This window comes from Mesorhizobium sp. ESP7-2 (genome assembly GCF_020164715.1).
Lineage (GTDB): Bacteria > Pseudomonadota > Alphaproteobacteria > Rhizobiales > Rhizobiaceae > Mesorhizobium.
In genome coordinates this window covers 1-55944 of sequence record NZ_JAIUGQ010000013.1, presented here as the reverse complement: position 1 = coordinate 55944, position 55944 = coordinate 1, and the positions used below count along the sequence as shown (strand labels likewise).

56 protein-coding genes and 1 tRNA gene (1 of these 57 only partly in view) are annotated in these 55944 nt (G+C 63.4%); 30 read left to right on the top strand and 27 right to left on the bottom strand.

Annotation, left to right across the window (positions count from 1 at the left end):
• From LB543_RS15035 to LB543_RS15020, 4 genes are all read right to left on the bottom strand, one after another.
• Window positions 1-876, bottom strand: the 5' portion of a protein-coding gene (locus LB543_RS15035) for an iron ABC transporter substrate-binding protein (RefSeq protein ID WP_224614605.1). It extends 132 nt beyond the left edge of the window; the window shows 876 of its 1008 coding nt (coding positions 1-876); the start codon lies at window positions 874-876; its stop codon lies beyond the left edge, outside the window.
• A 120-nt stretch (window positions 877-996) separates the two neighbouring features.
• Window positions 997-2349 (bottom strand): hypothetical protein, encoded by a 1353-nt coding sequence (locus LB543_RS15030; RefSeq protein WP_224614604.1) that lies wholly within the window; start codon window positions 2347-2349, stop codon window positions 997-999.
• Window positions 2350-2358: 9 nt separating this feature from the next.
• Window positions 2359-3405, bottom strand: coding sequence for a hypothetical protein (locus LB543_RS15025; protein ID WP_224614603.1), 1047 nt, complete (start codon window positions 3403-3405; stop codon window positions 2359-2361).
• A 73-nt stretch (window positions 3406-3478) separates the two neighbouring features.
• Window positions 3479-3616: a hypothetical protein gene (locus LB543_RS15020; protein ID WP_224614602.1), complete on the bottom strand. Its 138-nt coding sequence runs from the start codon at window positions 3614-3616 to the stop codon at window positions 3479-3481.
• A gap of 227 nt (window positions 3617-3843) precedes the next feature.
• Here LB543_RS15020 and LB543_RS15015 point away from each other — a divergent pair, with 227 nt between their 5' ends.
• On the top strand, window positions 3844-4395 hold the full coding sequence (locus LB543_RS15015; protein ID WP_140754260.1) for a sigma-70 family RNA polymerase sigma factor: 552 nt from the start codon (window positions 3844-3846) through the stop codon (window positions 4393-4395).
• A 1-nt stretch (window position 4396) separates the two neighbouring features.
• Window positions 4397-5035 carry an NrsF family protein gene (locus LB543_RS15010; protein ID WP_140754258.1) on the top strand — a complete coding sequence of 213 codons (639 nt, stop codon included), beginning with the start codon at window positions 4397-4399 and terminating at the stop codon, window positions 5033-5035.
• 35 nt (window positions 5036-5070) lie between these two features.
• Here the strand turns inward: LB543_RS15010 and LB543_RS34065 are convergent, their stop codons facing one another.
• Entirely contained in the window at window positions 5071-5271 is a 201-nt protein-coding gene (locus tag LB543_RS34065) for a hypothetical protein (protein ID WP_224614601.1), read from the bottom strand.
• Between LB543_RS34065 and LB543_RS15000 the strand changes: the two genes are divergently transcribed.
• Window positions 5179-5688, top strand: a complete 510-nt coding sequence (locus LB543_RS15000) for a GGDEF domain-containing protein (RefSeq protein ID WP_224614654.1) — start codon at window positions 5179-5181, stop codon at window positions 5686-5688. The genes LB543_RS34065 and LB543_RS15000 overlap by 93 nt on opposite strands.
• A gap of 9 nt (window positions 5689-5697) precedes the next feature.
• Here the strand turns inward: LB543_RS15000 and LB543_RS14995 are convergent, their stop codons facing one another.
• From LB543_RS14995 to LB543_RS14965, 7 genes are all read right to left on the bottom strand, one after another.
• Window positions 5698-6576: a 3-hydroxybutyryl-CoA dehydrogenase gene (locus tag LB543_RS14995; protein WP_013892834.1), complete on the bottom strand. Its 879-nt coding sequence runs from the start codon at window positions 6574-6576 to the stop codon at window positions 5698-5700.
• A gap of 208 nt (window positions 6577-6784) precedes the next feature.
• Window positions 6785-7714, bottom strand: coding sequence for an electron transfer flavoprotein subunit alpha/FixB family protein (locus LB543_RS14990; protein WP_224614600.1), 930 nt, complete (start codon window positions 7712-7714; stop codon window positions 6785-6787).
• A gap of 158 nt (window positions 7715-7872) precedes the next feature.
• Window positions 7873-8622: an electron transfer flavoprotein subunit beta/FixA family protein gene (locus LB543_RS14985; RefSeq protein ID WP_140754254.1), complete on the bottom strand. Its 750-nt coding sequence runs from the start codon at window positions 8620-8622 to the stop codon at window positions 7873-7875.
• 236 nt (window positions 8623-8858) lie between these two features.
• A complete protein-coding gene (locus LB543_RS14980; protein ID WP_224614599.1) occupies window positions 8859-9659 on the bottom strand; it encodes a rhomboid family intramembrane serine protease in 801 nt (266 codons plus the stop codon).
• A gap of 30 nt (window positions 9660-9689) precedes the next feature.
• Window positions 9690-10271 carry a cob(I)yrinic acid a,c-diamide adenosyltransferase gene (locus LB543_RS14975; RefSeq protein ID WP_140754250.1) on the bottom strand — a complete coding sequence of 194 codons (582 nt, stop codon included), beginning with the start codon at window positions 10269-10271 and terminating at the stop codon, window positions 9690-9692.
• Window positions 10272-10289: 18 nt separating this feature from the next.
• On the bottom strand, window positions 10290-10481 hold the full coding sequence (locus LB543_RS14970) for a twin transmembrane helix small protein (RefSeq protein ID WP_224614598.1): 192 nt from the start codon (window positions 10479-10481) through the stop codon (window positions 10290-10292).
• Between the two features lie 25 nt (window positions 10482-10506).
• Window positions 10507-11373 (bottom strand): SDR family oxidoreductase, encoded by an 867-nt coding sequence (locus LB543_RS14965; protein ID WP_224614597.1) that lies wholly within the window; start codon window positions 11371-11373, stop codon window positions 10507-10509.
• Window positions 11374-11431: 58 nt separating this feature from the next.
• Between LB543_RS14965 and LB543_RS14960 the strand changes: the two genes are divergently transcribed.
• Window positions 11432-12283 (top strand): YihY/virulence factor BrkB family protein, encoded by an 852-nt coding sequence (locus LB543_RS14960; RefSeq protein ID WP_140754244.1) that lies wholly within the window; start codon window positions 11432-11434, stop codon window positions 12281-12283.
• 78 nt (window positions 12284-12361) lie between these two features.
• Here the strand turns inward: LB543_RS14960 and LB543_RS14955 are convergent, their stop codons facing one another.
• Together LB543_RS14955 and gluQRS are read right to left on the bottom strand one after the other, a co-directional pair.
• Complete coding sequence (locus LB543_RS14955; RefSeq protein ID WP_224614596.1) at window positions 12362-13258, bottom strand: DMT family transporter; 897 nt, start codon at window positions 13256-13258, stop codon at window positions 12362-12364.
• Between the two features lie 147 nt (window positions 13259-13405).
• The gene (gene gluQRS / locus LB543_RS14950; RefSeq protein ID WP_224614595.1) at window positions 13406-14281 is read right to left on the bottom strand and encodes a tRNA glutamyl-Q(34) synthetase GluQRS; all 876 of its coding nucleotides are present in this window, start codon (window positions 14279-14281) and stop codon (window positions 13406-13408) included.
• 75 nt (window positions 14282-14356) lie between these two features.
• Here gluQRS and LB543_RS14945 point away from each other — a divergent pair, with 75 nt between their 5' ends.
• A complete protein-coding gene (locus LB543_RS14945; RefSeq protein WP_224614594.1) occupies window positions 14357-15016 on the top strand; it encodes a DNA-3-methyladenine glycosylase family protein in 660 nt (219 codons plus the stop codon).
• Window positions 15017-15186: 170 nt separating this feature from the next.
• Window positions 15187-15744, top strand: coding sequence for an HNH endonuclease (locus LB543_RS14940; RefSeq protein ID WP_027143453.1), 558 nt, complete (start codon window positions 15187-15189; stop codon window positions 15742-15744).
• Window positions 15745-15896: 152 nt separating this feature from the next.
• On the opposite strand, the gene LB543_RS14935 is transcribed toward LB543_RS14940, so the two are convergent.
• Together LB543_RS14935 and LB543_RS14930 are read right to left on the bottom strand one after the other, a co-directional pair.
• Window positions 15897-16415 carry a disulfide bond formation protein B gene (locus LB543_RS14935; protein ID WP_224595113.1) on the bottom strand — a complete coding sequence of 173 codons (519 nt, stop codon included), beginning with the start codon at window positions 16413-16415 and terminating at the stop codon, window positions 15897-15899.
• 79 nt (window positions 16416-16494) lie between these two features.
• Window positions 16495-17088, bottom strand: coding sequence for a YqaA family protein (locus tag LB543_RS14930; protein WP_224614593.1), 594 nt, complete (start codon window positions 17086-17088; stop codon window positions 16495-16497).
• A gap of 230 nt (window positions 17089-17318) precedes the next feature.
• Here LB543_RS14930 and LB543_RS14925 point away from each other — a divergent pair.
• Both LB543_RS14925 and LB543_RS14920 read left to right on the top strand, forming a co-directional pair.
• Window positions 17319-17403 (top strand) — tRNA-Leu (locus LB543_RS14925).
• A 139-nt stretch (window positions 17404-17542) separates the two neighbouring features.
• Entirely contained in the window at window positions 17543-17782 is a 240-nt protein-coding gene (locus tag LB543_RS14920; RefSeq protein ID WP_140754232.1) for a hypothetical protein, read from the top strand.
• Between the two features lie 201 nt (window positions 17783-17983).
• Here LB543_RS14920 and LB543_RS14915 read toward each other — a convergent pair whose 3' ends face one another.
• The gene (locus LB543_RS14915) at window positions 17984-18187 is read right to left on the bottom strand and encodes a CsbD family protein (RefSeq protein WP_140754230.1); all 204 of its coding nucleotides are present in this window, start codon (window positions 18185-18187) and stop codon (window positions 17984-17986) included.
• Between the two features lie 257 nt (window positions 18188-18444).
• On the opposite strand from LB543_RS14915, the gene LB543_RS14910 reads away from it, so the two are divergent.
• Window positions 18445-19038, top strand: a complete 594-nt coding sequence (locus LB543_RS14910) for an SOS response-associated peptidase (protein ID WP_224614592.1) — start codon at window positions 18445-18447, stop codon at window positions 19036-19038.
• A gap of 542 nt (window positions 19039-19580) precedes the next feature.
• Here LB543_RS14910 and LB543_RS14905 read toward each other — a convergent pair.
• From LB543_RS14905 to secA, 3 genes are all read right to left on the bottom strand, one after another.
• Entirely contained in the window at window positions 19581-20861 is a 1281-nt protein-coding gene (locus LB543_RS14905; protein WP_224614591.1) for a GNAT family N-acetyltransferase, read from the bottom strand.
• The gene (locus tag LB543_RS14900; RefSeq protein ID WP_140809406.1) at window positions 20861-22261 is read right to left on the bottom strand and encodes an oligosaccharide flippase family protein; all 1401 of its coding nucleotides are present in this window, start codon (window positions 22259-22261) and stop codon (window positions 20861-20863) included. Before LB543_RS14900 ends, LB543_RS14905 begins: the two co-directional genes overlap by 1 nt.
• A 323-nt stretch (window positions 22262-22584) precedes the next feature.
• Complete coding sequence (gene secA / locus LB543_RS14895) at window positions 22585-25317, bottom strand: preprotein translocase subunit SecA (RefSeq protein ID WP_224614590.1); 2733 nt, start codon at window positions 25315-25317, stop codon at window positions 22585-22587.
• A 260-nt stretch (window positions 25318-25577) separates the two neighbouring features.
• Here secA and LB543_RS14890 point away from each other — a divergent pair, with 260 nt between their 5' ends.
• Window positions 25578-26504 (top strand): peptidylprolyl isomerase, encoded by a 927-nt coding sequence (locus LB543_RS14890; RefSeq protein ID WP_224614589.1) that lies wholly within the window; start codon window positions 25578-25580, stop codon window positions 26502-26504.
• 76 nt (window positions 26505-26580) lie between these two features.
• Here the strand turns inward: LB543_RS14890 and LB543_RS14885 are convergent, their stop codons facing one another.
• A complete protein-coding gene (locus LB543_RS14885; RefSeq protein WP_224614588.1) occupies window positions 26581-27180 on the bottom strand; it encodes a TetR/AcrR family transcriptional regulator in 600 nt (199 codons plus the stop codon).
• A 276-nt stretch (window positions 27181-27456) separates the two neighbouring features.
• Between LB543_RS14885 and argJ the strand changes: the two genes are divergently transcribed.
• The 5 genes from argJ (at window position 27457) to LB543_RS14860 (ending at window position 30617) form a co-directional block, all read left to right on the top strand.
• Window positions 27457-28698, top strand: a complete 1242-nt coding sequence (gene argJ, locus LB543_RS14880; protein WP_224595149.1) for a bifunctional glutamate N-acetyltransferase/amino-acid acetyltransferase ArgJ — start codon at window positions 27457-27459, stop codon at window positions 28696-28698.
• 29 nt (window positions 28699-28727) lie between these two features.
• On the top strand, window positions 28728-29480 hold the full coding sequence (locus tag LB543_RS14875) for a GNAT family N-acetyltransferase (RefSeq protein ID WP_224614653.1): 753 nt from the start codon (window positions 28728-28730) through the stop codon (window positions 29478-29480).
• Window positions 29473-29895, top strand: coding sequence for a (deoxy)nucleoside triphosphate pyrophosphohydrolase (locus LB543_RS14870; protein ID WP_140809397.1), 423 nt, complete (start codon window positions 29473-29475; stop codon window positions 29893-29895). The genes LB543_RS14875 and LB543_RS14870 overlap by 8 nt, the downstream gene beginning before the upstream one ends.
• A 117-nt stretch (window positions 29896-30012) precedes the next feature.
• A complete protein-coding gene (locus tag LB543_RS14865) occupies window positions 30013-30327 on the top strand; it encodes a hypothetical protein (RefSeq protein ID WP_140809395.1) in 315 nt (104 codons plus the stop codon).
• Between the two features lie 110 nt (window positions 30328-30437).
• Window positions 30438-30617, top strand: coding sequence for a Flp family type IVb pilin (locus LB543_RS14860; protein ID WP_140754212.1), 180 nt, complete (start codon window positions 30438-30440; stop codon window positions 30615-30617).
• A 20-nt stretch (window positions 30618-30637) separates the two neighbouring features.
• Here the strand turns inward: LB543_RS14860 and LB543_RS14855 are convergent, their stop codons facing one another.
• Window positions 30638-31510 carry a methyltransferase domain-containing protein gene (locus LB543_RS14855; RefSeq protein WP_224614587.1) on the bottom strand — a complete coding sequence of 291 codons (873 nt, stop codon included), beginning with the start codon at window positions 31508-31510 and terminating at the stop codon, window positions 30638-30640.
• Window positions 31511-31575: 65 nt separating this feature from the next.
• Between LB543_RS14855 and LB543_RS14850 the strand changes: the two genes are divergently transcribed.
• Genes LB543_RS14850 through LB543_RS14830 form a run of 5 tightly spaced genes read left to right on the top strand, consistent with a single transcriptional unit; the run spans window position 31576 to window position 34698 of the window.
• Window positions 31576-32400, top strand: a complete 825-nt coding sequence (locus LB543_RS14850) for a ComF family protein (protein ID WP_224614586.1) — start codon at window positions 31576-31578, stop codon at window positions 32398-32400.
• 25 nt (window positions 32401-32425) lie between these two features.
• The gene (grxC, locus tag LB543_RS14845; protein WP_224614585.1) at window positions 32426-32695 is read left to right on the top strand and encodes a glutaredoxin 3; all 270 of its coding nucleotides are present in this window, start codon (window positions 32426-32428) and stop codon (window positions 32693-32695) included.
• A gap of 10 nt (window positions 32696-32705) precedes the next feature.
• Window positions 32706-33566: a carbon-nitrogen hydrolase family protein gene (locus LB543_RS14840; protein WP_224614584.1), complete on the top strand. Its 861-nt coding sequence runs from the start codon at window positions 32706-32708 to the stop codon at window positions 33564-33566.
• Entirely contained in the window at window positions 33563-33988 is a 426-nt protein-coding gene (locus LB543_RS14835) for a DUF1178 family protein (RefSeq protein WP_140809385.1), read from the top strand. Before LB543_RS14840 ends, LB543_RS14835 begins: the two co-directional genes overlap by 4 nt.
• A gap of 23 nt (window positions 33989-34011) precedes the next feature.
• Window positions 34012-34698, top strand: a complete 687-nt coding sequence (locus LB543_RS14830; protein WP_224595164.1) for a hypothetical protein — start codon at window positions 34012-34014, stop codon at window positions 34696-34698.
• A 53-nt stretch (window positions 34699-34751) separates the two neighbouring features.
• On the opposite strand, the gene LB543_RS14825 is transcribed toward LB543_RS14830, so the two are convergent.
• Window positions 34752-35237: a MarR family winged helix-turn-helix transcriptional regulator gene (locus LB543_RS14825; RefSeq protein ID WP_224614583.1), complete on the bottom strand. Its 486-nt coding sequence runs from the start codon at window positions 35235-35237 to the stop codon at window positions 34752-34754.
• Window positions 35238-35334: 97 nt separating this feature from the next.
• Between LB543_RS14825 and LB543_RS14820 the strand changes: the two genes are divergently transcribed.
• Window positions 35335-36249, top strand: coding sequence for a DMT family transporter (locus tag LB543_RS14820; RefSeq protein ID WP_224614582.1), 915 nt, complete (start codon window positions 35335-35337; stop codon window positions 36247-36249).
• A 54-nt stretch (window positions 36250-36303) separates the two neighbouring features.
• Here the strand turns inward: LB543_RS14820 and ubiG are convergent, their stop codons facing one another.
• Complete coding sequence (gene ubiG, locus LB543_RS14815; protein WP_224614581.1) at window positions 36304-37053, bottom strand: bifunctional 2-polyprenyl-6-hydroxyphenol methylase/3-demethylubiquinol 3-O-methyltransferase UbiG; 750 nt, start codon at window positions 37051-37053, stop codon at window positions 36304-36306.
• Window positions 37054-37155: 102 nt separating this feature from the next.
• Window positions 37156-39018, bottom strand: a complete 1863-nt coding sequence (locus LB543_RS14810; protein WP_224614580.1) for a CHASE3 domain-containing protein — start codon at window positions 39016-39018, stop codon at window positions 37156-37158.
• 217 nt (window positions 39019-39235) lie between these two features.
• On the opposite strand from LB543_RS14810, the gene LB543_RS14805 reads away from it, so the two are divergent.
• The 8 genes from LB543_RS14805 (at window position 39236) to LB543_RS14770 (ending at window position 51206) form a co-directional block, all read left to right on the top strand.
• Window positions 39236-40489, top strand: coding sequence for an aspartate kinase (locus tag LB543_RS14805; RefSeq protein WP_224614579.1), 1254 nt, complete (start codon window positions 39236-39238; stop codon window positions 40487-40489).
• An 81-nt stretch (window positions 40490-40570) separates the two neighbouring features.
• On the top strand, window positions 40571-42841 hold the full coding sequence (gene ptsP, locus LB543_RS14800) for a phosphoenolpyruvate--protein phosphotransferase (protein ID WP_224614578.1): 2271 nt from the start codon (window positions 40571-40573) through the stop codon (window positions 42839-42841).
• 9 nt (window positions 42842-42850) lie between these two features.
• Entirely contained in the window at window positions 42851-43930 is a 1080-nt protein-coding gene (prfA, locus tag LB543_RS14795; protein WP_224614577.1) for a peptide chain release factor 1, read from the top strand.
• Window positions 43923-44801 (top strand): peptide chain release factor N(5)-glutamine methyltransferase, encoded by an 879-nt coding sequence (prmC, locus tag LB543_RS14790; protein WP_224614576.1) that lies wholly within the window; start codon window positions 43923-43925, stop codon window positions 44799-44801. The genes prfA and prmC overlap by 8 nt, the downstream gene beginning before the upstream one ends.
• A gap of 302 nt (window positions 44802-45103) precedes the next feature.
• Window positions 45104-46114, top strand: coding sequence for a DUF4167 domain-containing protein (locus tag LB543_RS14785; RefSeq protein ID WP_224614575.1), 1011 nt, complete (start codon window positions 45104-45106; stop codon window positions 46112-46114).
• Between the two features lie 219 nt (window positions 46115-46333).
• Window positions 46334-48940: an ATP-dependent chaperone ClpB gene (clpB, locus tag LB543_RS14780; RefSeq protein ID WP_224614574.1), complete on the top strand. Its 2607-nt coding sequence runs from the start codon at window positions 46334-46336 to the stop codon at window positions 48938-48940.
• Between the two features lie 136 nt (window positions 48941-49076).
• Window positions 49077-49460: an MmcQ/YjbR family DNA-binding protein gene (locus LB543_RS14775; RefSeq protein ID WP_224614573.1), complete on the top strand. Its 384-nt coding sequence runs from the start codon at window positions 49077-49079 to the stop codon at window positions 49458-49460.
• Window positions 49461-49694: 234 nt separating this feature from the next.
• Complete coding sequence (locus LB543_RS14770; RefSeq protein WP_224614572.1) at window positions 49695-51206, top strand: L,D-transpeptidase family protein; 1512 nt, start codon at window positions 49695-49697, stop codon at window positions 51204-51206.
• Here LB543_RS14770 and LB543_RS14765 read toward each other — a convergent pair.
• On the bottom strand, window positions 51180-51812 hold the full coding sequence (locus LB543_RS14765) for a TMEM175 family protein (protein WP_224614571.1): 633 nt from the start codon (window positions 51810-51812) through the stop codon (window positions 51180-51182). The two genes, LB543_RS14770 and LB543_RS14765, sit on opposite strands and share 27 nt — an antisense overlap.
• 151 nt (window positions 51813-51963) lie before the next feature.
• On the opposite strand from LB543_RS14765, the gene LB543_RS14760 reads away from it, so the two are divergent.
• Entirely contained in the window at window positions 51964-53529 is a 1566-nt protein-coding gene (locus LB543_RS14760; RefSeq protein WP_224614570.1) for an MFS transporter, read from the top strand.
• 3 nt (window positions 53530-53532) lie between these two features.
• Here LB543_RS14760 and LB543_RS14755 read toward each other — a convergent pair whose 3' ends face one another.
• The gene (locus LB543_RS14755; protein ID WP_181178197.1) at window positions 53533-55503 is read right to left on the bottom strand and encodes a M23 family metallopeptidase; all 1971 of its coding nucleotides are present in this window, start codon (window positions 55501-55503) and stop codon (window positions 53533-53535) included.
• Window positions 55504-55944 lie beyond the last annotated feature (441 nt).

Below are 55944 nucleotides of genomic sequence, written 5' to 3'. Positions count from 1 at the left end.
GTATTCAAAGGAGGTTCCGTTCTTCAACACGTCCTGGCCACCCTTGCCGGTCACCCATTTCAGGAAGGCCTGCGCTTCCTTGGGATGCTTGCTCGAGGCCAGCACGCCGCCCCCGGAGACCGATACGAAAGCGCCCGGATCCTGGTTCTTGAAATAGTGCAGCGCGACGTTCCTGGAGTTTTCGCCGGTCTTGGCCTGATCGCCGAAATAGTAATAGTGGTAGATCACGCCGCCTTCGATCTCGCCGGCATTGACCGCCTTCATCACGGTGCTGTTGCCCTTGTAGGCGGTGAAGTTCTCCTTCATCGCCTTCAGCCAGTCGGCTGTGGCGGCCTCGCCCTTGAGCTGCAGCAGCGCGCTGACGATGGCCTGGAAATCCGCGCCCGACGGCGAAGCCGCCCAGCGACCCTTCCAGCTCGGGTCGGCGAGATCGAGCATCGACTTGGGCAACTGATCGGCATTGAGCTTGGTCGTGTTGTAGGCAAAAACGGTGCTGCGAGCGGCCACGCCCACCCATTTGCCGCTGGATGCCTGATAGTCCCGCGGGACCTGAGCCAGCGTGTCGGCGTCGACCGGCGCGAACAGGCCGGCATTTTCGACCAGCACCATGGCCGGCGAATTTTCCGTCAGAAACACGTCGGCGGGCGAGGAGGCGCCTTCGGCGACTATCTGGTTGGAGAAGTCGCTGTCGCCGCCATTGCGCAAGGTGACCTTGATGCCGGTTTCCTTGGTGAACCCTTCGGCCCAATCCTTGGCCAGGCTTTCATGCTGGGCGTTATAGACGATGATGCCGGCATCTTCGGCCGTCGCCGGACCGGCGGCCAGGCTGATTGCAAGCGCCGCTACGCTGGCCAGGGCAAGAAGGGGGGATTTCATAAGCTACTCCTCGGGTTGTCCGCGGTGCGGGTGCGTCCGAGTATCAATTCATGAATGGGTTAGTCAAGATTGAAAGGCAATCGACGTCATCACGGTTTCGCGTGTCGGACGCCGATGGCATCACCCGACATGCGGTGCTGGTGGCTTCTCCTGTGGGATGCAACCATCGACCATCGGATGAATGGTCCAGCGCTGGTCCAGTCCCTGCTGTGTTCGTTTGGTGTCCGGATCGAACGCGTCGTTCAGCATGGCGCACCAGGTTCTGCGCAGATTTTCGCAGCGTGTCCTGAACGCGGCGCTGCCAAGCCCGTCACGCATATCCTGCGCGGTGAGGTCGGTGGTCTCACCCGGCGGTTTGGGCGGGGCTGTGCCCGTGTCGGGAAAGTCCGGGGCCCACTGAAGATAGTGTCTTGCGTCGACACCGGCGGCCGCATCGAATTTGACCACCGCCATCAGCGGATGAAACTCGTGCCAGCCCTTGTGATAGCCGTCATAGACATGTTCGCCGAGGACGGCGACATGATCGCCCACCCTGATGGGGCCGAGCGCCTTGTCGCCGACATTGGCGTCCTCGACGTTGCCGGGGTTCCAGTTGAACAGCCCTTGCAGGACCGGCTTGACCCCACCGAAGTAGGACGCCGCGCCGCCGATGGCGCCGCCAATGGCCGCTCCGAGCAATCCTCCCAGAAACGAGCCGATGGCGCAGCCCAGCGCACCCAGGAAGAACGACCCTATGGCGCAGCCGACAGCCGCTCCGACACTGGCGCCGGCGGCCGCCGCGACCGCCGTGACGACCAGGGCCGCCGTCAACAGGATGACGATGGCCGGCGCCCATTGGCGCATCTTGATCCAGAAGTCGCTCTCGGCCTCGCAGTGCAAGCCCCAGCGGGCATGATCGTCGGCGGGTGCGTAGCCCAGATCCGCCTTCAGGTCATCGCGCGGCAACAGTAATTCATGACCCTGAAAGCCGTCGTTGAGAATGTCGTTCGCCGGATGGGCCGTGATGCTGGCGGCGAATTCCGCGACGACGGTGCCGTCGGCATTGTAGCGATTGGCGGCGGCCAAAGCCGCCTCGTTGGTTTCGGCGTTGAGGATTTCGGTCGTCGGATGCGGCATCAGTATGACGTCGAAATACTGGTCGTTGTCGAAGGCGCCGAGATCGCTGCGGAACGGATTGTAGGAGACGATGCCGACGGCGCATTTCGGGTTGTCCTTGTCGAGGCAGATCAGGCGATGGTCGAGCCATTCCCCGGCGGCCTTGTCGATCGTCGCGGTGGCGGACGTCAGGAATGCGATTGCCGCGGCAAGTGCCGCGCCGACCGGCCCCAGCAGCAAGCCGAAGGCGGCTGCCAGCCCGGTGATGACGATAATTTGCAGCGCCTGGCCGGCGAGGAAAGCCAACCGGTCGTCCTCGTTGTAGGGCTTCCCACCAGCCGGATAGAGAAAGCAGCTCGTATAGTGCTTGTAAGCCATCGGAACGCCTCAGCCTTTCGTGGCGGTGAGCGTCACGCCGCCGGTCATGGTGCGCGATCCTCTTTCGCCGATCGCGAAGACATGGACGTTGAAGGCCTTTGAGCCGCGGAAGCCTGCGTCCCTCGGTTCGATCTCGACGGTGATCTCGGTTATCTGGCGCGGCTGCAGTGAAAGCGTTCTTGGAACGATCCTGACCGACCAGTCGTCCGGAACGGGAAACCGGCCATAGGCCTGTTCCTCGAGCGCCTTGGCCCAGCGCGCCTTGCTCTCGGCGAGCCGCGGCTGCGGGGTGTCCGTGCGCTCGTCTCGACCTTGGCCGCGCGGGGCACATGGCTGCAGCTTCGGCAGGCCGTAGCAGTCCGCCTCGATCTGGAAACGCCGGACGACCGAGGCCTCGTTGCGGACGCTGAAGACGAACTTCGCCGGAGAGCGCGTCTCGGCAATGTTGACGTTCTTCTGGCCAAGGTTGTTGCCGGGGTTGGCGTCATCGCCCCAGGAAAGCTGTGCCTGAAGGCAATAATGGCCGCCGCTGGCGGGCGTGGTCCAGCTGAACTCGGCATAGGCAGGGCAATCGATCGTGCCCTTGGCCCCGAGATTGACGGCGGCGTTGGCGATCGGACGGGAAACGGTCTGTGTGCCGAAGGACAGGTAGGACAGCGCCACGCCAACGCCGACGGCGGGCGCATCATAGGATCCGTTCCAGACACGCACGCGAACGCGATAGGTGCGAGAGGGCTGGAGCGCACCGATGACTGGTGCGGCGCCGTCGAAAATGTCGATGTCGGGATTGTCCCAGGTGACCGCGAGACCCTGCGCCATCAGATAGTACTGGGCATAGAGAAGAGGATCGGCGCGCTTGTAGATGTCGGGCGGCAGCTGGATACAGCAATCGTTCTGCGCCGGGCTCGGCAGCCGCTGGCGCTTGGCCAGCCGGCACACCAGCATGCGAATCGTCGCAAACAGCATCTTCAGCCCGACGGCAAGACGCTTCCAGAATTCGGCGGCGAACAACAGCAGTGCCGCGGTTCTGACGTGATTGACCAGAGATCCTGCCATGTCGTGTTTCCCACGCTGAGAGGACGCAACGGTAGTGATTTCCTGGCGGACGTGTCCCCGCCGGTTCTCCCGGCTATTTCTTCGGTGATCCCTGTCTTCTGTAGAAGTAGATGGCGGCGACAAAGACTATGGCCGCAATGACAAGGCCGCTCTCGAAAGTTGCCGAGCCATTGTCGGGAGAAAATCCAAAAATGCGTTCAATGAAATCCATTTCGGCCTCCCTCCGATCCTTGACGCTACAGAAGGGTTTACCTTACGTCAATCAAAGCTTGGCCCGCGCTGTTCCCAACGCTCGGGCCGGGAACCAGGGAACCCGTCGGGGAATTTCGCGGGCCATCGGCAAACTTTCGTGATTTGCCCGCAGTTTGGCTTGGACATTATTTCGCCGGCCACGTAACAAATCGGTGCCGAGGCGCGAAGATCGGGGAGTGAACTCTTGTGAGCGGCAAGGACGAGGCCGAGCTTTCCCGGCTGATGCGGGCCGCGATCGCGGGAGATGAAAAGGCCTATGCCGACTTTCTCCACCGGATTGCCGCGCTGATCCGCGGCTTTGCCAGGCGCAAGATCGTGCAGGGCGGGGTCGACCCCGAGGATGTCGTGCAGGAAACCTTGCTGGCCATTCATGTGAAACGACACACCTGGCGCCAGGACGCGCCGGTGCTGCCCTGGATCTATGCGATTGCCCGTTTCAAGCTGATCGACGCGTTCCGGCGGCGCGGGCGGCGCATTGAAATCGATGTCGACGACATCGCCGAGACTTTTGCCGAGCCGGAAACCGAGACGGTCAGCGAGCGCGACATCAACCGGGCGCTCGACGGGCTGCCGCCGGCACAGCGTTCCGTGGTTTCGGCCGTGTCCGTTGAGGGCCGCTCGATCGGCGAGACGGCGGCGAAGTTCGGCATCAGCGAGACGGCGGTGCGTGTGTCGCTGCACCGGGGACTCACCGCCATAGCCAAGCGATTCGGACAGGGGCGGTTCGGGCGGGAATGACATGAAGACCGATGATCTCATCAAGGCGCTCGACGCCGATACCCGCAGCAAAGTCATGCCATTGCGCTCCGCCTGGTGGCTGGCGGCTGGCGCGGCCGTCGTCGTCGCGGCCGCTGTTTTCATGATGACGATCGGGCCGCGCCCCGACTTCATGGCGGCCGCGCACACGATGCGCTTCCTGTCCAAGTTTGTTTTCACCATCGTGCTCGCCATCAGCGCCTTCGCCCTGATCCGAGCCCTGTCGACGCCGGGTGCGGCGACAGGCCGGGCAATGGCGGCAATGATCGCCGCGCCGCTGCTGGTCGCGGTGGCGGTGGTGCTGGAGCTCTTCGCGGTGCCGCAGGCGCTGTGGGGCACGCGCATGATCGGCTCTAACATGATGATCTGCATGAGCTTCATCCCGCTGATCGGCATCGGCCCGTTGGCCATCTTCCTGTGGATGCTGCGCTATGGCGCGCCGACGCGGCCGGTGCTTGCCGGCGCGGTCGCGGGGTTGCTTGCCGGCGGGCTGGCGGCGACCTTCTATGCCGCGCACTGCTTCGACGATTCTCCGCTTTTCGTTGCCACCTGGTACACGATCGCCATCGCGGCTCTCGCTTTGCTTGGCGCGCTCGGGGGGCGGTTTTTCGTGCGCTGGTAGCAGGATACCCGCGCCCGGTGAATACCGATCCTTAATCATGCCGGCAGTTTGCCGGTTTCCCATGTCGCCGGTGCCTGCAGCGCCAGCTTGCCCATGCCGCCGCCCATGGTGCGCTGACCGGGCTTGCCAATCACTCGAGCTTCATCCGCGCCATGGAGGGATTGGTCGATCAGGCGCGCAAGGACTGCACGACGGCTGGAGACCGCCATCAGTTCATGTTCATCGACCTTGACCATTTCAAGCGGGTCAACGACACGGGCGGTCACGCTACGGGAGACGCCCTGCTGAAGCGGGTCGCGGAGGCGTTGCGCGGCGTGCTTGGTTCTGAAGACATCGTTGCGCGCCTGGGTGGCGACGAATTCGTTGTTATCCTGAAGTCCGGTTCGGCCGCTGGCGCGAGGATCGCGGCGCGCTCGATCATCGATGCGATAGCCGGCCTCAGCTTCACCTGGGAGGGGTGGCCGCATGCAATCGGCGCCAGCATCGGGCTGACGGCCATCTGCGCCAATTGCGGCGAAGTCGACGAGATCATCGCAAGGGCCGACGCCGCCTGCTATGCGGCCAAGGCGGCCGGCCGCGGATGCGTTTCGGTGGCGCTGGACGGCAAGATCGACAAGTCAGAAACGCCCAGGCCGCTCGCCGCGGCCTCGTGAGCGGACGCGTCAGCGCGTCGGAACGGGGTGCTCGCCGCGATAGTCGTAGAAGCCGCGTCCGGTCTTGCGGCCGAGCCAGCCAGCCTCGACATATTTGACCAGCAGCGGGCAGGGACGGTACTTCGAATCCGACAGGCCGTCATGAAGCACCTGCATGATCGACAGGCAGGTGTCGAGGCCGATGAAATCGGCAAGCTGCAGCGGTCCCATCGGATGGTTGGCGCCGAGCCGCATGGCGGTGTCGATGGCATCGACCGAGCCGACGCCTTCATAGAGGGTGTAGATCGCCTCGTTGATCATCGGCAGAAGGATGCGGTTGACGATGAAGGCCGGGAAATCCTCCGAGACCGTGATAGTCTTGTCGAGCTGCTTCACATAGGTCTTCGCCGCCTCGAAGGTCTGGTCCTCGGTGGCGATGCCGCGCACCAGTTCGACCAGCTTCATCAGCGGTACAGGGTTCATGAAATGTATGCCGATGAACCGCTCCGGCCGGTCGGTCTGCGCGGCTAGCCGCGTGATCGAGATCGACGAGGTGTTGGTCGCCAGGATCGCTTCGGGGTTGAGCTGCGGGCACAGCTGCGCATAGATCTTGCGCTTGACGGTTTCGTCCTCGGTCGCCGCCTCGATCACCAGATCGGCGCCGGCAAGATCGGCCATCGCCGGTGCCGACGCGATGCGTGCCATGGCCTGGTTACGGAGTTTCTCGTCGAGCTTGCCGGACCCCACCTGACGGGCCATGTTGCCGCTGATGGTGGCGATGCCCTTCTCGATACGGTCGGGCGAAATATCGTAGATCAGTACCTTGTAGCCCGAAAGCGCGGAGACGTGGGCAATGCCGCCGCCCATCTGGCCCGCACCAATGATGCCGATCGTCTCGATCTTGCTCATTACCCAATCCCGTCCGGAGCGTTTTTCGCCAGAATCGCGAACCGCCCCATCTCTTTGTTTTCCAGCAGTTCCCGGCGCAAAAACCCTGCGCACTGCCGCTGGAATTGCTCTCAGCCTTGTGGCCTGCTTATTGTGCGATGCAAACTAAAAGGGCGGGGTGACTTCGTCTACCCCACCCCTAGCAATTTAATACGGTTGCGCGGAAGCGTCAAAGTGCCTTCTGCAACTCCGGCAGGATGACGAAGAGGTCGCCGACCAGGCCATAGTCGGCAACCTGGAAGATCGGTGCCTCCTCGTCCTTGTTGATGGCGACGATGACCTTGCTATCCTTCATGCCGGCGAGGTGCTGGATGGCGCCGGAGATGCCGACCGCGATGTAGAGATCGGGGGCGACGACCTTGCCGGTCTGGCCGACCTGCCAGTCGTTCGGGGCGTAACCGGCATCGACGGCGGCGCGAGAGGCGCCGACGGCGGCACCGAGCTTGTCGGCGACCGGCAGGATGACCTCCTGGAATTTTTCCGAGGAACCGAGCGCGCGACCGCCCGAGATGATGATCTTGGCCGAGGTCAGCTCCGGACGGTCGGTCTCCGACAGCTTGTTCTCGACGAAGGTGGACAGGCCGGGATTGGCCGCCGCATGAACCGTGTCGACCGAAGCCGAGCCGCCCTCGGGTGCCGCCTGGAAGGAGGCGGTGCGCACCGTGATGACCTTCTTGGCGTCGCTCGACTGCACCGTCTGGATGGCGTTGCCGGCATAGATCGGACGCTTGAAGGTGTCCGGCGAGACCACTTCGATGATCTCGGAGACCTGCGCGACATCGAGGAGTGCCGCCACGCGCGGCACGACGTTCTTGCCGGCGGATGTCGCCGGCGCGATGATCGTGTCGTAGGCGCCAGCCAGCGAGACGACCAGTGCCGCCGCCGGCTCGGCCAGGCGCTCGGCGAGTTCGTCGGCCTCGGCCAAAAGAACCTTGCTCACGCCCTTGAGCTTGGCGGCGGCATCAGCCGCACCCTTGGCACCCTTGCCGGCCACCAGCACATGGACGTCCGAGCCGATCTGCAGGGCGGCCGAAAGCGCCTTGGCGGTCTGGTCGGAAAGCGTGGCGTTATCGTGTTCGGCGATGAGGAGAATTGCCATTTGTTCTGTCCCTGACTTTCGTCTTCAAAGCTCCCTGAAATCCGGTCAGGCAGAGCCGAAAACGGTTGGTTTCGAGAACCGGAGCGGAGCGTACTTCAGTACGTCGCCTCGGCGAGCGCAGAGACCGGCCGTTTGCAGGCCGGCCTCATTGGATTTCCTTACAAAACGCCGGCTTCGTTCTTGAGCTTGTCGACCAGTTCGGCGACGCTCTTGACCTTGACGCCTGCCTTGCGGCCGCCCGGCTCCTCGGTCTTGATGACCTTGAGGCGCGGCTTGACGTCGGCGCCGTAATCGGCCGGGCTCTTCTCGTCCAGCGGCTTCTTCTTGGCTTTCATAATGTTGGGCAGCGAGGCATAGCGCGGCTGGTTGAGGCGAAGGTCGGCGGTGACGATCGCCGGCATCTTCAGCTCCACCGTCTGCAGGCCGCCGTCGACCTCGCGCGTCACCTTGGCATGGTCGCCCTCGAGCACGACCTTGGAAGCGAAGGTGCCCTGCGCCCAGCCAAGCAGGGCGGCCAGCATCTGACCGGTCTGGTTGGAATCGTCGTCGATCGCCTGCTTGCCGAGAATGACAAGGCCTGGCTTCTCCGCCTCGACCACGCCCTTCAGCACCTTGGCGACGCCGAGCGGCTCGGTCTGTTCGTCGGTCTTGACCAGGATGGCGCGGTCGGCGCCCATGGCGAGCGCGGTGCGCAGCGTTTCCTGCGCCTGCTGCGGGCCGATCGAGACGACGATGATCTCTTCGGCCTTGCCGGCTTCCTTGATCCGGATCGCTTCCTCGACCGCGATCTCGTCGAACGGGTTCATCGCCATCTTGACGTTGGCGAGTTCCACCGCCGAACCATCGGCCTTCACGCGAACCTTCACATTCGCGTCCACAACCCGCTTCACGGGCACAAGGATCTTCATTTGCCTGTCACCTCTTCACGCTAATCGGGCGCGCTATAGCAGCCTGCGCCCTTTCTGAGTTGTCGAAAGCCGACATTCCTGACTGAATTCCGGCCAGACGGAATTCTGGCCGGATGGAAATTCTGGTCTTTGCCCGCCTTGGGGCTGCTCCTTAACCGCCTTGGGCTGCGACGGAGACGTTTCCGTAATTGTGGCAACCCTTGTCGTCAATACGCTGGAAGCAAGCTCAAATCGGTTCAGTTTGGGCCAGAAGGGTTTCCGCGACCCCAGCGCGCCGCAGTGGTGGAGTTTTCGGGCGTCGCCGGTTCGCCAACTGCCGGCTGCTGTTCGGAGGTCGGAACCACGGCGTCCTCGTCAGCGGGGGCAAACAGCGGCACGCCGCGACTGCGCAGGACGAGCACCAGGACCGCGCCGGCAATGATGCCGCCGATGTGGCAGGCCCAGGAGATTTGATCCTCGCCACCGGCCGCGAACATGACGACCTGGAACAGCACCCACAGGACGAGCGGGATGAAGGCTGGAATGCGCAACGGGATGCGGGCAAACGCAAGCACCCACACCTTCACCCTGGGATAGAGGATCAGGTAGGCGACGACCACGCCGGCAATGGCGCCCGAGGCGCCGATCAGCGGCGCTTGCGAATCCCAGGCGACGAGCCCCTGGAAAGCGGCTCCGGCGATGGCGCACAGGAGATAGAAGATCAGGTAGCGGATGTGGCCGAGCGCGTCCTCGACATTGTCACCGAACACCCAAAGGAACAGCATGTTGCCGCCGAGATGGAAAATGTCGGCATGCAGGAAAGAGTAGGTGAGGTAGCTCAGGCTCTCGGGGATGATGACAAAGCGAGGGTCGAGCTCGGCCGTGTCGTGAACGACGGAGGGGATGAAGCCTAGGCCGAGCACGGCGGCATTGGTGAAGTTCTCGCCGCCGAGCGCCGTGGCGCAATAGACCACGGTGTTGGCGACGATCAGCCCGATCGTCACATATTGCAGCCTGATATGGCGCAACCTGTTGGTGTCGTAAAGCGGGATGAACATTTGTCGTCGGCCCCCCGCCTTTCGGTCCGTTCAGCGGTTCTTGCCGGGAACCCATAGCACGTCGGCATTTCCATTGTCATTGACCGCCCGGGCGGCGACAAACAGGAAATCCGAGACGCGGTTGATGTATTTCAGCCCGTCGCGGTTGACGTGTTCGGCCGGGTCCTGAGCCAGGGCCACCATCAGCCGCTCGGCTCGCCTGGCCACGGTGCGGGCGAGATGGAGGGCAGCCGCCGCCGGCGTGCCGCCGTTCAGCACGAAGGATTTCAGCGGCTGGAGGTGCTTGTTGAGGAGGTCGATGTCGTGCTCGACACGGTCGGTCTGCGCGGCAACGATGCGCAACGGCTCGTAGCCAAGCGGCTTGCCGTCATCAGGCACGGCGAGATCGGCGCCGAGGTCGAAAAGGTCGTTCTGGATGCGGGCAAGCATGGCGTCGATCGCCTGATAATTCTGTGCGGTGTGCACGCGAGCCATGCCGATGCAGGCATTGGCTTCGTCGACCGTGCCATAGGCGTCCACCCTGAGATCGGATTTCAGCCGCCGCTCACCAGTGCCGAGCCCGGTTGTGCCGTCGTCTCCGGTACGGGTGTAGATCTTGTTGAGCTTGACCACATCGCCTCCCGAAAGGCCTCACTTGCGGGTGAAATACACGGCCAGCAGGATCAGCGCCAGCGCCACCGCCTGCAGCAGAACACGGGTCTGCATCAACTTGTTGGAGGTCATACCGGAGCCGCCGCGCATCATGTTGATGAGGCCCCTTATCAGAACGACCACCACGGCGGCCATGACCAATATGGCAAGGATGTTGAAGACGGTGGCCATTTTGCGTTTCCAGTTCTTTTCTTGTTCAGGCGCGCTTGGCGAGCAGGCGGTGGAGCATCGTTGCCGGCAGGATGCGTTTGAGCATGGCACCGATCTTGGCCGGCATTGTTACCACATAGTGCGGGCGTGGGCGCCGCGACAGAAGTGCATGGCAAAGCACCTTGTGGACCACTTCCGGCCCGGGCTTCAGCGCCGATTGACTGCCGCCGGCGCGCATGCGCTCGAGCTGCCCGGCATAGTCGGCGCGATGCACGGAATTCTCGTGGTCGATATTCCCGAGGAACCAGGGCAGGCCGTTGCTGGCGATCTTCGATTTCACCGGCCCCGGCTCGATCAGCGAGACATGGATGCCGCTGCCGGCCAGTTCCTGGCGCTGGCAGAGCATCAAGGCCTCCAAGGCATGCTTGGACGCCGAATAGGCGCCGCGGAAGCGCACCGGCACGAGACCCAGGATCGATGAGCAATGGACGAGGCGGCCGTGGCCCTGGCGGCGCATCACCGGGACCAGACGGCGGGTCAGGTCGTGCCAGCCGAAGAAATTGGCCTCGAACTGCTCCTTGAGCGCCGCAACGGGCAGATCCTCGACGGCGCCTGCCTGCGCGTAGGCGCCATTGTTGAACAGCGCGTCGAGCTTGCCGCCGGTGCGGTCGAGCACTGCCGTCACCAGGGCGGCGATCGATGCCGGTTCAGTGTAATCGAGATAGAATGCCTCGATTCCGTCCGCTTCGAGTGCGGCGATGTCCTGCGGCTTGCGCGCCGTCGCGAACACCCGCCAGCCCTCGGCCTTCAATGCACGGGCGCAATAGGCGCCTATGCCGGAAGACGCACCGGTGACGATGATGGTGCGCAACTCTGCCGCTGGAGAATTCGAGGTCTGACGAAGGGTTGCCATTTGCAGCATTCCCTTCCCATATTCGCGGCGTCGAGACAATCGAAGGGAGCGCGCGTTCTTGCTGCGGAATATTGTCGCCCTGCGCCGCGTGCTCTACGACGCGCTCGGCCATTTCAACACCGATGACGGCTGGGCGATGGCCAGCCATCTGGCGATCACCTCGCTGATGGCGCTGTTTCCGTTCCTGATCTTCGCCACGACGCTGGCCAGCTTCCTCGGCGCCCAGGCCTTTGCCGACACAGCCGTGCATCTGGTCTTCGACACATGGCCCGAGCAGATCGCCAAGCCTATCGCGCGCGAAGTGCTGAACGTGCTGACCGTCAGGCGCACCGACCTGTTGACCTATGGCGTGCTGCTTGCCGCCTACTTTGCCTCCAACGGCATCGAGGCGCTGCGCACGTCGCTCAACCGCGCCTATCGGGTCACGGAGACGCGCGGCATCATTTATCGCCGGGTGCAGAGCATCTTCTTCGTGCTGATCGCGACCGCCGGGTTCCTGGCTATCAGCGTGCTGCTGGTGTTCGCGCCCCTGCTGGCGCGGCTGGCGGAAGCCCATTTCGTGTGGATCAAACCCTATACGGGCACGATCACGCTGTGGCGCTACGTCATTGCCTCAACTGTCATCATCGGCGGACTTTTCGCCGTCCACTACTGGCTGCCGGCCGGCAAGCGCCGGTTCGTCTCGCTGATACCGGGCATCGTCTTCACGCTGGCCGCATGGCTTATCGGCTCGACGATGTTCGCCACCTATCTCGACCATTTCTCGTCCTATGTGACGACCTATGCCGGTCTCGCCTCGATCATGATCGCGGTGGTTTTTCTCTACATCGTCTCGGCGATCTTCATCCTCGGCGGCGAGCTCAACGCCGCGATCAGCCGTTACCTGGAGGCGCGTGCCCGGGTCGGTTGACCGGCCGAACTGAAGAGCCGAGGAATTGAAGAAATGGCGAATTGAAGAACTGGAGAATTAATGAAATTCCTCAATTCCTCAATTCCTCAATTCCTCAATTCTTCCCTTGGTCTGTCGAGCCGTTGCCAGGCCGACGCCGAACGTGGTGATCGCCATGCCGGCGATCTGAACTGCATTGAGCTGTTCGTTGAACAGGGCCCAGGCGATGATGGCCGTCACCGCCGGCACCAGGTAGAACAACGACGCCACTTTCGACATCTCGCCGTCGCGGATCATCACCATCAGAAGCAAGATGGCGCCGAGCGACAGCACCAGCAGCAGCCAGGCCATGGCGAAGATCAATTCGCCATTGATGACGACGGTTTGCGTTTCGAAGGCGAGTGAAGCCAGGATCATCAGCGAAGCGCCGCCGACATATTGCCACATGGTGGCCGATACGAGGTCGCCGCCGGAAGCAAAACGCTTCTGCCAGACGGTTCCGGCACTCATGCCGAGCACCGAGACCAGCGACGCGCTCAGCGTCGCCGCCGTCACGCCGCCGCCGAGCGCTCCGAGTTTTGGCCAGAGCACGATGACGATGCCGATCAGCCCGATAGCAAGGCCAAGCCAGTGGCGCGGCAGGATGGCTTCGCCCAGAAATTTGCCGGCAAGCACCGCGGTGATCAGCGGCTGCAGGCCGACGATCAGCGCCGAAAAACCGGCCGGCATGCCCCTATGAATGGCCCAGAAGACCGCGCCGAGATAGATGCCTTGCATCAGCACGCCGGCGCCGGCGGCGTGCAGCGCCTCGGTGCGGGTAGCTGGTTTCGAGCCTAGCACAAGCGTCAGGACGGCCAGCAAGATGGCGGCCAGCACGAAGCGCGCGGCGAGGAAGGTGAACGGCTCCGCCCACGGCATGGCGTAACGCGCCCCGATGAAGCCGGTCGCCCAAAGGACGACGAAGGTGGCGGGGATGAACCGCTTGATGCTGGACATTTTCCGGAAACCGCCACGCTGGTGAGAATTGACCGTGATGCTCTAGTCCTGTTCAACCCGGCGCGCAAAACGAAACGATTGATCCATGCGTCACGGGAATTGAACGTGTCGCGCGTCCGGGGAGCGTTTCTCCAGACATGGTACTGGTCAAAGCCCGACCATCCTTCTGACGTCGTGAGGCGAAGCGCCCGCGTCGCGCAAGGCGCCGAGGCCGGTATCCTTGAGGCTCTTCGACAGTTTTCGCCCGTCCGGCCCGAGGATAAGCCGGTGATGGAAATAAGCCGGCTGCGGCAACCCAAGAATCTCCTGGAGCAGCCGCTGCACCCCGGTCGCGGAAAACAGGTCCTGTCCGCGTACGACATGGCTGACGCCTTGCAGCGCGTCGTCCACGACGACGGCGAGGTGATAGCTGGTCGGGATGTCGCGGCGCGCCACGATCACGTCGCCCCAGTCCTGCGGGCAAGCCTCGACGGAACGCGTCGCGGAGAGCGTCTCACCGCTGAATTCGGCCCATGCGAGGTCCTTGCCGGCACGCGCCATGGCGGCGCCGACGTCCAGACGCCAGGCGAACGGCGCATTTTCGGCGATGCGCCGGTTGCGTTCCCTGATCGGCAGCGCCTTGTCCGCCGGCGGATAGAGCGGCACACCATCGGGATCGCGCGGCCAGTCGCGTCCGCGCTTTTCGGTGTCGGCGATGAATGCCCTGATCTCGCCACGGCTCATGAAGGCGGGATAGACCAGTTCCTCGCGGATCAGCCGCTCCAGCACCGTCCCGTACTCGGCGAAATGCTCCGACTGGCGGCGCACCGGCGCTTCCCAGCCCAGGCCCAGCCATTTCAGGTCGGCAAGCATGCCCGCCTCGAACTCCGGCGTGCAGCGCGCCGTGTCGATATCCTCGATGCGCAGCAGCAGGCGGCCGCCCGCATGCATCGCCAGCTTCTGATTGAGCAGCGCCGAATAGGCGTGGCCGAGATGCAGTTCGCCGTTGGGGCTGGGCGCGAAGCGGAATGTCAGGAGCGTCATGTCTCGGGCGGCAATCGGGTTGTGCTGTGGTTTTGGCGGTTGCTACTTTGCTGCACATTCGCGGACAAGGATACCATGGAGCGCATCGCGACACTGGACGACGTTGAGCGGGGGCTCGATGCGCTCTGCGCGCTCGACCCACGGCTGGAAAAGGTGCGCGGCATGGCCGGCGAGGTGCCGCTCAGGCTTTCGGAGCCCGGTTTCAGGAGCCTGGCCTCGATCATCGTCTCGCAACAGGTGTCGCGGGCCAGCGCCGATGCCATCTTCGGCCGGCTGACAAAGCTAGTCGATCCGCTGACGCCGCAGGCGATCCTGGCCGCCGGCGAGGACATGTTTCGCGAGGCCGGCCTGTCGCGGCCCAAGCAGCGCGGCCTCATCGCGGTCGCGCAGGCCGTAGCCGACGGGCTCGACCTGCATCACCTTTGTTCGCTCGACGCCAGGGAGGCAATCACCAGGATGACGGCCGTGCCCGGCATTGGTCCCTGGACGGCGGAAGTGTATCTTTTGTTTGCCGCCGGGCACCCCGATATTTTCCCGGCGCGCGATGTCGCCCTGCAGAGCGCTGTCGGCCACGCGCTGGGCATCGACCCGCGTCCAGCGGAGAAAACGCTGATCGCGCTGGCCGAATCATGGAGCCCGTGGCGAGGTGTCGCATCGCGGCTTTTCTGGTCCTATTATCGCGAAACCAGGGGCCGGGACGCCGCACCGCCGGCCTCAATCCGCAAAAAAGCATAAAAAACATGCGTTTTTGGCACGTCGCGCGAGCGACAATCCGCTTCACATCCCTGTCATGTCAGGCTTACAGTATCCGCGCCGAACGGTCGGGCTTTTGAAGCAGCGCGTGACCCTTTCCGAAAGTCGAGTTCGATTTTCGGGGTCATGTGCGAACCAAGGAGGTCAACAAGGTGACGGTTGCCGTATCTCCGGATGGGCTTCCAGCGCTGGTGCTGAATGCGGATTACCGTCCGCTCAGCTATTACCCCTTGTCGCTCTGGTCCTGGCAGGATGCCATCAAAGCGGTGTTCCTCGACCGGGTGAACATCGTCGCCGAATACGAGCACGCGGTATCCTCGCCGACCTTCTCGATGAAGCTGCCGAGCGTGGTCAGCCTGAAGGCCTATGTGAAGCCGTCCAGGCATCCGGCCTTCACCCGCTTCAACGTCTTCCTGCGCGATCGTTTCCAGTGCCAGTATTGCAGCACGCCCGACGACCTGACCTTCGACCATGTCATCCCTCGCCATCGCGGCGGTGCCACGACATGGGAGAACGTCGTCGCCGCCTGTTCGCCCTGCAATTTGAGGAAGGGCGGCATGATGCCGTCGCAGGCCAAGATGTGGCCGCTGCAGAAGCCGTACCAGCCGACGGTGCACGATCTGCACAACAACGGCCGGCTGTTCCCGCCCAACCATCTGCATGAAAGCTGGATGGATTATCTATACTGGGATGTCGAACTGGAGCCATAGAGTTCGTCAGAAATCCGCCATGCTGGCCGCCTGACTCAGCTTTCTGCGCTTCCGGTGTTCACGTACTTAAGTACGCTCCGCTCCGGTTCTCGAAAGCCGCGCCATTCGATTCAGCTTGCCGAATTTCTGGACGAACTCTGCTTCGCGCTGGTTTAATCGCGGGCCAGCGCGCCGCGGAAGGCGACGGCGGCGAGGATCAGGCTGGCGATGGCGTTCCAGCCGGCCAGCGACAGGCCGAGGATGCGCAGCGCCGCCTTGTCGCAGGAGGGCGGTACGAATTTGTCGAGCGCGTCGAGCACGCCCTTGCCGCCGGTGTCGACCGGGCCGGCGCCTGCCGTGCAATCGGCCGGACCCTGCCACCATGCCCATTCGACGCCGGAGTGGTAGACGCCGAGATAGAGGCCGTAGAGCATCAGGAGGCCGCCGATGGCCAGCAGGCCGCGCGTCACCCATGCCGGCGCTTGCAGCATCGATGCGATCGCCGCCAGCACCATCAACGGCACGCCGATGTAATATGGCGTGCGCTGTTCCAGGCAGAGATGGCAGGGGATGTAGCCGCCAATGTGCTGGAAGCCGAGCGCCGAACCAACGGTCGCGGCCATCGCGACCGCGAGAAACAAGGCTGCTCGCGTCCGCTGGCGTCCAGTATCGGCATTCATGGTCGCTGTCATGGGTTTCTCGTCCACTGTGTTCGCCGTCCGCCAGGTCTGCTTGCCCCTCTCCAAACCGTCACCCGGTTTCGAGAGAGCCTCAGAGAGCGTATTTGATCAGAATATAGAGCAAAATCAGGGCAACCGCGGCGGCGCCGGCGATCAGGCCCAGGCGCTTTTCGATGAATTCGCGGATTGGCTCGCCATAGCGGCGCAAAAGCCACGCCAGGAGTAGGAAGCGGCCGCCGCGCGCGATGATGGCCAGCACGATGAACAGCGCCAGGTTGACGCCCAGGGCGCCGGACAGGATCGTCACCACCTTGATGGGCGGCAGATGCGCGGCACCCGAGGTGACCAGCATCAGGGCAATGAACTCGATGCTTATGCCCGCAGAGGAGCGCAATTGCTCGAACTCGTCATACTTGCCATAGAATTCCAGGATAGGCCGCGCCACCGCGTCATAGGCGTAGTGGCCGATGAACCAGCCGGCAATGCCGCCCAACACCGAGGCGACGGTGGCGATCAGCGCATAGCGATAGGCGCGATCCGGCCGCGACAACGCCATCGGCAGATAGAGCACGTCGGCCGGCACCAGGAACACCGAGCTTTCGACGAAGGCGATGAAGGCCAGCCACCATTCGGCGGATTTGCGCGCCGCCAGCGACAGGGTCCAGTCGTACAGTCCGCGAAGCATAGGCTCTCCTAGTGCATGTGACCCAAAACCGCGCCGCACCCATGTCTCCAGACACGCCGTGCTTTGATGCGCAGCCTGTCTAGAAAGATTTTCCGCGCTGCACAATGGCAGCAGCGCCACGAAATCGAAAGGCGAAGATTGGTCGAATCCGGTGCGATACCGAGAATTGGCCAGTTGACGAACAGGCCTCCGACCGTATAGTCCGCGCCCATCCAGGCCGCCCGGCCTGAGCCCCTATGGCGGAATTGGTAGACGCGCTCGACTCAAAATCGAGTTCCGCAAGGAGTGCTGGTTCGATCCCGGCTAGGGGCACCATTTGATCGCTTTGAAGTCAACAAATCCAACCCCAATACCGAGGGCGTGAGCCATTTTGGTCAGACCACATTTTAGCTCGCTGACCTCAGGGCTTCGCGCTAGGCTCTATCTTTAACGTTCATCGTTGGGAGGAAACGCGGTGAACATGACGCGGCATCGGATCTTACCTCGCCTGACAAGCGAAGAGCTTGTTTCCATAACGCTATTAGGGCGGGAGGCATTTGCGATAGTCTCCACCCGGGAAGTGATCGCGGAGGTTCGACGCCTGGCGCCGGACTGGCCATGCAGCGATGATGCCCTGGTGGAGGCGGTGGTCAATTTCGCAATTGGTCGGACCATGGCCGTTTGTTTTGATCATCGCGACCAATACGCCCTTTGAAGTTCAGCAAGCAGTCACCGGAGGTTGCGCCCGGAAGGCTTTCAAAGCGGAAGGCGCCGGTGTGGCCGGAGTTTTGCCAGCGTCAGCCAGTTCTCGATCTGCAAGACCAAGCTGGGGGCACCGCAGCCGTCTGCCCAGGACGGAAAAAAAAGACGCCGGCCCATGCCGGCGCCCTCTCAGCAAATTGGATGTTTGAACGAACTACCAGGTCTGGCGGCGATACCAGTCGTCGACCTCCTGGCGAACGCGATCCTTCGCGATGCCGTAGCGTTCCTGAATCTTGCCCTCCAGCTGGTCGCGCCTCCCGGCGATCTGGTCGAGATCGTCGTCGGTGAGATCGCCCCACTGTTCCTTCACCTTGCCCTTGAATTGCTTCCAGTTTCCTTCGATGCGGTTCCAATCCATGGTTCTCTCCTCGATGCTCTGTCCAAAGCAGGGCGAGCATGGCCCCGTCATGACATCCAACATCCAGCTCTGCTAAAATGTTCCGGAATAGCTTGCCTATATTCAGTTGCCGGTAACCAGAACCTGTTGGGTCGTGTCCCGGGGGCGCGCGCTGCATTTGTTAATGCCGAGACCGAAGCCGACATCGTTGGTGACCTGCTTGCCATTTCGGGCTCGCGCCGTAGTTTTAGGTGGCGGTGAGCGCTCCGGAGCCATTCATGTGCAACGATTACGAGCAACATGTCGCTTGGGCCGAATATTGCCGCACGATGGCGTCGCTGGCGCTCAAAATCCCGGATCATCAAAGTGAACTCGATTTGCCAAGGGTGGACGACATCCACATTAACGATCCGGCACCAATCATGCGCGCTGCCGGCGACGCGGTAGAACTGGCTTCGATGGCGTTCGGATTTCCACCGGTCGGGCCAAAGGGCGGCCCTGTCTTCAACTTCCGCTCGGAAGGCCGGCAATTCGGGAATAGCAAGCGCTGTCTGGTGCCGGCGTCGGGGTTCTTCGAATTCACGGGCACGAAGTACCCCAAGGCAAAGCATCGGTTTACGCTGAACCGCGCGCCATTCATGGCGATTGCAGGCTTGTGGCGCGAAGGGACCGGCAACAAGCCGCCGACATTTACGATGTTGACGACTGAGCCGGGACCAGACGTCGCGCCGTACCACAATCGCCAGGTCGTGGTGCTCCAGCCAGAGAAGTGGTCCGGCTGGATCAATCTGACGGAGCCCGAGGCCGACCTTTTACAGCCGCTTCCGGCCGGGTCGCTTTCCGTGGAGACAGTTCGATCCGAACGCTCGTGACGAGCGACGGCCGATCACCGGTCAAACCATCTCGAGCATGAGACGGGATGGCTCCTGCGGCTAATTTAGCAAAGTGAACGAAACTGGTACAAAGTGGCAACCCCACTCTTGACGAGAGAGGAATATGTTCCTCTTTCTGCCGTATGCCCGACCAACCCGAACGATGGCACAAAGGCGCGCCATGGACCCTTATGCATGCCCACAATGCGGGGCAGGTCGCGCTCATTCGTTGCCGGAACTGCAACATCAAACGGTTCTTCAAGCCGGCAGAGTTGAGAGAAGTCTACGGGAATGTACCGATCGAGGCGCTGCGCGGCAGGATGACCTGCCAGATATGCCGCACGAGCGAGAGCATAGATGCGGAATTGCTCCACCTTGTCGGTGAGGAGGCGGTTAGAGTTCGATACCGTCGGTTGGTTGGGATCAAATTCGTGCGCCGCGTGATCTGGCGGGATGAATAGCGCTAGAAGGGGATTCACCAATCTATGCCTTGCAAGGGCACCCAAACTTCCTCCCGCGGCCGATCCATGCTCTCGATGGCACTACCGCCTTTTCAGCAAACTCTTCATCCGGTTGCGCAGCAGGCGCGCCATGTTGCGGGTCTCGCGGTAGAGGTGCAGTTGCGAGGCGGCCTGGCGGGCGAGACGGTCGGAGTCCCTGATCAACCCGATCACCAGCGTGCCGACCGGTTTGCGCTCGCTCCATAGCCGGCTCATCACCGGGTGGTCGGGCACGGCGCAGGAATCGGTCATCATGATGTTGGGGTCGTCGAGATGCTGCCTGGTGACCTCGATCATCAGCAGCGTGCCGGGCGAATAGACGGCCAGCGTCTCGTCATAGGCGGTCTTCCAGGTATAGGCGACGCCGGCCTCGACGAAGACGATCAGGCAAGCGATGGTGCGGCCGTCGAGCGTCAGCGAATGGATGCGGCACATGTCCTGTTCGGCCAGCCGGTGCACCGCCTCGCGCGCGAAGGCGGCGCGGAAACGGTCGATCGCCATGGCGGTGCGCTCGCGGCCTTTCCAGCCGGACGCTTCCAGCGTCAGGAAGTGTTCGATGGCGTGGCGGATCTCCTCGGGGCCGCGTGCCACGACATGTTCGAGCTTGCCGAGATCGCCGAGGCGCCGCTTGAGGCGGCGGAACTCGCGATAATGGTGCGCGCGCAGCGAAGCCTTCAGATAATCGTCGCCCTCGAGCTCGCTCTCCAGCACCGGGCGCGGGGTCTGGCCCGTGGTGACCAGCATCAGGCCGCGCGTCTCGGCCACGGTGCCGATCAAGCTCGCCACAGGACCGTCCAGCCTGATGTCGGGCAGGACGAGGACTTTCGGCAGCTTCAAATGCGGGCGCGACAGCATCGAGAAGAAATCCTCGACCACGCCGACCGGATCGTCGCGGTCGATCAGCGGCGTGCCGAGCGGGCCGAACGGGCTCGACCATGTGCGCATGACCGGCACGCCCAGCGGCACCACCGGCCGTTCCACCGAGATCGGCACCAGCAGGCGCAGCCGGTTGCGGTATTCATCGCCGTCGCGGATCACGGCAAGACGCACCTCGCGGTCTTCCAGCCGGGGCATGGCCGGCGCCAGGAAGCGTGGGTTGAAGAAGACGTTCGGCTCGATCGTGCGGGCGCAGAGATAGTCCAGTTCCTCGACCAGGTCGAAGCCGGCCGATGCCGGGTAGATGGCCAGTTTGCGCTCGGGCCGGTTGTTGGCGAGGATCTCGATATGGGCCGGGTCGGCGTCGCGCGCCAGCCCGGCAAGGCCGGACACCATGGCGCCGGCGGGACCGCCGCTGGTTTCCTCGAGCAAGGGGATGGCGGCCATCAGGCGGCTCCTTTGGCAGGCACGAAGATCGCCATGACGATGCCGAGCTTGCGCCAGACCGTGAAGGACAGCGCGCCGGCCTCGAAGATCATCGCAAAGGCGGTGGCCATGGCCGCGCCCCACAGGCCGAAAAGCGGGATCAGCACCACGTTGAGCCCGATGTTGAAGGCGAGTGTCATGGCATAGACGGCGGCGCAGACATTCTGGTTGCCGCTCATGGTGAGCAGGCTTTCGCAAGGACCGACGGCGGCGCGCGCCACGACGCCGAAGACGAGCAGGAACAGAAGCGGATAGCCGGACGTGAATTCCGGGCCGAACAGCACCAGCATCGGTTCGCCCAGCGCCAGCACCAGGAACGCCATCAGCAGCGAGGGCCAGAATGTCCACGACACCGTCTCGCGGGCGAAGACGGCAAGCTTTTCCGGCTCGCCATGGGTGAACTGCGCGTAGCGCTGGGCGACGCCGGCCTTGACCGCGAAATAGACGAAATGCACCAGCGCCAGTGTCTTAACCGTGGCGAAATAGACGGCGACGTCGTTGGGATCCATATAGGCGCCGACCATCAGCACATCGGCATTGGTCAGTAGGAAGAAGAAGCTCTCGACCAGGAAGATCGGCAGCGAGACGACGAACCATTGCGCGAAATGCACTTTCATCGGGCCGGCCGGTATCTGCCTTTCCATGCGCTGGGTGATGCCGATGAGCTGGCTTAGCGTGGTGACGTAGGTAGCGGCGATCGAGGCGAAGATCGCCGTCCGCGCGTCAGGGGCGTAGCCCGCCCACAGCATCAGCGCCATGAACAGCAGGATCAGCACCGGCCGTATAAGGTAGGTCGGCGACAGCGCGAACAATGCCCATGAATTGGCGCGCGCCAGCCCTTGCAGCAAATCCGACAGCGCGATCATCGGCAGGCAGATGACGCCGAGGATGAACGGTATCACGTAGTAGTTTTCGATCCAGGGTGCGGCTAGCCAGACACCGAGGGCGCCGAGCCCGGCGATCAGTGTCGAGGCGATCAGCACGAACAGGCGGCTGGCCACGACGATGCCGCGCAATTCGTCCATCAGGCCGCGCTCGCGGTATTCGGGAATGAAGCGGATGACCGATGTGTGGAAGCCGAGGCAGGCGAGGTTGCCGACGATGACCATCGTCACCCAGACCAGCACGAAGATACCGTATTCGAACGAGCCCATCCAGCGCGCCATCAACACCTGGCTGATGAAGGCGATGACGGCGCTGACGATGCGGATGGAGAAGGCGATGACCGACATGCGGCCGGCCTCGCCGCGTTCATCGGCGGTGAACAGCGCGGCATCGATGCGGTCAAGCAGCGGCCCCACGCGCAGCGCCAAACGCTGCGGCAAGAACCGCCCGGCAGTCGTGGCCGCGGAAAAGCGCACCCCGATTTGTCTCCGTTTTCCGCCTCTTTTCAGGCTTCGGTGTAGCGAAGACACCTTAAGAAAGCGTGGGTGGAGAGCTTCCTTCTACCCGTCATTGTAGGGGGTGCCGGCAGGTGGATGAGGGGCGGCGCAGGGTTTCGGAGATTTGCGTCGAGGCGGGAAGAAGAAGGAAGGCTATCTGCGGACGAACCGGCTCGTGGGGGAGCGGGCGAGGCATCGTTTTGGTCGCAAACAAACGCTAATTGCCGAATTCGGCGCCGCCCCTCATCCGACCCTTCGGGCCACCTTCTCCCCGTGAAACGGGGAGAAGAAAGAGCGCGTCCTTAGGCGAACGCGCCGTGGCAGTGCTTGTATTTCTTGCCGGAGCCGCAGGGGCAAGCCTCGTTGCGGCCGACCTTGCCCCAGGTGGCGGGGTTGTTCGGGTCGCGATCTTCGGGGGCGACGATGACATTCTGCTCCGGACGGACCAGGAGGGCGGTCTCGCCACCTTCGAAATCATTCTCGCCGGTGGTGCCGTCGATGTGGCTGCCGAACATGTCGGGCGCTTCCGGCGGCGGCGCTTCGGCGGCCTGGCGGACCAGTTCGACGCGCATCAGCTGCGCGGTGACGGCCTGGCGCAGATTGCCGAGCATCGCCTGGAACAGCTCGAATGCCTCGCCCTTGTATTCCTGCAGCGGATCGCGCTGGGCGTAGCCGCGGAAGCCGACCACCGAGCGCAGATGATCGAGATTGACGATGTGCTCGCGCCACAGATGGTCGAGCGTCTGCAGCACCACCGAGCGCTCGACATAGGTCATCACCTCGGGGCCGAAACGGTCGGCGCGTTCCTTGGCGGCGTCGGCGGCGGCGGCGGCGATGCGCTCGCGGATGTCGTCCTCGGCGATGCCTTCTTCCTTCGCCCAGTCCTCGACCGGCAGGTCGAGATTGAGGAATTCGGCGACCTCGGCCTTCAGGCCCGCGACGTCCCATTGCTCGGCATAGGCGTTTTCGGGAATGGCCTTGGCGACGATCTCGTCGATGACGCCTTCGCGCATCTCGGCGATGGTTTCCGACAGGCCTTCGCCGTCCATCAGTTCGATGCGCTGCTCGAACACCACCTTGCGCTGGTCGTTGGAAACGTCGTCATATTTCAGCAGGTTCTTGCGGATGTCGAAGTTGCGCGCCTCGACCTTCTTCTGTGCCTTTTCCAGCGCCTTGTTGATCCAGGGATGGATGATGGCCTCGTCTTCCTTGAGGCCGAGCTTCTGCAGCATGCCGTCCATGCGCTCGGAGCCGAAGATGCGCATCAGGTCGTCCTGAAGCGACAGGAAGAATTTCGAGCGGCCGGGGTCGCCCTGTCGGCCGGAACGACCTCTGAGCTGATTGTCGATGCGGCGCGATTCATGGCGCTCGGTGGCAAGCACGTAAAGGCCGCCGGCGGCCAGCGCCTTTTCCTTCAAGCGCTCGATGTCGGCATTGATTTCCTGTTCGCGCGCCTCGCGCTCGGGACCTTCGGGCATGTCCCCCAGTTCCTCGGCGATGCGCATCTCGGCATTGCCACCGAGCTTGATGTCGGTGCCGCGGCCGGCCATGTTGGTGGCGATGGTGATGGCGCCGGGCTTGCCGGCCTGGGCGACGATTGCCGCCTCGCGCTCATGATGGCGGGCGTTCAGCACCTCGAAATCCGTGAAGCCTTCCTTGCGCAAGCGCTCGGCCAGTTGCTCGGATTTTTCGATCGAGGTCGTGCCGACAAGCGTCGGCTGGCCCTTGGCGCTGGCTTCGCGGATCTCCCTGACGATGGCCTTGTACTTCTCCTCGACCGTCCGATAGACCTCGTCGTCCTCGTCCTTGCGGATAACGGGCAGGTTGGTCGGGATCTCGGTGACTTCGAGACCGTAGATGTTGCCGAATTCCTCGGCCTCGGTCAGCGCCGTGCCGGTCATGCCGGAAAGCTTCTTGTAGAGGCGGAAATAGTTCTGGAAGGTGACGGAGGCGAGCGTCTGGTTCTCCGGCTGGATCGCCACGTGCTCCTTGGCTTCGAGCGCCTGGTGCAGGCCTTCCGAATAGCGGCGGCCGGGCATCATGCGGCCGGTGAATTCGTCGATGATGACGATCTCGCCGTTGCGCACGATATAGTCCTTGTCGCGCTGGAACAGCCGATGCGCCTTCAGCGCGTTGTTGACGTGATGGACGATGGCGACGTTCTCGACGTCGTAGAGCGACTCGCCCTTGAGCAGGTCGGCATCTCGCAGCATGTTCTCGAGCTTCTCGGTGCCTTCCTCGGTGAAGATCGAGGTCTTCTGCTTCTCGTCGATCTCATAATCCTGCGGCTGCAGCTGGATGATGAAGGTGTCGATGGTGTTGTACATTTCCGAACGGTCTTCGAGCGGACCGGAAATGATCAGCGGCGTGCGCGCCTCATCGACCAGGATGGAATCGACCTCGTCGACGATCGCGTAATTGTGACCGCGCTGCACCATCTGGGCGCGCTCATACTTCATGTTGTCGCGCAGATAGTCGAAGCCGAGCTCGTTGTTGGTGGCATAGGTGACGTCGGAGGCGTAGGCGACGCGGCGCTCCTCGTCCGACAGGCCGTGGACGATGACGCCGACCGAAAGGCCGAGGAACTTGTAGACGCGGCCCATCCATTCGGAGTCGCGGGTGGCGAGGTAGTCGTTGACGGTCACGACATGGACGCCGTTGCCGGCGAGCGCGTTGAGATAGACCGGCAGCGTCGCGACCAGGGTCTTGCCCTCGCCGGTGCGCATCTCGGCGATGCCGCCATTGTGCAGCACCATGCCGCCGATCAACTGGACGTCGAAGGGGCGCATGCCAAGCACGCGGCGCGCCGCTTCGCGGGCGGTTGCGAAGGCCGGGATCAGCAGGTCGTCAAGGCTGGCGCCGTTGGCGATGTCCTGGCGGAATTTTTCCGTGCGGCCGGCAAGCTCGGCGTCGGAGAACGCCCGCATCTCGTTTTCCATGGCGTTGATCGCCTCGACGCGGGGGCGGGTCGATTTGACCCGACGGTCGTTGGAGGAGCCGAAAACCTTACGGGCGAGACCGCCGAGACTGACCATCCAATGGTCCTTTCGATAGAATTCTCAATCTTGAGACAGGCGCCGGCCGGCCCCATCACATCCACGTGAACGCACCGCCTGAACACGGGCAAACACAAAAAGCGCCCGGAAAACGGTTCTGGACGCCAAGTCGATGGACAGATAAGAGGGGGCTCAACTGATGTCAACGCCGCGCTGGCCCTGCCGGTCGCGCCAAATTCCGCCACAATCTGGCTGATCTGGAAGCCGCCTCCTTACAATCCCTCACCGGAGTCATCCTTATGTCCTTGTTGTTCAGCCGTGCGTCGCTTGCCAGCCTTGGCCTGGTCCTCGGCCTGTCGGCTCTTTGCCTATCGCCGTCGATGGCGCAGGAGACCGCTCCCGCACCGGCCGCACCGGCCGCCCCGGCGGCACCTGCCGCGGCGCCGGTCGACCCGAATGCCGTGGTCGCCACCGTCAACGGCCAGCCTTTGACCGAAGCCGATCTGGTGCTCGCTGAAGGTGAGCTGTCGCAGCAGTTCGCGCAGTTGCCGGCTGAACAGCGCCGCGCGGCGGCCCTTTCGGCGGCCATCGAAATCCGCGTCATGGCCGCCCAGGCGGTCGCCACTGGCCTCGACAAGGATCCCGACTTCCAGCGCCGCATGGCTTTCCTGCAGCAGCGCGCGCTGCATGGCGAAATGGTCGAGAAGGGCGTCGTCGACAAAGTCACCGACGCGGAGGTTCGCGCCCGCTACGACCAGGAAATCGCCAACACGCCGCCGGTCAACGAGGTGCATGCCCGTCACATCCTCGTGAAGACGAAGGAAGAGGCCGAGGCGATCATCAAGCAGCTCGATGGCGGCGCCGACTTCCAGAAGCTTGCCAACGAACACACCTCAGATCCGAGCGGCAAGAGCAATGGCGGCGACCTCGGCTGGTTCGGACCTGGCCAGATGGTGCCGGAATTCGACAAGGCGGCGTTCGCGCTCGATGTCGGCAAGTACACCGAGCAGCCGGTGCAGTCGCAGTTCGGCTGGCATGTCATCAAGCTCGAGGACAAGCGCGCCAAGCAGCCGCCGGCCTTCGACGACGTCAAGGACCAGGCCAAGCAGGCCGTCATCCGCGACAAGTATTTCGCGCTGGTCAAGTCGCTGCGCGCCGGCGCCAAGGTCGAGATCCCCGACGCCAAATTGAAGAAGACCGTCGACGCGCTGGAAAGCGCCAAGTAAGCCCGAACGGCTCGAAAGAAGGGCGCGGCAGCCAAAAGGCGCCGCGCCCTTCTTCGTTGGCACGTGCCAGCGATGCCTACCTGTCGGGTGCCGCTATGCCTTGCAGGAGGTAGCGGACCACCTTGCGGATCGTCGCTTCGGACTCGTCGATCCGGTTGGTCAGGAGATGCCGCCAGGCGTAGGACGCCACGAGGTCGGCGACCACGCCCAGATCGATGTCGCTGGCGATCTCGCCCCTTGCCTTGGCGCGCTCGATGATCTGGCCGGTGTGGGTCCGGCGCCCTCCGGCATAATCGGCAAGGGCTTCGGCCGCGGTTTCATCCGACTGCGCCTCGGCAATCAGCGACCTGAACACGCTGCCCGACGATGTCTCGCGCCAGTGCGTGAAAAGGTTCATCAGGAAGCCGACGAGATCCTCTTCCAGTTTTCCCGTATCGGGCACGTCGACGCGCTTCTGGCGCTGGTAGACCTCAAGCAGCAATGCCGCCTTGCTCGGCCACCAGCGGTATATGGTCGGCTTGCCGGCCCGCGCGCGCCGCGCCACCGCCTCGATCGAAAAACCGGCATAACCGGCTTCGACGAGGACGGCCTCGGCGGCCTCCAGAATGGCGTCCGCACTGTCGGGATTGCGCCGCGCACCGATCGATTTGCGCGCCGTGTCCGCCTCCTCGGCCATTCCTGTGGTCCTCGTTTCAATTTCGCCGGCATGATAAGTGATCCGGCGATGAAACGAAACGACCCGTTTTTGACGTAGCGCGCCGCCGTGATCAGGCGGTGGCCGTCACATCGGAGGATCATAGCGCCACGGACCCCGGCGACGCCAACGGATTTGAAATGCAAGCTTCATCCTGAACGGGTTGGCCCCTGGCGGGAGCGACGAAAACGCGCTTGCACCGGCGCGCCGTATCGGGCAAACCGGCCTTCCCCTTGCGATTTTCCCGCCCGAGGTCCCATGTCCACGACGATTTCGCCGCTCGCGCCGAAGAAATACCCCAAGATGCCTGAAATCGAGGGGGTGCGCATCGCCACCGCCGAAGCGGGAATAAAGTACAAGAACCGCACGGATCTGCTGGCCATGGTGTTCGACGCCGGGACCGCGGTCGCCGGCGTGTTCACCAAGTCGAAATGCCCCTCGGCGCCGGTCGATTTCTGCCGGCAGAACCTTGGCGCCGGCAAGGCGCGGGTGCTGGTCGTCAATTCCGGCAACGCCAACGCCTTCACCGGCAAGAAAGGCCGCGAATCCACCGCGATGACGGGCGAAGCTGCGGCAAAGGCCGTCGGCTGCACGCCAGGCGAGGTTTTCCTGGCCTCGACCGGTGTCATCGGCGAGCCGCTCGACACAACCAAGTTCAGCCATCTGCTCGCAGGGCTGGTCAGTGACGGCAAGCCGGACCTGTGGACCGAAGCGGCAAAGGCCATCATGACCACCGACACCTATCCGAAGGTGGCGACGCAGACGGTCAAGCTCGGCGATGCCGATGTCACCATCAACGGCATTTCCAAGGGCGCGGGCATGATCGCGCCCGACATGGCGACGATGCTCTCCTTCATCGCCACCGACGCACCGATCGCGGCACCGGTCCTGCAGGACCTGCTGTCGCGGGGCACGGCCAAGACATTCAATGCGGTGACCGTCGACAGCGACACCTCGACCAGCGATACGCTGCTGTTGTTCGCCACCGGCAAGGCGGCAAAGCGCGGCGCGCCTGAAATCACCGATCCCAGAGATGCCCGCCTTGGTCAGTTCCGCCGGGCGCTCGGCAAGGTGCTGAAATCGCTGGCGCTGCAAGTGGTGCGCGACGGCGAGGGCGCCCGCAAGCAGGTCGAGGTCACCGTCACCGGGGCCAAGTCGGCCCGTTCGGCCAAGCGCATCGCGCTGTCGATCGCCAATTCGCCGCTGGTCAAAACGGCGGTCGCCGGCGAGGACGCCAATTGGGGCCGTGTCGTCATGGCCGTCGGCAAGGCCGGCGAGCCCGCCGACCGCGACCTTCTGTCGATCTGGTTCGGCGACAACAGACTGGCACATGAGGGCGAGCGCGATCCCGCGTATTCTGAGGCCGCGACCTCGGCCTACATGAAGCGCGATGACATCCGTATCCGCGCCGATATCGGCATCGGCCGCGGCAAGGCGACGGTGTGGACCTGCGATCTCACCAAGGAATATGTCGCCATCAATGGCGACTATCGGAGCTGATCGCCTTGGTTTCGCGCCATCCGGCAAGCATGCTCGCGACCGTGCGCCGCTACGAGGCGGCCGGTTTTCGCGCCTGGCCCGCGGCCGCCGTCCATTATGACGGCACCTGGGTGGTGCGCCTGACCGCCGGCCATCCGGCAAAGCGGCTTAACTCGGTCAATCCGCTCGATCCCGGCGACATCCAGCACATCGCCGACCGCATCGGCCGCGCGAGCCGCCGTTTCGACGCGTACGGCCGGCCGCTGACGTTCCGCATGTCGCCACTCTCCGGGCCCGACCTTGCCAGCCATCTCGACAAGGAGGGCTGGAGCCGGTTCGACGAATCGCTCGTCATGCGGCTGCAGTTGGCCGACGCGCGGCTCGACGCTGCCATGGACCAGATTCCGCTCAAGGACATCAGCCGCTTCATCGGCGCATCGCTCAAGGTCAGCGGCTCTGATATATCGTTGCGGCCGGGCCTGTCGGAGATCATCGGCGCTATCCAGCCCGAGGCCGGGCTATTCGCACTGGAGGATGGAGCGGAGCCGCTGGCGACGCTGATCTGCGTGCATGACGGCGATCTCGCCGGCCTGTTCGAGATCGCCACCGACAAGGCGGCGCGCAACAAGGGCCACGGCCGCAACCTGATCCTGTCGGCGCTGAAATGGGCGAGGCTGCGCGGCGCGCGGGAAGCCTGGCTGCAGGTCGAGGCCGGTAACGCGCCTGCGCTGGCACTCTACCACGCGCTCGGCTTCGAAGAAGTCTATCGCTATCATTACCGCCGGCCGCCCGGACATGAATGATCTGGCATCCGGCGGCAAGCGCCTGCTCCTGGTCGCCGCATGCGCGCTGGTCGATGCCGACGGCCGCGTGCTGCTGGCACAGCGACCGCAAGGCAAACAACTTGCCGGCCTGTGGGAGTTTCCCGGCGGCAAGGTCGAAGCCGGCGAGACGCCGGAGCAATGCCTCGTCCGTGAACTGCATGAGGAGATCGGCATCGAAACCGAGATCCCCTGCCTGGCGCCGCTGACCTTCGCAAGCCATTCCTATGACGACTTCCATCTGCTGATGCCGCTATTCGTCTGCCGCCGCTTCCGCGGCATCGCCCAGCCGCGGGAAGGGCAGGCGCTGAAATGGGTGCGGCCCAAACAGATGCGCGACTATCCGATGCCGCCGGCCGATGCGCCATTGATCCCGTTCCTCATCGATCTTCTTTGAGGTCTGACCGGACCACGGTCCATATCGGCCAGCGTTAATGGAAGATTTATCTCATCATGAAAAATTGATGCATGGCCGTTTTCGTGCGGCAGCCGCCATTCGTTGGGGAGCGATAGAATGAGCCTGGACAGGGATTGGGATTCGATCCGGCCCGACCGCGGTTTTCGTGCCGCCGATGCTGGCATGGGGGTCCTGCGGGTCACGCTGCTGTTCGGATCGGCGGCGGTGGCGCTGGCGCTGATCGCGACCCCTTTCCTCGACAGCCAGACGCGTTCGCAAACGGCTCGCGATGACTTCCCCGGCCTCGATATGACGGCCACCGGTTCGATCGGCCATCGCAGCACTTATACGGTGCGCCGCAGCGTGCTGCAGGCCGCGCCCGATGGGGTCTGTATTATCCGCTCCGATGGCAAACGCAGTGGCGACTGCTGACAAAGGTTAAGACATTTCCGAAAGGCGGCGATTTCATCGCCTGTTAAGCCTTTGCCGTTAACCTTTCTTAACAGATCGGCGGTAAGGTCGCGGCAAGAGGGAATTGAGTGATGAAAACAGTGCTGCTGCGCTTTCTGAAGGACGAAAACGGCGCCACGGCCGTCGAATACGGCCTGATTGTCTGCGTGTTGTCGCTGACGATCATCGGCGGTATCAGCCAGGTCTTCAATTCGATCACCTGGTTGTTCAGCGACGATTCCAGCAGACTTGCCAACGCCTTCGCCCCCTAGAGCTAGTGCCCGCGAACGGGTCAATGTCCTTCAGGATCCTCCAATATAGTCTTTAGCGAAACCTTGGCCGAACCGGGTTTCAGCGGCTTTTGCTGCGACGCGTCGGGCGCCCAGCCTGACATCCAGACAATCGAGAAGCTTGCCCTGATGCGACCATCGGGATCGGAAAAGCGTTCGGCGTAGATTTCCGCGGCGCGGGCAAACAACCTGCGTGAGCCTGGCCGCCGGCTACGATCGGCAAGCGCGGTGGTTTCGCCCATGGCACGCAGATCGGCCATAAGCGCAAACAGGTTGGCATAGCGCACGGTCACCGTCTCGACGTCGGCGACCGGCAGCGCGAAACCGGCGCGCTGCAGCAGTGCGCCGGCGTCGCGCACATCGGTGAACGGGATGACGCGCGGGCTGGCGCCACCGTAGATATCGGTTTCCGCGGCAAGCAGGCTTTCGCGCAGTTCCGAAAGCGTGCCGGCGCCTGCGAAGGCGCCCAGGAAAAGTCCGTCCGGCCGCAGGGCGCGGCGGATCTGGATCAGCATGCCCGGGATGTCGTTCATCGTCTGCAGCGACAAAAGTGACACCACCAGATCGAGACCCTGCGGCTCGAACGGCACGGTCTCCAGCGGTGCAATCAAACCGGCGGCACCATTCAGGAAAGCCGCGTCCATCTCGACACGGGCGATGTCCGCTACCTTGCCGCTCCGCGCAAGGACGTCGGCCGCGGCCGAGGTCTGGCAAAACAGCACCGCCGCCTTGGCGAACCTGCGCTCGACGGCGCCCAGCCGGTCGGCAAGGTCCTCGGCGGCGCGATGCATGAGGAAGTCGGCACCGTCAACCGGATGGATCAGCGCGCGCCGCTTGTGCGCCAGCCACAGAGAGGTATCCATTATAGGCTGCAAGGGATGGGTCCTTGTATGTCCGCGCTCTGATATGGTTCGTATAGTGGCGACGAGAAACCAACCACGTGGCCGATCCGATGCCCAAGATCAAGTCCGACGAGATCAGGAAGCTGGCTGGATCGGCAGCCCGGTCGGCAGCTCGCTCGGTTTTGGGCTGGCCAGCGAGGATCCTGTTTCCACCGGTCTGCGCCGGTTGCCGCCGGCAGGTCTCGCAGCCCGGCGTGCTGTGCGGCGCCTGCTGGCCGAAGCTGCGGCTGCTGGAGCGGCCCTGGTGCCCGGTGATGGGCACGCCGTTCACCCATCACATGGGCGAGGGTTTTCTGTCGGCGGAGGCGATCGCCGATCCGCCGCCCTTCGAACGGGCGCGGGCAGCGGTCGCCTATTCCGGTGTTGCCCGCCAGATGGTGCAAGGGCTGAAATACCAGGACCGCACGGATCTCGCTCCCTGGATGGCGCGGTGGATGGTCCGCGTGGGCGCCGACCTCATCGCCGACGCGGATGTGGTGGTGTCTGTGCCGCTGCATTGGCGCCGTTTTTTCCGGCGGCGGTTCAACCAATCGGCGGAACTGGCGCGCGCGGTTTGCGAGCTCAGCGGGCTGTCTTTCGCGCCTTCCGCCATGCGTCGTGTCAAACTCACGCGCCAGCAGGTTGGACTGGAGCGGCAGGAGCGCGAGGAGAATGTGCGTGCCGCCTTTCGCGTGCCCGCCGAAGCCGAGATCGAGATTGCCGGCCGCCGGGTGCTTCTGATCGATGATGTCTACACCACCGGCGCCACCGTGCGTGCCGCCACCAAGGCGCTGAAAAGGGGAGGCGCCGCCGCCGTCGACGTGCTGACCTTTGCCCGCGTGTTGCCGGGGGACTTCCGGGCGGACGAGTCCGCGACTATATAAGTCGGCAACGGAAGCGGAATTCGTCATGGTCGATGTCACGATCTATACGCGCATGATGTGCGGCTACTGCACGACGGCCAAGCGGCTGCTGGAGCGCAAGGGCGTCGCCTATACCGAGCACGACGCTTCCTTCTCACCGGAACTGCGCCAGGAGATGATGTCGCGGGCTCACGGGCGCACGACCTTTCCGCAGATTTTCATCGGCGACACGCATGTCGGCGGCTGCGACGACCTCCACGAACTGGAGGCAGAAGGCCGACTGGACAAACTGCTCGCCAACGGTTCGTCGATTTGAGGGTATGACAATGAGTGTTTTCAAGGCGGCGGCAGTGCAGATGCGTTCGGGCGAGAGCCCCGAGCGCAATGCGGCCGACATGGAGCGGCTGGTGCGCGAGGCGGCCGGCCAGGGCGCGACCTATATCCAGACGCCGGAGATGACCGGCGCGCTGATCCGCGACAGGCAAGCGCGCGCCGCGTCCTTTACCTCCGAGGACAAGGACATCGTCGTCTCGACGGCGCGCAAGCTGGCGCGCGAACTCGGCGTGTTCCTGCATATCGGCTCGACCGCGATCCTGCGCGCCGACGGCAAACTCGCCAACCGCGCGCTCCTGTTCGGCCCCGATGGCGCGACGCTCGCGGCCTACGACAAGATCCACATGTTCGACGTCGATCTCGACAATGGCGAGAGCTGGCGTGAATCGGCCGCCTACGAGCCCGGCACGGAGGCCGTCGTCACCGGGATCGGGGGCGCGAAGCTCGGCTTTGCCGTCTGCTACGACCTGCGTTTTCCGCAATTGTTCCGCGCCGAGGCGATGGCCGGCGCCGACCTGCTTTCCGTGCCCGCCGCCTTCACCCGCCAGACCGGCGAGGCGCACTGGCACGTGCTGCTGAGAGCGCGCGCCATCGAGAACGGCGCCTTTGTCGTCGCCGCCGCGCAGGGTGGCCTGCATGAGGACGGCCGCGAGACCTATGGGCATTCGCTGATCGTCGATCCGTGGGGCCGCATCATCGCGGAAGCCGCGCATGACGAGCCTGCCGTGATCGTTGCCGAGATCGAGCCGGCGCAGTCGATTGCCGCGCGCAAGAAGATCCCCAATTTGAAAAATGCGCGGGATTTCACCATCAATACCGGCGAGGCGCCGCGTCTCAGGGGTGCCGCCTCTTGATCCGTTTTTCCCTCATCTGCGAAAACGAGCACCAGTTCGAGGGCTGGTTTCGCAGCAATGACGATTTTGATACGCAAAAGAAGCGCGGCTTTGTCGATTGCCCAAGCTGCGGCTCGCACAAGGTTGAGAAGGCCCTGATGGCGCCGGCTGTTTCCACGGCCCGCAAACAGGAAACCATAGCCCTTGCAATGGGCGAGGCGCAGAAGCAGGCCATGGCGCAACTGAAGGCGATGGCCGAGAAGGTGCGCGAGAATGCCGACTATGTCGGCGACAAGTTCGCCGAGGAAGCCCGCAAGATTCATTTCGGCGAAACCGATGCGCGCGGCATCTATGGCGAGGCGACGCTGGAAGAGGCCAAGGGCCTTGCCGAGGACGGCGTCGATTTCATGCCGATTCCGGTGTTTCCGGAGGACCGGCACTGAAATCCAAGGGAGCTTTGCCTCGGATGAAGAAGTCCAAGCCGCAGCAGGGGCGAAGCATAGTCCGACGCTTTGCGAATTGGCTATCGTTCAAGCTGTGCGACAAGCGCTCGATCGATGGATTGCTGGTCGTTTATACCGGTGATGAGGAAAGCAAAAAGATAAACAAAGTTGCTGCTGCGCTCAAGCTCATTAGCGACTTCGACCCTATTCGCTATAAACGGATGCACCACGACCTCAATCGAATCTGGGTGTTGACGATTGCGGGTTGGGTAGGGCGCTACCAACAGGCCACCTCGACTTGCGAACTGGACGAGCGCTTTGTTCTCAACCAGGGGACGACACCGGAACGGATTGCATCAACCATCGTGCATGAGGCGACGCATGCGCGTCTTGGGCGGTGTGGTATCGGCTATCAGGAAGAACTGCGCACCAGAGTGGAACAGGTTTGCATCCGTCGGGAAATGGCATTTGCCAGGAAACTACCGAGCGGGGCGGATATTGATCAACGGGCCGAGATGAAATTGAATAGCCTTTCTGGCTTGTCCGACGCAGCGATGGCGGAACGTTATTTCGAGGGCCAACGGAAGGCTCTCCTTTACCTTGGCGGGCCGGCTTGGCTCAACGATCGGGTAGTTTCGTTTCACCGCTGGCGGCACTTGCGAAGATTGAAACAGCACGAGGCTGCGAGTCCACCTGATCCCCGCAACTGAAACCTACCTTCCGGCTGGGCGTCCGTCCTCGTAGCAGCCGACAAACTAATTGGTTAGCTTACACTGCCTATCAATTTCTTCAGCAGGTTTGCGAGCGTTTCTTGTTCCGCCTGCGTCAAGCCCGCGAGGACTTCGTGCTCGTTCGCCACATGGGCGGTGACAGCCTCGTCGATCAGTGCGAGGCCTTTTTCGGTTAGCCGAACGACGATGCCGCGCCGGTCGTTGGGGTGTGGCGCGCGCTGGATCAATCCGGATGCTTCGAGCCGGTCCAGCCTGTTGGTCATGGCGCCGGAGGTGACCATCGTGGCTTCGTAGAGCGCTGTCGGCGTCAGCGCATAAGGCGAGCCAGAGCGGCGCAGCGTCGCCAGCACATCGAACTCTCCGGCTTGCAGTCCGAAACGGGCAAACAGCGGCGCAAGGCGCTCGCGCGCGATCAGCGAGGAGACCTCGTTCAAGCGCCCGATCACCGCCATCGGCGACACGTCGAGATCCGGCCGTTCCCGCTGCCATTGCTCGATGGCTTTCCCTGCACGATCCATCTATCTCACCATAATGTATCTTGACGTTAAGAATCTTTGCATTATCTTACCCCAAGACACAATGCCGGCCAAGGGCCGCACGCGACAAGGCTCGATCATGAAACTTCTCTGGGATTCGGCGCTCGGCCTGTTGGTCGTCACCGGCGGCCTGCTTGGCCTGACGCTGCCTTTCGGCAAGCTCGCCACGGCGGCCGGCGTGCCGGCCATGGTCTGGGCCTTCGTCATCTCGCTCGGCGCCGGCGGCGTGCTTCTTATCGTATTGCTGCTGCGCGGCCAGCGCATCCGGCTCACCGCGCATAAACTGCGCTATTTCTTCGTCACCGCCGCCGTGTCCTATGCCGTCCCCAATCTCCTGATGTTTTCGGCCATTCCACATCTGGGCGCAGGCTACACCGGGATCATGTTCACGCTGTCGCCGGTCGTCACGCTGGTGTTTTCGATCCTGCTCGGTGTCCGGCGCCCCAACATGCTGGGCATCGCCGGCATCGCCGTCGGCTTCGTCGGCGCGGTCATGGTGGCGGCGACGCGTGGCGAGGCCGGCCAGCCGGCGGAAATCGTCTGGGTCATCATTGGCCTGCTCATTCCCGTCAGTCTCGCTGCCGGCAACATCTACCGCACCATCGACTGGCCGGAAGGAACCGGTCCTATCGAACTCGCGGTCGGCAGCCATCTGGCGTCGGCGGCGATGCTGCTCGTCGGCATCCTGACGGTGCTCGGCGGCAAGGCCTTCATCGAACTTGGCACCGTGCCGCTCACCGCAGTGGCGCAGATGGCCTCGGCATCGGCGATGTTTGCTTTCTTCTTCCGGTTGCAGGCGGTGGGCGGTCCGGTCTATCTCAGCCAGATCGGCTATGTCGCGGCGGCCGTCGGCTTGTTTACCGGTACGATCTTCCTTGGCGAAAACTATCAGCCGCTGACCTGGATCGGCGCCGTCATCATCACAGCCGGCGTGTTCATCACCACAAAGGCGCAGAGCCAGACCGCTGCGAGGGCGCAGAACCAGGCCGCCTAAGCTTCCGCCGCCGGCTCCGGCCGTGGGTATCGGCGGCGGCTGAGGATTGGCTGTTCAGACCGATCCCTTCTCCGCCAGCACCATGTAGTTGACGTCCATGTCCTTCGACCGCGACCAGCGGTCGGCAAGCGGATTGTAGGAGACGCCGGTGCGGTCGATGATGGTCAGGCCGGCGGCGCCAAGCGCCTTTTCCAGCTCTTCCGGGCGCACCAGCTTGCCGAACTGATGGGTGCCGCGCGGCAACCAGCGCAACACATATTCGGCGCCGATGATGGCTAGGCCGAGCGCCTTCAGCGTGCGGTTGATGGTGGCCACGAACATGATGCCGGCGGGCTTGACCATCTCGCCGCATTTGGCGACGAACAAATCGATGTCGGCGACATGTTCGACCACTTCCATGTTGAGGACGACATCGAATTTTTCGCTGGCCTCGGCGAGATCTTCTGCCGTCGTGGCGCGATAGTCCACGCTCACATTGCCTTCGGCGGCATGCAGTTTCGCCACTTCTATGTTTATTCCGGAGGCATCCGCTCCGACCACATCGGCGCCGAGCCGCGCCATCGGCTCGCACAAAAGGCCACCGCCGCAGCCGATGTCGAGGATACGCAGGCCCTCGAAAGGCCGCGCCGCGCGCGGGTCGCGGCCGAAGCGCGCCGCGATCTGGTCGCGGATATAGGAAAGCCGAACCGGGTTGAATTTGTGCAGCGGACGGAACTTACCGTTCGGGTTCCACCATTCGGCGGCAAGGGCGGAAAAGCGTTCCACTTCTCCGGCATCGATCGTCGATCGTCGGGGCTCAGGCATCGGTTGGTCTCCTCGGACGCTAGGAAGTCGGGCGTGAGGCATCGAATGTCAAGGCAACAATTTTGAATGCTGACAAAGTGACTGGACCAACCAAAGGCCAGCCTATTTCGTGTCCAGCACTTCGCGCAGCTTCGCCGCCAGTTGCTCGATGGTGAACGGCTTGGCCAGGAAGTGCACGTCGTGATCGAGCACGCCGTTGTGGACCACAGCGTTCCTGGTGAAGCCTGTGGTGAAGACCACTTTCAACCCGGGCTGGCGCGCGAGCGCTTCCTCGGCGAGCTTGCGGCCATTCATCACCGGCATGACGATGTCGGTGAAAAGCAGGGCGATGCCGGGTGTCGCGGCGAGCTTCTGAAGGGCCTCTTGTCCGCTCGCCGCATGGATGACGGTGTAGCCGAGTTCGCGCATGATTTCCGTCGTGGAAGCCCGCACGCGGGCGTCGTCCTCGACGACGAGGATCGTCTCGGTGATCTTGACAGCGCTCTTGCCGCGCCCGGCGGGCGCTGCCGGCTCTCCCGGTCCGAAAAACCGGGGCAGATAGATCTTGATCGTCGTGCCTTCGCCGGGCTCGGAGTAGATCTTGACGTGGCCGCCCGACTGTTTGACGAAGCCGAACACCTGGCTCAACCCAAGTCCGGTGCCCTTGTTGGCCGGCTTGGTCGTGAAGAAAGGCTCGAAGGCCCTGGCGATGATCTCAGGCGACATGCCCGCACCGGTGTCGGTTATCGCGATCATCACATATTGGCCAGGCGCGACGTCCGCATGCGTCGAGGCATAGGCCTCGTCGAGGTGGCTGTTGACGGTCTCGATGGTCAGCTTGCCATCATTATCCATGGCATCGCGGGCGTTGACGGCCAGATTGAGGATCGCGTTCTCGAGTTGGGAGGGATCGGCGTGGGTTTTCCACAGTCCGCCCGCCAGCACGGTTTCGATGCGAATGCCTTCGCCCAGGGCACGGCGCAGAAGATCGGACATGCCGGTCAACAGCCGGTTGGTGTCGACAACCTGCGGCGCCAGAGGCTGCAGGCGGGAGAAGGCAAGCAAGCGCGAGGTCAGGTTGGCGGCACGGCTGGCCGCGTCCGTCGCGGCTTCGACGAGCTTTTCGATGTCATGTTCGCCTCGCTTCAGCTTGCGCTGGGCAAGGTTCATGGCGCTGAGGATGACCGCCAGCATGTTGTTGAAGTCGTGAGCGATCCCGCCGGTCAACTGCCCGACGGCTTCCATCTTCTGCATCTGGCGTATCTGGGATTCGGCCTTTTCACGCGTCTGGATCTCGTTGCCGAGCTCGATGTTCTTGCGCATCAGCTCTTCCTGGGCGACGACCACCTCGCGGAAGCGGCGGCGGGATTGACGGATGGTGTAGACGCCAAGCAGGAAAATCCCCAGCAACGCAGCCAGCGAGCCGATGCGCAACCAGGCCTCGACCTGGTCGGTATGCTCGTCGCGCGCGGCCACCGCGGTGGCGCCAATACGCCGGATCGTATCCATGCTGGCGCGGATGTCGTCCATGGCTGACTTGCCCTGGCCGCTGCGGACCAATTGCAGGGCCTTTGCCGCATCGCCTCGATCGTAGAGAGCTATGGTCTCGGCCAGCTCAGCCTGCTGTTTTGAAAGCTCGGCCTGGATGTGGCCGATCTGCTGGGCGATCTGATCGTCGGGAGCAGTCGCGCTGTCGATCCGTGCCAGTTGTCCCGGAATTGCCTCGACGGCCCTCCGGTACGGCTCCAGATAGGATTTTTCACCGGTCAGCAGGTAGCCGCGCTCACCACTCTCGGCGTCTTGCGCCAGTGAAAGCAGCCCGGAAAGCTGCTCTTGGTATTCGATTGTGTCGCGTGCGGCGGCACGATTGGCCCTCTGGCTCTCGACGAGCACGGCACGGGCGCCGACGATCAGCGCCAGCGTGGCGAAGCCGGCAATAATCGGGAGCGGCTGCAATCGAATGGCGCGCCGAAGACGAGCAATCATCTGTTATGCCGAACCAAAAGGAATTCCCCCAGGCAGCATTTGGTAAGCGGCGCCGGCCTGGAAGGCAATATGCCGTTTTGTTACGCAATTCGCCGTCAGCCTTGCGAAACCTTCCTCATTTGGTTAAGGAGGCCGCGCATTCAGCGGCCGGCGCCAGCCGGGCGCTTTTCCCCGTTTTCGGCCTCGGGCCGGCTCCAGTCAAAGGCATTTCGCTTCCATGGCGCGTATCGTGATGAAATTCGGCGGAACCTCCGTCGCCGACATCGCCCGCATCCGCAATGTGGCGCGTCATGTCAAACGCGAGGTCGACGCCGGCCACGAGGTGGCGGTGGTGGTTTCGGCGATGGCCGGCAAGACCAATGAATTGGTCGGTTGGACGCGCGAAGCCTCAGCGATGCATGACGCACGCGAATATGACGCGGTCGTCGCTTCCGGCGAACAGGTCACGGCCGGCCTGCTTGCCATCACCTTGCAGAACATGGGTGTGCATGCGCGCTCCTGGCAGGGCTGGCAGATCCCGATCAAGACCGACAACGCCCATGGCGCGGCGCGCATTCTCGACATCGACGGCGCCTTCCTGGTCAAGCGCTTCGGCGAAGGGCAGGTGGCGGTCATCGCCGGATTCCAGGGCATCGGACCTGACAACCGCATCGCAACGCTTGGCCGCGGCGGCTCCGACACCAGTGCCGTGGCGATCGCCGCCGCGGTCAAGGCCGACCGCTGCGACATCTACACCGACGTCGACGGGGTCTACACCACCGATCCGCGCATCGAGCCCAAGGCGCGGCGGCTGGCCAAGATCTCCTTCGAGGAAATGCTTGAAATGGCCTCGCTCGGCGCCAAGGTTCTGCAGGTGCGTTCGGTCGAGCTTGCCATGGTGCACAGGGTGCGTACCTTCGTACGGTCGTCCTTCGACGATCCCGATGCGCCCGGAATGGGGGATTTGCTCAATCCTCCGGGAACGCTCATTTGCGACGAGGAAGAGATCGTGGAACAGCAGGTCGTCACCGGAATTGCCTACGCCAAGGACGAGGCGCAGATTTCGTTGCGCCGTGTCGGCGACCGGCCAGGCGTCGCCGCCGGCATCTTCGGCCCGCTGGCCGAGGCCAACATCAATGTCGACATGATCGTCCAGAACATCTCCGAGGACGGCAAGCTGACCGACATGACCTTCACCGTGCCGTCGGGCGATGTCGACAAGGCGCTGGCCGTGCTCGACCGGCTGAAAGCCGAGATCGGCTACGATGTCGTGCAGTCGGAGGCCGGCATGTCGAAGGTTTCGGTCATCGGCATCGGCATGAGGAGCCATGCGGGTGTTGCGGCCACCGCCTTCAAGGCACTGGCGGACAAGGCGATCAACATCCGCGCCATCACCACCTCCGAGATCAAGATTTCGATACTGATCGACGGTCCGTATACGGAACTTGCGGTTCGCACTTTGCATTCCGTCTACGGTCTGGATAAGCAGTAGCAAGACTGAATCAGTTGTTGCGTGCATGCCGGGCGCGGCGGAAACTGCGCCGGCAAGTGTTTCATTGGAGAAGAAGCCGCGATGCGTGACCAGGCCAGCGGCCCGCGCGTTTTGCTGAAGCGGCTCCGCGAGCTCATGCAGGAGCCGCTGGAGCCGCAGGAGCGGCTTGACCGTATCGTGCGCGACATCGCCTCCAATATGGTCGCCGAAGTGTGCTCGCTCTACGTGCTGCGCGCCGATTCGGTGCTCGAACTCTACGCCACCGAAGGTCTGAACCCGAACGCCGTCCACCTGGCGCAGCTGCGGCTGGGGCAAGGCCTGGTCGGCACGATCGCGGCAAGTGCCAGGCCGCTCAACCTGTCCAACGCGCAGGAACACCCGGCCTTCGCCTACCTGCCGGAGACCGGGGAGGAGATCTACAATTCCTTCCTCGGCGTCCCGGTGCTGCGGGCAGGGCGCACGCTGGGCGTCCTGGTCGTCCAGAACAAGACCATGCGCCATTACCGCGACGACGAGGTCGAGGCGCTGGAAACCACCGCCATGGTCATCGCCGAGATGATCGCCACCGGCGATCTGGCGCGGCTGACCCGGCCTGGCCTCGAACTCGACCTGCGCCGGCCCGTGAGCTTCACCGGGCTGTCTTTCAACGATGGCGTCGGGCTTGGCCATGTCGTGCTGCACGAGCCGCGCATCGTCGTCACCAATTTGTTCAACGAGGACAGCGAGGAAGAGGTCCGGCGGCTCGAAGCCTCGCTCGGTTCGCTCAGGCTCTCGATCGACGACATGCTGGAGCGCCGCGATGTCGCCTTCGAGGGCGAGCATCGCCAGGTGCTGGAAGCCTACCGGATGTTCGCCAACGACCGCGGCTGGGTACGACGCCTGGAAGAGGCGATCCGCAACGGCCTGACAGCGGAAGCGGCGGTGGAAAAGGTGCAGAGCGACATGCGCGCCCGCATGCTGCACATGACCGATCCCTATCTGCGCGAGCGGATGAGCGATTTCGACGATCTCGCCAACCGGCTGTTGCGCCAGCTGATGGGACGTGGACCCGAGGATGTCGCGGCCTCGCTGCCGAAGGACGCCATCATAGTCGCCCGCTCGATGGGCGCCGCTGAACTGCTCGACTATCCCCGCGACAAGCTGCGCGGCCTGGTGCTCGAGGATGGCGCGGCGACCAGCCATGTCGTCATCGTCGCCCGCGCCATGGGCATTCCCGTCGCCGGCCAGATGAAGGGCGCCGTTTCCATGGCGGAAAACGGCGACCCCATCATCGTCGACGGCGAGGAAGGCGCGATCCATCTGCGGCCGCAATCCGATCTCGAAGCCGCCTATGCCGAAAAAGTGCGGTTCCGGGCGCGTCGCCAGGAGGTCTACCGCGAGCTGCGCAAGAAGCCGTCGACGACCAGGGACGGTGTCCAGGTCGATCTGCTGATGAATGCCGGGCTTGCCGTCGACCTGCCGCAGCTGGTCGAGTCGGGCGCTGCCGGCATTGGCCTGTTCCGCACCGAACTGCAGTTCATGGTCGCCTCGACCTTTCCACGCGCCGAAGCCCAGGAAAAACTCTATCGCGACGTGCTCGAGGCCGCGCGCGGCAAGCCGGTCACCTTCCGCACCATCGACATCGGTGGCGACAAGGTGCTGCCCTACTTCAAGGGCGCGATCCAGGAAGAGAATCCGGCGCTCGGCTGGCGGGCGATCCGCCTGACGCTCGACCGGCCGGGCTTGCTGCGCACCCAGATCCGCGCCTTGCTCAAAGCCAGCGGCGGGCGCGAGCTCAAGCTGATGCTGCCGATGGTGACCGAGCTTGGCGAGATCGCCCAGGCGCGCGAAATCATCGACCGCGAGGTGCGGCACCTCTCACGCTTCGCCCACCATCTGCCGACCAGTCTCAAGCTGGGCGCCATGCTGGAAGTGCCGTCGCTTCTGTTCCAGCTCGACGAATTGATGAAGGCGGTCGACTTCGTCTCGGTCGGGTCGAATGATCTGTTCCAGTTCGTCATGGCGGTCGACCGCGGCAACACGCAACTAGCCAACCGCTTCGATACATTGTCGGCGCCGTTCCTGCGCGTGCTCAAGCAGATCGCCGACGCCGGCGCTCGCAACCATACGCCCGTCACCCTGTGCGGTGAACTCGCCGGCAAGCCGATCTCGGCGATGGCACTGATCGGCCTTGGTTTCCGCTCGATCTCGATGTCGCCAGCCTCGATCGGCCCGGTCAAGGCGATGCTGACGGAGCTGCCGCTGGAGGAACTGGAGGCTTTCTTCGACGACAATCTGATGGCGCCGGCGCAAGGGCTGCCGATGCGGGCGTTGCTGCAGGCCTTCGCCGACGACCGCTCGATCCCGTTGTAGCACGTCGTCATGGTCAATTTGCCCCGCGATCGTATGGATCAAGTCGTCAAGCGTTTTGAGATGCTCGAAGCGCAGATGTCGGCCGGACCGGCGCCGGATGCCTATGTGAAGATGGCATCCGAATATGCTGAGTTGCAGGACATGGTGGCCAAGGTCAGGGAATTGCGCTCGGCCGAGCATGAGCAGGCCGACCTCGAAGCGATGCTCGCCGACAAGGGCACCGACGCCGAGATGCGGGCGCTCGCCGAAGCCGATCTGCCCGGCGTCGAGGAGCGCATCGAGGCGCTGCAGAAGGACATCCAGATCCTGCTCCTGCCCAGGGATGCCGCCGACGACAAGAACGCCATCCTCGAAATCCGCGCCGGCACCGGTGGCGACGAGGCGGCACTTTTCGCCGGCGACCTGTTTCGTATGTATGAGCGCTACGCCGCCGAACGCGGCTGGCGGTTCGAAACGGTATCGGCGAGCGACGGCGATGCCGGCGGCTTCAAGGAAATCATCGCCACGATCTCAGGCAAGGGTGTGTTTGCCCATCTGAAATTCGAGTCCGGCGTGCATCGGGTCCAGCGTGTGCCCGCAACCGAGGCCAGCGGGCGCATCCACACCTCCGCCGCCACAGTCGCCGTGCTGCCGGAAGCGGAAGAGGTCGACATCGACATCAGGGCCGAGGACATCCGCATCGACACGATGCGCGCCTCAGGCTCCGGCGGCCAGCACGTCAACACCACCGATTCCGCGGTTCGCATCACCCATTTGCCGACCGGTATCATGGTGGTGCAGGCGGAGAAGTCGCAGCACCAGAACCGGGCCAAGGCCATGCAGATCCTGCGTGCCCGGCTCTATGACATGGAGCGCAGCAAGGCGGACGAGGAGCGTTCCGAATCGCGCAAGTCGCAGGTCGGCTCCGGCGACCGCTCGGAGCGCATCCGCACCTATAATTTTCCGCAAGGCCGCGTCACCGACCATCGCATCAACCTGACGCTCTACAAGCTCGACCGGGTGATGATGGGTGAACTCGATGAAGTCATCGATGCACTGATCGCCGATCACCAGTCGAAGCTGCTGGCCGATATCGGCCTCGATGGCTGACCATCCGCCCGAGGCACTGGGGCCGCTGCTGCGGAAGGCGCGGGCCAGGCTTGCCGCGGCCGGTATCGATGATGCCGCGCTCGATGCGCGGCTGATCGTCGAGCATTATTCCGGCACGACGCGCACGCAGGCCATTGCCGACCCCGAGCGCAAGATCGACGGCGGCGCCATCGCCGCGATCGACGGCGCCCTGAGACGGCGAGCCGGTGGCGAGCCGGTGCATCGCATCCTCGGCTATCGCGAATTCTACGGTTTGCGCCTGTCGCTGTCGCCGGAGACGCTGGAGCCGCGGCCGGACACCGAAACGCTGGTCGAGGCGGTGCTGCCCTTCGTCAAGGCAATGGTCGCGCGGGAGGGTGCATGCCGCATCCTCGATCTCGGCACCGGGACGGGCGCCATTGCCCTGGCGCTGCTGAGCGTCGTGCCGGCCGCGACGGCCACCGGTGTCGACATTTCCGCCGGCGCGCTGGCAATGGCGGCCCGCAATGCCGGGCAGCTCGGGCTCGGCGATCGGTTCACGACGGTCCAATCGGACTGGTTCGAAAAAGTTTCCGGGCGGTACCATGTAATTGCCGCAAACCCTCCCTATATACCAACTCAAGAGATTGGAAATCTGCAGGACGAGGTCCGCGATTTCGACCCGCGTGTTGCCCTGGATGGTGGCGTGGATGGGATGAACCCCTATAGGGTCATCGCCGCAGAGGCGGCAAGATTTCTGGAAGCCGAAGGCAGAATTGCGGTCGAGATCGGCCACACACAAAGCAACGACGTCGACGATATATTTCGCGCGGCCGGTTACGCGGGCGGCGAGGTGTTTGGCGATCTCGGCGGAAACGACAGGGTTCTTGTTTTTCAGCGGGCAACGTCTTGACGCAGTGCAAAAAAAGCGCTTGGCAATACCGGGGAATGCGGCTAGGGTCGCCTAACCGGATGAGACGAAGCAGGCAGTGCTCTTAGCGATTCGGTTTCCTTGGATATAGCTGCCTTCTTGCGCAAACGACGCCCAAGCTTCGTGCGGGAATCGTCCGGCAAGTGATGTAACCGGAACAGGATGGCACGTGGCGCCAACGCAATCGATGCGGGCGAACGCCGGTGAAGAAACGAAACGGCTGGCTGCATGAGCGCCTCCGTTCGTGAAGAGTTTTTCGAAAATTTCAAAATGAAGAGAGTCGAATGAGGCCACAACAGCAGAACAGGCGCATGCGCGGTCGCAACAACAATGGCGGCGGCGGTGGGAACAACAATAACAACAACAACAACCGCAAGGGCCCGAATCCGCTAACGCGCAATTACGAGAGCAACGGCCCGGACGTGAAGATCCGGGGATCGGCTCAGCAGATCGCCGAAAAATACGCCACCCTGGCCCGTGACGCGCAAAGCTCCGGCGACCGGGTGATGGCGGAGAACTACCTCCAGCACGCCGAACACTACAACCGCATCATTGCCGCCGCACAGGCGCAGATGCCGATCCAGAACGTCCAGCAGTCGCGCGACGAGTTCGATGAGGACGGCGATGAGGATCGCGACGAGTTCGACAATGCCGGCAACAGCGGGGCCGGCAACAGCGGGGCCGGCAACAGCGGGGCTGGCAATAGCGGGGCGGGCAATAGCAGCGGCAACGCCGGTTCCGATCCGCAAATTCCGGTGGTCAACCATGGCGCCGGCCCGCAGCCAGTGATCGAGGGCATGCCGGCGGAAGTTGCGCTGAACCGGGAAAGCGGTCGCGACAACCGTGACGGTGGCGGGCGTGACGGTGGCGGGCGCAACAATGGCGGCCGCGATGGCGGGCGTCATCGCGATCGCCGCCCTAACGGCGGCTACGGCCAAAACAGCCAGCGCGACTATGCTTCTTCAGCCGAACAAGGCGGCCAGCAGCAGCGCAACGAGGCCTCGGGGCAGACAGAAGTCCAGGCAGTGCCCGCTTCACCGTCGGAGACCGTCGCGGCAGCAGAACCAGCTCCACGGTTCGAGAATTTTTCGCCAGCCGGTCTGGCCGCCCAGGCTGAACTCAACGAGGCGGCCGCCGAGAGCGGTGCGGCCCGCCGCCCGCGGCGCCCGCGCCGTCCGCGCGCCAATCCCGATCAGGTCGAGGGCGGCAGCGACAATGCGGATGCCGGTGAGACGACCGCGGCTCCGGGCGACAGCGGTAGCGCTGAACCCGTGATCGCCGACATCGACAACTGATCGAACGGCACTGCAGGACATCGAACGGCGGGGAGCAATCTCCGCCGTTTTGGTTGGGAGCTCGGGGAATAATATGGATTGACCGACATCAAGGCGTCTTGAGACACCCCGCCCTATGCACCATATCTGGCCTGAACGGGATCCGGCTCGAATGGGCGGATCCGTCACCGCAATCTGATCCGGTGCCGCAAAGCGGGCCGGTGATGGAAGGAGACAAATATGAACCTTGAGAAATACTCCGAGCGCGTGCGCGGCTTTATCCAGTCCGCGCAGACGATGGCGCTCTCCCGGAACCACCAGCAATTCACTCCCGAACACATTCTGAAAGTCCTCGTCGACGATGACGAGGGTCTGGCCGCGTCGCTGATCGAGCGTGCCGGCGGCAATGTCCGTGACGTCAAACTCGGCGTCGAGACGGCGCTCGAGGCGATGCCCAAGGTGGAGGGTGGCAATGGCCAGCTCTATCTGGCGCAGCCGCTGGCCAAGGTGTTCTCGACTGCCGAGGACCTGGCCAAGAAGGCCGGTGACAGTTTTGTCACCGTCGAGCGGCTGCTGCAGGCGCTTGCCATGGAGAAATCGGCAAAGACGGCCGAAATCCTGGCCAAGGCCGGCGTCACCGCACAGGCGCTGAACCAGGTCATCAACGACGTCCGCAAGGGGCGCACCGCCGATTCGGCGAGTGCCGAACAAGGCTATGACGCGCTGAAGAAATATGCGCGGGACCTCACCGCGGACGCACGCGCGGGCAAGCTCGATCCGGTCATCGGCCGCGACGACGAGATCCGCCGCACCATTCAGGTGCTGTCGCGCCGCACCAAGAACAACCCGGTGCTGATCGGCGAGCCGGGCGTCGGCAAGACGGCGATCGCCGAAGGCCTGGCGCTGCGCATCGTCAATGGCGACGTGCCGGAATCGCTGAAGGACAAGCAGCTGATGGCGCTCGACATGGGCGCATTGATCGCTGGCGCCAAATATCGCGGCGAGTTCGAGGAGCGGCTGAAGGCCGTGCTTTCGGAAGTCACCTCGGCCAGTGGCAACATCATCCTGTTCATCGACGAGATGCACACACTGGTCGGCGCCGGCAAGGCGGACGGCGCCATGGATGCGTCGAACCTCCTGAAGCCTGCCCTGGCGCGCGGCGAACTGCACTGCGTCGGCGCCACCACGCTCGATGAATACCGCAAGCATGTCGAGAAGGATCCCGCCCTTGCCCGCCGTTTCCAGCCCGTCTTCGTCGACGAGCCGACGGTGGAGGACACGGTCTCGATCCTGCGCGGCCTGAAGGAGAAGTACGAGCAGCACCACAAGGTGCGTATCTCCGATTCGGCGCTGGTGGCGGCGGCGACGCTGTCCAACCGCTACATCGCCGACCGCTTCCTTCCGGACAAGGCAATCGACCTGGTCGACGAAGCCGCCTCGCGGCTTCGCATGCAGGTCGATTCCAAGCCTGAGGCGCTGGACGAGATCGACCGCCGCATCATGCAGCTCAAGATCGAGCGCGAGGCGCTGAAGGTCGAGACGGACGAAGCCTCGAAGGACCGGCTCGCCCGCTTGGAAAAGGAACTTGTCGGCCTGGAGGAAGAATCGACCGAGATTACGTCGAAGTGGCAGGCCGAGAAGCAGAAGCTTGGGCTTGCGGCCGATTTGAAGAAGCAGCTCGACGAGGCGCGTAACGACCTTGCCATTGCCCAGCGCAAGGGTGAGTTCCAGCGCGCCGGCGAGCTTGCCTATGGCAAGATTCCGGAACTGGAAAAGAAGCTGAAGGCGGCCGAGGCCCAGGACGGCAAGGCCGGCATGGTCGAGGAAGTGGTCACACCCGACCACGTCGCCCATATCGTGTCGCGCTGGACCGGCATTCCGGTCGACAAGATGCTGCAGGGCGAGCGAGACAAGCTGTTGCGCATGGAAGACGAGATCGGCAAGCGTGTCGTCGGCCAGGGCGAGGCGGTGCAGGCGGTTTCCAAGGCGGTGCGGCGTGCCCGCGCGGGCCTGCAGGATCCGAACCGGCCGATCGGCTCGTTCATGTTCCTCGGGCCAACCGGCGTCGGCAAGACGGAGTTGACCAAGGCTTTGGCCAACTTCCTGTTCGACGATGAGACGGCGCTGGTGCGCCTCGACATGTCCGAGTACATGGAGAAGCACTCCGTCGCCCGGCTGATCGGCGCGCCTCCGGGCTATGTCGGCTATGAGGAAGGCGGTGCGCTGACCGAAGCGGTGCGGCGCCGGCCCTATCAGGTCGTGCTGTTCGACGAGATCGAGAAGGCGCATCCCGATGTCTTCAACGTTCTGTTGCAGGTGCTCGATGACGGCCGGCTCACCGATGGGCAGGGCCGCACCGTCGACTTCCGCAACACGCTGATCATCATGACGTCGAATCTCGGCGCCGAATATCTGGTCAATCTCGGCGAGGACCAGGATGTCGACGCCGTGCGAGACGAAGTGATGGGCGTGGTCAGGGCATCGTTCCGGCCGGAGTTCCTCAATCGCGTCGACGAGGTGATCCTGTTCCACCGGCTGCGCCGCAAGGACATGGACCGTATCGTCGAGATCCAGCTCAAGCGGCTGGAGAGCCTGCTGACCGATCGCAAGATCACGCTGTCGCTGGATCCCGAGGCGATCGAGTGGCTGGCGGCCAAGGGTTACGACCCCGCCTATGGGGCCCGGCCGTTGAAGCGGGTGATGCAGAAGGAGCTGCAGGATCCGTTGGCGGAAAAGATCCTGCTCGGCGAGATACTGGACGGCTCGACGGTCAAGGTCACGGCCGGTTCCGACCGGCTGAATTTCCGCTCCAAGCCGGCGATCGTCGCAGCCGAGGCGGCCGCCTGATCGGTGCATGTTGCCCAAAAGCGACTTCGGTTTTGGGACGACGACATGCATAAGACAAAGATCTGAAGCGCACCGCGCTTTAGAGTGCCGCGTGCCCAGTGTGGGCACGCGGCGTTTTCATGTCACAGGAGCCCGGATGACGCTGGACGACTACAACGGCTTCTGCGCCTCGCTGCCTGCAACGAACCACGTGGTGCAATGGGGCGGCGCCCATGTCTGGAAGGTCGGGACCAAGGTGTTCGCGATCGGTGGCTGGGATCAGGGTCGGCAGCTCTTCGTCACCTTCAAATGTTCCGACATCGCCTATGACGTGCTCAAGGAGCAGCCGGGCCTGCGGCCCGCGCCTTATCTTGCCTCCCGCGGCATGAAGTGGATCCAGCGTCAGACAAGCCAGAGCATGGATGATGGTGCGCTGAAGGACTATTTGCGCGAGAGTCATCGCCTGGTTGCCCTGAAGCTGACGAAGCAGGCGCGCAAGGAATTGGGCTTGGCGCAGGTTACAGCATGTCGCGGCGAATAGGATTCGCCCGACCTGCTGTAAGCTTCTGATTTTATGCATGTCGTTGTCCCGGAACCGAGGACACTTCCGGGCGACGTGCATTAGCTGATATTCCTCGAGGCGCTGGAAAACCGCCATCTTCATGCCCGGTTCATGTTGGAACCATATGGTGGGCAACTGATTTGCTGGCGAAGGGGTTCGCCGAACTGCACAATGCCGGGCGGCGGCACATACGGACCGGAGAGTTTCGCCACTATGCTGCGCACTATCTTCACCCTTTCGGCGCTTGTTGCGGGACTGGTGTTTTCCAACGCGTTCGCGGCGCCGACGCATGACGGCGCTGCCCAGCCTGTCCGCACGGCCGAGGGCGGCGGCATTCTGCTCGCCCAGGACGGCAATCTCGATATCTACTACGACGCCAGGGGCAATCGCGTCATCGTCGATGCGGATACCGGCAAGGTAATCGCCATCCAGCCGCCGCAGACACGGCTTGACCGCCGGGCGCTACGCCGCGAGACAAGGCTGCGTCAACTAGGCCGTGCCCCCGCCGATGACCGCTACTATCTCGACGATCCCCAGGACATGGCCCGCTTCCGCCGCAAGCAACTGGAAGAGGAAGGACGGGTCATCCCGCCGCCAGCCGACGAATATGATCCTGACAGCAACAATTCGGTCGATGCCTATCCGCCGGCGCCGCAGGACGACGGCAACTACGACAACAACTATCCCGATGCGCCGCAGCCGCACACCATCCAGCGCCAGCCGCTGAACGAGGCGTCGATAAACCCTCTCCAGCCGGCAGTCCCGACGGAAGAGGCGGCGCCCTCCGACCAGGCGGCACCACCGCCAAATGTTGGCGGCAAGACGTCGGTCGATCCGTCGCTTTCGCTGGGCGCACGCCAGGATGTGGCAGCACTGCAGGTGCTGCTCGACCGGGGTGGTGCTTCGCCTGGCGTCATCGACGGGCGCTTCGGTTCGAATGTCGACAAGGCGCTGGCGGCCTACAACCAGATCAACGGCAGCAGCCTCAAATCGACCGATGCGGTCGGCATCCAGTCGGCACTCTCGCAATCCGGCGGCGACGCGTTCGCCAACTATACCATCACGGCAGAGGATGCAGCCGGTCCCTATGTCGCGTCGATACCGGAAGACTACAGCCAGAAGGCGCAGCTCAACTGCATGTGCTACACCTCTGTCACCGAGGCGCTGGCGGAGCGCTTCCACATGGACGAGAACTATCTGAAGTCGATCAACAAGGGCCTCGACTTCAACCGCCCCGGCACGATCATCAAGGTCGCCAATTTCGGCAATCTGGTGTCGACGCCGGTCGCGCGCATCGTCGCCGACAAGACCAAGAAGGAGGTGTACGCCTACGATGCGGGCGGCAAGCTGGTAGCAGCCTATCCCGCCACCATCGGCTCGGCGGACACGCCGTCGCCCACCGGCATCCACGCCGTGTCGCGCATCGCGCTCGACCCGAACTACACCTACAATCCGAACATCAATTTCAAGCAGGGCGAGAACGACAAAATTCTTACCGTTCCACCAGGCCCCAACGGACCTGTCGGGTCAGTCTGGATCGCCTTGGACAAACCGACCTACGGCATCCACGGAACGCCCGAGCCGTCGAAGATCGGCAAGACCGAAAGCCATGGCTGCGTGCGCCTGACGAACTGGGACGCGCGCGAGCTCGCCAAGCTAGTGTCGCCAGGCGTTACCGTGGAATTCGTTGGCGGACCTTCAGCCGATGACGTTGCGCAGCAATGAGGCGCGTAGCGCCGCGGCATAGATCAACTGCACGACCAGAATGAAGCCGACGCTCAGCAGCGGCGTGATCAGGCAAAGTGCGGCACCGACAGCCCACAGGATCTGCGCCTTGACGATGCGCAGGTAGACCATGCGTTTCGTTTCCGCGCCGACATCTTCCGCGACAAAGCCGCACTTCACCGCATAGTGCCAACTGGCGAACAGCGTGATGCCGAGCATCAGCAGGTTCAGCCAGTAAACCAGCACCGCGGTCCGGAATTCGAGGAAATCGGCCAGCAGATCGGTGGAGAACGGCAACAGCGCGATGAAGGCGAGAAAGCACAGGTTCAGCGTGGCCAGCCGTCTGTCGGATTTGGCGATCAAACCATGCTGCGCCTGTTGGCCGAACCAGAAGATGGTCAGGGTCAGGAAGCTCAAGGCATAGGTGAGGAAGCGGGGCGCCAATGCCGCGACGGCGACGAGAAGATCGTGTTCGGAATGGATGGCCTCATGTGCCGGCACCCTGATCTCGAGCACGATCAGTGTGAGTGCGATGGCGAACACGCCATCGGTGATACCGACAATACGGCCGCGCCCTTCAACCGATGCTTCGAGTGGACGCTTCATCGATTTCTCCTGCCCGCGGCTCCTGGGAAACTAGCATGACTGCCGCGGTTTGCATCGGGGCAGATGCGATCCCTGGCAATATGGCTGGTTTCAAGGACAACAAGCCTCTGGCTGGTTGTTGCCGGCGCGCCGGCAATCTAATTAGGATGGCATGCATTCACCCGATAAAGCCGCCGCCATTCCGCTGACCGCATCGGTCGCGAACGGCACGTTCTGCCCGCAATCGCAGCGGCGTTATGTGTTGATCGCGGCGATCCTGGCCTCGGCGCTCGGCTTCATCGACGGATCGATCCTGGCGATCGCCATGCCGGCGATCCGCGTCGACCTCGGCGCCAGCCTTGTCGAGGCACAGTGGATTTCCAATGCCTACGCGCTGACGCTCTCGGCGCTAATCCTCGCCGGCGGTGCCGCGGGCGACCGGTTCGGGCTGCGCCGAGCCTTCGTTGCCGGCATTGCGCTGTTCGTCGCCACCTCGCTTGCCTGCGCGCTGTCGCCGAACGCTGTCGTGCTGATCGCGTTTCGCGCGCTCCAGGGCATCGGTGCCGCGATCATGGTGCCAGGTAGTCTCGCCATCATTGCCAAGGCCTATCCCAAGAAGGAACGCGGCCGCGCGATCGGCATCTGGGCGGCGGCCTCGGCGCTGACCACCGCTCTCGGCCCCGTGCTCGGCGGCCTGGTGCTGTCGGCTTTCGGCGATGGCATCTGGCGGGCGATCTTTGCCGTCAACCTGCCGCTCGGCCTGATCTCGATCTATCTGCTGCTCGCCAAGATTCCGGCCGATGCGCCGACGGAGCAACGCAGCCTCGACCTTGCCGGTGGTGCGCTTGCGACGCTGGCCTTCGGCGCGCTCGCCTATGGGCTGACTTCGATGAGCGCCAGCGGCGAGAGCCGCATGGCCGGTCCAAGCATTGCCGCCGGCGCCGTGCTGCTTGTCGTCTTCATCTTGTTCGAGCGGCGGCAGCGCGAGCCGATGATCGACCTCAGCCTGTTTCGCATCGGTGCTTTCGCAGGCGCCAATGTCGCGACTTTCTTCCTCTATTTCGCGCTGTCGGCCAATCTTTTTTACTTGCCGATGCTGCTGATCGCCGGCTGGGGGGTGAGCACGGCCGAGGTCGGCTTCATCTTCCTGCCGCTGTCTGCAGCGATCGCGCTTTTGTCGGGACCCGTCGGCAAGCTGTCGGACAGGATCGGGCCACGTTTGCCGATTGCCTGCGGCAGCCTGATCGTGGCGATTGCCTTCGCCGGGCTTGCCTTGCTCGCCCATGCCGGCTTTCACCATTTCTGGACGGGCATCTTTCCCTTGATGGCGCTGATGGGGCTCGGCATGGCGTTGGTCGTGTCGCCATTGTCGACCGCGATCATGACGGCGGTGGAAGACAAGGACACCGGCGCGGCTTCCGGCATCAACAACGCCGTCTCACGCATCGGCGGTCTGATCGCGGTGGCGGCGATGGGGTCGCTTGCTGCCTGGATCTACGCCTATGCTCTGGAGGCAAATGCCGCGCCCGGCGTGCCTGGTTTCGGCGAACTGCCACCAGCAGGACTTTCGCCGGCACTCGATGCGACGAGAATCGCAGCCAGCGACGCGGCTTTTTCCGCCGTCTCCTCGGTGACGGCGCTGCTGTGCCTACTTTCCGCTGTCGTTGCATGGACGACGATTTCCGGCGAAGCGCTGCCGTGGTCGCGGCGCGCCGAACCTCGGCAGGACGAAGGCTGAGACTCAGCCTTCGATCTTGGCGCTGGCGACCTTCAGCGAATTGCCATCTTCCTGTTTCAGCAGATCGTCGATGCGCTCGCGCTCGCGCTTGAAGGCGACGAGATCGTCGCCCTTCAGCACCTTGCCGACCGGCAGACGCACACGCATCGGATCGACCTTGGTGCCGTTGACGATCAGTTCGTAGTGGAGGTGCGGGCCAGTGGCGAGGCCGGTCTGGCCGAGATAGCCGATGGTCTGGCCCTGACGCACGTGCACGCCGGGCTCCATACCTTTGGCAAAGGCGCTCTGGTGATTGTACGAGGTCTCGTAGCCATTGGCATGGCGAATGATGATCTGCTTGCCATAGCCGCCGGCCCAGCCGACCTTCTCGATGACGCCATTGCCGGCGGCGATGATCGGCGTGCCGATCGGAGCTGCCCAGTCGACGCCGGTGTGCATGCGGACATAGCCGAGGATCGGATGCTTGCGGGCGCCGAAGCCGGAGCGGAATTTTCCGGCGGGCAGCGGATTGCGCAGCAGGAACTGCCTAGCGCTCGAGCCGTCTTCGTCGAAATAGTCCGTGCTGCCGTCCTGCATCTGGAAGCGGTAGAAATTGCGCGTCGTGCCGCCAAACGTCGCCGAGACATAGAGAAGCTCGGAATTGTCCGACGTCTGGTCGTCGCCATCTGGCTGCGAGAACAGCACTTCAAGGCGGTCGGAGGGATTGAGTCGGGACTGAAAGTCGACATCGGACGCCAGGAGCTTGATCAGCCGCTGGGTCATCGCCTTGGACATGCCGTAGGAATAGGCGGCGCGGTAGATTCCGTCATAGACGTTGGGCAGATTGCCACGCACCACCACCGGCGCCGACGAATCATCGAACGCCGTCAGCAATTCGGGATTGGGCTCCGGCTCCTGCGCCGGCACGTACTGGCCGCGGTCGTCGAGTGCGATGGTGACGATGTGCGTGGTCTTGTCGTAGACGCTGGTGCGCACGACCTTGGCGGCGTCGCCATGAACCTCGAGACCGACGCGCAGTACGGTTCCGGCCTTGAGCGCCGGCGCGTTGAGCAGCTTGGCGATCGCTTCGGCCATGCCGGTGGCATCGTCGCCCGTATAGCCCGAGTCGGCAAAGGCCTCGGTGAGGTCGGTGTCTTTGGTGAAGGGGATGATTTCCTCGGCGAAAGCCGGCGCCTTGTCGTCTGCGTTGGCGCGCGGCGACACGGAGACGTTTTCCGGCACGATCTTCACATCATAGGAGCCGGCCATGCTCTCGGCAAAAGCTTCGCCGAATCGCTGCGGATCGACATAATGGAGTGAAGCCACCTGCACGGCGCCGTCGCTGAGGTCGGTGCCGGCTTCGCGCACCACCTTTTCCACCTCGTCGGCGGACAGGTCGCTCTTTTCGTCGAAGGAAGCCGTCTCGATCGGGAAGTCGACGGTCTTCAGGCTCATTTCGCTTTCGACCTTGGCGCCGTAGATCTGGCCGGAAGCGGCCGAGGCCGTCGCCGGTTGCGCCGATGTATCGTCGCCGTCGTCGCCGAACACTTGCATCGGGTCGAAAGGCGGGTAGGGCCGGCTGGTGGTGTGGCCGGCGGCGAGTGCCATCTTGATCTGCACGAAAGGCATGGTGTGGATGACATCGCGGTCGCCGACCTTGGTGACCATCGACACTTCCATGCGACGACGGTCCTTGGCCTTGGCGATCTGACGCGGCGCCACCAGTCTGGTCGTTTTTGCCACTTCGCCGGAATCGCCATTGCTGGCGAGGCCGATCAGTTCCGCGATCTCGGGTGGGGTCGCCAGTTGCTGGCGCCCGTCAAGCGCGGCAAACAGCGCGACGCCCATCAGAACGCTCGAGGTCACGCCAGTGAGGAATGTACCCGACAGCCAGCGCGCAGAAACCTCGCGCCGATCGGGCGGGCCGCTGCGACCGTCCGCGATAAGCGGCGGCTCATTGCCGAGTTCGGCTATGACATCTTCCGTATCTGGCATCCAGAAAGGCTGCTTCTTCCCCGGGCGGAACGGCTTGTCGCTTTTGTTGTGGCCATGACATTTGCCTGTCACGGCAGGTTAAGTCAACGAAGCCTCAGGCCCCGGTCGAATTCCCCTCGTGCACTTCTCTTATAGAGCGCTGTGAAAAGCGGGCGGTGTGCCTTTATCTATGAGGCTTGTCGCGCGCTTCCTTACGAGGCTCATAAAGAGGCCATTGCACGGCTGTGCTCGCGCCTCTTTGTTGGCCTTGGTGTCGAACGGCAATGCGGCGGCAATAGGGCTCCTTCGTGCCTCCTCCTCCTGTTGTGCCCAGTTCCCCTACGGCAGTCGGCTATCGACAGGACCCGCTCGAAATTTCTGTCGTAAAAAGTTCAAAAACTTGAGAAAGCGGTGTTGACAGTTTGTCGGGGTGGCGACTATATACGCCTCACGAACGAGGGC

What these genes read in the sequence shown, in the direction of transcription:
- LB543_RS14830 (WP_224595164.1), top strand. Translation starts at nt 34,012, where the DNA reads ATGAAGAAGTCCAAGCCGCAGCAGGGGCGAAGCATAGTCCGACGCTTT.
- LB543_RS14775 (WP_224614573.1), top strand. Translation starts at nt 49,077, where the DNA reads ATGACGCTGGACGACTACAACGGCTTCTGCGCCTCGCTGCCTGCAACG.
- LB543_RS14885 (WP_224614588.1), bottom strand. Translation starts at nt 27,180, where the DNA reads ATGGCCGAGGAGGCGGACACGGCGCGCAAATCGATCGGTGCGCGGCGC.
- LB543_RS14770 (WP_224614572.1), top strand. Translation starts at nt 49,695, where the DNA reads ATGCTGCGCACTATCTTCACCCTTTCGGCGCTTGTTGCGGGACTGGTG.
- prmC (WP_224614576.1), top strand. Translation starts at nt 43,923, where the DNA reads ATGGCTGACCATCCGCCCGAGGCACTGGGGCCGCTGCTGCGGAAGGCG.
- ubiG (WP_224614581.1), bottom strand. Translation starts at nt 37,053, where the DNA reads ATGCCTGAGCCCCGACGATCGACGATCGATGCCGGAGAAGTGGAACGC.
- LB543_RS14905 (WP_224614591.1), bottom strand. Translation starts at nt 20,861, where the DNA reads ATGGCCGCCATCCCCTTGCTCGAGGAAACCAGCGGCGGTCCCGCCGGC.
- gluQRS (WP_224614595.1), bottom strand. Translation starts at nt 14,281, where the DNA reads ATGACGCTCCTGACATTCCGCTTCGCGCCCAGCCCCAACGGCGAACTG.
- LB543_RS14870 (WP_140809397.1), top strand. Translation starts at nt 29,473, where the DNA reads ATGAATGATCTGGCATCCGGCGGCAAGCGCCTGCTCCTGGTCGCCGCA.
- LB543_RS14875 (WP_224614653.1), top strand. Translation starts at nt 28,728, where the DNA reads ATGCTCGCGACCGTGCGCCGCTACGAGGCGGCCGGTTTTCGCGCCTGG.
- LB543_RS14785 (WP_224614575.1), top strand. Translation starts at nt 45,104, where the DNA reads ATGAGGCCACAACAGCAGAACAGGCGCATGCGCGGTCGCAACAACAAT.
- LB543_RS14970 (WP_224614598.1), bottom strand. Translation starts at nt 10,481, where the DNA reads ATGGCCACCGTCTTCAACATCCTTGCCATATTGGTCATGGCCGCCGTG.
- LB543_RS14985 (WP_140754254.1), bottom strand. Translation starts at nt 8,622, where the DNA reads ATGAAGATCCTTGTGCCCGTGAAGCGGGTTGTGGACGCGAATGTGAAG.
- LB543_RS14935 (WP_224595113.1), bottom strand. Translation starts at nt 16,415, where the DNA reads ATGACAGCGACCATGAATGCCGATACTGGACGCCAGCGGACGCGAGCA.
- secA (WP_224614590.1), bottom strand. Translation starts at nt 25,317, where the DNA reads ATGGTCAGTCTCGGCGGTCTCGCCCGTAAGGTTTTCGGCTCCTCCAAC.
- LB543_RS14965 (WP_224614597.1), bottom strand. Translation starts at nt 11,373, where the DNA reads ATGGCAACCCTTCGTCAGACCTCGAATTCTCCAGCGGCAGAGTTGCGC.
- LB543_RS14955 (WP_224614596.1), bottom strand. Translation starts at nt 13,258, where the DNA reads ATGTCCAGCATCAAGCGGTTCATCCCCGCCACCTTCGTCGTCCTTTGG.
- LB543_RS14915 (WP_140754230.1), bottom strand. Translation starts at nt 18,187, where the DNA reads ATGGATTGGAACCGCATCGAAGGAAACTGGAAGCAATTCAAGGGCAAG.
- LB543_RS15025 (WP_224614603.1), bottom strand. Translation starts at nt 3,405, where the DNA reads ATGGCAGGATCTCTGGTCAATCACGTCAGAACCGCGGCACTGCTGTTG.
- prfA (WP_224614577.1), top strand. Translation starts at nt 42,851, where the DNA reads ATGGTCAATTTGCCCCGCGATCGTATGGATCAAGTCGTCAAGCGTTTT.
- argJ (WP_224595149.1), top strand. Translation starts at nt 27,457, where the DNA reads ATGTCCACGACGATTTCGCCGCTCGCGCCGAAGAAATACCCCAAGATG.
- grxC (WP_224614585.1), top strand. Translation starts at nt 32,426, where the DNA reads ATGGTCGATGTCACGATCTATACGCGCATGATGTGCGGCTACTGCACG.
- LB543_RS14980 (WP_224614599.1), bottom strand. Translation starts at nt 9,659, where the DNA reads ATGTTCATCCCGCTTTACGACACCAACAGGTTGCGCCATATCAGGCTG.
- LB543_RS15010 (WP_140754258.1), top strand. Translation starts at nt 4,397, where the DNA reads ATGAAGACCGATGATCTCATCAAGGCGCTCGACGCCGATACCCGCAGC.
- LB543_RS34065 (WP_224614601.1), bottom strand. Translation starts at nt 5,271, where the DNA reads ATGGTCAAGGTCGATGAACATGAACTGATGGCGGTCTCCAGCCGTCGT.
- LB543_RS15020 (WP_224614602.1), bottom strand. Translation starts at nt 3,616, where the DNA reads ATGGATTTCATTGAACGCATTTTTGGATTTTCTCCCGACAATGGCTCG.
- LB543_RS14860 (WP_140754212.1), top strand. Translation starts at nt 30,438, where the DNA reads ATGAAAACAGTGCTGCTGCGCTTTCTGAAGGACGAAAACGGCGCCACG.
- LB543_RS14805 (WP_224614579.1), top strand. Translation starts at nt 39,236, where the DNA reads ATGGCGCGTATCGTGATGAAATTCGGCGGAACCTCCGTCGCCGACATC.
- LB543_RS14945 (WP_224614594.1), top strand. Translation starts at nt 14,357, where the DNA reads ATGGAGCGCATCGCGACACTGGACGACGTTGAGCGGGGGCTCGATGCG.
- ptsP (WP_224614578.1), top strand. Translation starts at nt 40,571, where the DNA reads ATGCGTGACCAGGCCAGCGGCCCGCGCGTTTTGCTGAAGCGGCTCCGC.
- LB543_RS14995 (WP_013892834.1), bottom strand. Translation starts at nt 6,576, where the DNA reads ATGAGCAAGATCGAGACGATCGGCATCATTGGTGCGGGCCAGATGGGC.
- LB543_RS15030 (WP_224614604.1), bottom strand. Translation starts at nt 2,349, where the DNA reads ATGGCTTACAAGCACTATACGAGCTGCTTTCTCTATCCGGCTGGTGGG.
- LB543_RS14825 (WP_224614583.1), bottom strand. Translation starts at nt 35,237, where the DNA reads ATGGATCGTGCAGGGAAAGCCATCGAGCAATGGCAGCGGGAACGGCCG.
- LB543_RS14820 (WP_224614582.1), top strand. Translation starts at nt 35,335, where the DNA reads ATGAAACTTCTCTGGGATTCGGCGCTCGGCCTGTTGGTCGTCACCGGC.
- LB543_RS14865 (WP_140809395.1), top strand. Translation starts at nt 30,013, where the DNA reads ATGAGCCTGGACAGGGATTGGGATTCGATCCGGCCCGACCGCGGTTTT.
- clpB (WP_224614574.1), top strand. Translation starts at nt 46,334, where the DNA reads ATGAACCTTGAGAAATACTCCGAGCGCGTGCGCGGCTTTATCCAGTCC.
- LB543_RS14840 (WP_224614584.1), top strand. Translation starts at nt 32,706, where the DNA reads ATGAGTGTTTTCAAGGCGGCGGCAGTGCAGATGCGTTCGGGCGAGAGC.
- LB543_RS14765 (WP_224614571.1), bottom strand. Translation starts at nt 51,812, where the DNA reads ATGAAGCGTCCACTCGAAGCATCGGTTGAAGGGCGCGGCCGTATTGTC.
- LB543_RS14910 (WP_224614592.1), top strand. Translation starts at nt 18,445, where the DNA reads ATGTGCAACGATTACGAGCAACATGTCGCTTGGGCCGAATATTGCCGC.
- LB543_RS14990 (WP_224614600.1), bottom strand. Translation starts at nt 7,714, where the DNA reads ATGGCAATTCTCCTCATCGCCGAACACGATAACGCCACGCTTTCCGAC.
- LB543_RS14810 (WP_224614580.1), bottom strand. Translation starts at nt 39,018, where the DNA reads ATGATTGCTCGTCTTCGGCGCGCCATTCGATTGCAGCCGCTCCCGATT.
- LB543_RS14755 (WP_181178197.1), bottom strand. Translation starts at nt 55,503, where the DNA reads ATGCCAGATACGGAAGATGTCATAGCCGAACTCGGCAATGAGCCGCCG.
- LB543_RS14890 (WP_224614589.1), top strand. Translation starts at nt 25,578, where the DNA reads ATGTCCTTGTTGTTCAGCCGTGCGTCGCTTGCCAGCCTTGGCCTGGTC.
- LB543_RS14760 (WP_224614570.1), top strand. Translation starts at nt 51,964, where the DNA reads ATGCATTCACCCGATAAAGCCGCCGCCATTCCGCTGACCGCATCGGTC.
- LB543_RS14930 (WP_224614593.1), bottom strand. Translation starts at nt 17,088, where the DNA reads ATGCTTCGCGGACTGTACGACTGGACCCTGTCGCTGGCGGCGCGCAAA.